This window comes from Streptomyces sp. NPDC088812 (genome assembly GCF_044750285.1).
GTDB lineage: Bacteria > Actinomycetota > Actinomycetes > Streptomycetales > Streptomycetaceae > Streptomyces.
Genome location: NZ_JBIVJP010000018.1, coordinates 113,406 through 154,157 on the forward strand (window position 1 = coordinate 113,406; position 40,752 = coordinate 154,157).

35 protein-coding genes (1 of these 35 cut by a window edge) are annotated in these 40,752 nt (G+C 72.6%); 18 read left to right on the top strand and 17 right to left on the bottom strand.

What is annotated here, in order from left to right; genetic code table 11:
• Nucleotides 1-2,142: the 5' portion of an ATP-dependent Clp protease ATP-binding subunit gene (locus tag ACIP67_RS28790; RefSeq protein WP_401695761.1), read on the bottom strand. It extends 438 nt beyond the left edge of the window; the window shows 2,142 of its 2,580 coding nt (coding positions 1-2,142); it begins with the start codon at nucleotides 2,140-2,142; the stop codon falls past the left edge of the window.
• Nucleotides 2,143-2,532: 390 nt separating this feature from the next.
• Nucleotides 2,533-3,303, bottom strand: a complete 771-nt coding sequence (gene map, locus ACIP67_RS28795; protein WP_401695762.1) for a type I methionyl aminopeptidase — start codon at nucleotides 3,301-3,303, stop codon at nucleotides 2,533-2,535.
• A 32-nt stretch (nucleotides 3,304-3,335) separates the two neighbouring features.
• Between map and ACIP67_RS28800 the strand changes: the two genes are divergently transcribed.
• The 9 genes from ACIP67_RS28800 (at nucleotide 3,336) to ACIP67_RS28840 (ending at nucleotide 14,805) form a co-directional block, all read left to right on the top strand.
• Entirely contained in the window at nucleotides 3,336-3,587 is a 252-nt protein-coding gene (locus tag ACIP67_RS28800; RefSeq protein ID WP_401695763.1) for a helix-turn-helix domain-containing protein, read from the top strand.
• A gap of 134 nt (nucleotides 3,588-3,721) precedes the next feature.
• Nucleotides 3,722-5,341, top strand: a complete 1,620-nt coding sequence (locus ACIP67_RS28805) for a hypothetical protein (protein ID WP_401695764.1) — start codon at nucleotides 3,722-3,724, stop codon at nucleotides 5,339-5,341.
• 181 nt (nucleotides 5,342-5,522) lie between these two features.
• Nucleotides 5,523-6,365, top strand: a complete 843-nt coding sequence (locus ACIP67_RS28810) for a nitrilase-related carbon-nitrogen hydrolase (RefSeq protein WP_401695765.1) — start codon at nucleotides 5,523-5,525, stop codon at nucleotides 6,363-6,365.
• Nucleotides 6,362-7,651, top strand: a complete 1,290-nt coding sequence (locus ACIP67_RS28815; RefSeq protein ID WP_401695766.1) for an aspartate aminotransferase family protein — start codon at nucleotides 6,362-6,364, stop codon at nucleotides 7,649-7,651. The genes ACIP67_RS28810 and ACIP67_RS28815 overlap by 4 nt, the downstream gene beginning before the upstream one ends.
• Nucleotides 7,652-7,806: 155 nt before the next feature.
• Nucleotides 7,807-9,390 carry a PucR family transcriptional regulator gene (locus tag ACIP67_RS28820; RefSeq protein WP_401695767.1) on the top strand — a complete coding sequence of 528 codons (1,584 nt, stop codon included), beginning with the start codon at nucleotides 7,807-7,809 and terminating at the stop codon, nucleotides 9,388-9,390.
• Nucleotides 9,391-9,686: 296 nt separating this feature from the next.
• Entirely contained in the window at nucleotides 9,687-10,529 is an 843-nt protein-coding gene (locus ACIP67_RS28825; protein WP_401695768.1) for a nitrilase-related carbon-nitrogen hydrolase, read from the top strand.
• Between the two features lie 163 nt (nucleotides 10,530-10,692).
• Nucleotides 10,693-12,096, top strand: a complete 1,404-nt coding sequence (gene hydA, locus ACIP67_RS28830) for a dihydropyrimidinase (RefSeq protein ID WP_401695769.1) — start codon at nucleotides 10,693-10,695, stop codon at nucleotides 12,094-12,096.
• An 11-nt stretch (nucleotides 12,097-12,107) separates the two neighbouring features.
• Nucleotides 12,108-13,127 (top strand): TIGR03842 family LLM class F420-dependent oxidoreductase, encoded by a 1,020-nt coding sequence (locus ACIP67_RS28835; RefSeq protein ID WP_401695770.1) that lies wholly within the window; start codon nucleotides 12,108-12,110, stop codon nucleotides 13,125-13,127.
• Between the two features lie 151 nt (nucleotides 13,128-13,278).
• Nucleotides 13,279-14,805, top strand: coding sequence for an NCS1 family nucleobase:cation symporter-1 (locus tag ACIP67_RS28840; RefSeq protein ID WP_401695771.1), 1,527 nt, complete (start codon nucleotides 13,279-13,281; stop codon nucleotides 14,803-14,805).
• Between the two features lie 130 nt (nucleotides 14,806-14,935).
• Here ACIP67_RS28840 and ACIP67_RS28845 read toward each other — a convergent pair whose 3' ends face one another.
• The 8 genes from ACIP67_RS28845 to ACIP67_RS28880 all read right to left on the bottom strand — a co-directional run bounded on the left by ACIP67_RS28845 (nucleotide 14,936) and on the right by ACIP67_RS28880 (nucleotide 22,820).
• On the bottom strand, nucleotides 14,936-15,601 hold the full coding sequence (locus ACIP67_RS28845) for a hypothetical protein (protein ID WP_401695772.1): 666 nt from the start codon (nucleotides 15,599-15,601) through the stop codon (nucleotides 14,936-14,938).
• Nucleotides 15,602-16,060: 459 nt separating this feature from the next.
• On the bottom strand, nucleotides 16,061-16,654 hold the full coding sequence (locus ACIP67_RS28850; protein ID WP_401695774.1) for a GPP34 family phosphoprotein: 594 nt from the start codon (nucleotides 16,652-16,654) through the stop codon (nucleotides 16,061-16,063).
• Nucleotides 16,641-17,183: a flavin reductase family protein gene (locus tag ACIP67_RS28855; RefSeq protein WP_401695776.1), complete on the bottom strand. Its 543-nt coding sequence runs from the start codon at nucleotides 17,181-17,183 to the stop codon at nucleotides 16,641-16,643. Before ACIP67_RS28855 ends, ACIP67_RS28850 begins: the two co-directional genes overlap by 14 nt.
• Nucleotides 17,180-18,436 carry an ATP-grasp domain-containing protein gene (locus ACIP67_RS28860; RefSeq protein WP_401695777.1) on the bottom strand — a complete coding sequence of 419 codons (1,257 nt, stop codon included), beginning with the start codon at nucleotides 18,434-18,436 and terminating at the stop codon, nucleotides 17,180-17,182. The genes ACIP67_RS28855 and ACIP67_RS28860 overlap by 4 nt, the downstream gene beginning before the upstream one ends.
• On the bottom strand, nucleotides 18,436-19,419 hold the full coding sequence (locus ACIP67_RS28865; protein WP_401695778.1) for a TauD/TfdA family dioxygenase: 984 nt from the start codon (nucleotides 19,417-19,419) through the stop codon (nucleotides 18,436-18,438). The genes ACIP67_RS28860 and ACIP67_RS28865 overlap by 1 nt, the downstream gene beginning before the upstream one ends.
• Nucleotides 19,420-19,570: 151 nt before the next feature.
• Nucleotides 19,571-21,739 (bottom strand): amino acid adenylation domain-containing protein, encoded by a 2,169-nt coding sequence (locus ACIP67_RS28870; RefSeq protein ID WP_401695780.1) that lies wholly within the window; start codon nucleotides 21,737-21,739, stop codon nucleotides 19,571-19,573.
• Nucleotides 21,739-22,542: an FkbM family methyltransferase gene (locus ACIP67_RS28875; RefSeq protein WP_401695781.1), complete on the bottom strand. Its 804-nt coding sequence runs from the start codon at nucleotides 22,540-22,542 to the stop codon at nucleotides 21,739-21,741. Before ACIP67_RS28875 ends, ACIP67_RS28870 begins: the two co-directional genes overlap by 1 nt.
• A 44-nt stretch (nucleotides 22,543-22,586) precedes the next feature.
• A complete protein-coding gene (locus ACIP67_RS28880) occupies nucleotides 22,587-22,820 on the bottom strand; it encodes a phosphopantetheine-binding protein (RefSeq protein WP_401695783.1) in 234 nt (77 codons plus the stop codon).
• Between the two features lie 239 nt (nucleotides 22,821-23,059).
• Here ACIP67_RS28880 and ACIP67_RS28885 point away from each other — a divergent pair, with 239 nt between their 5' ends.
• Together ACIP67_RS28885 and ACIP67_RS28890 are read left to right on the top strand one after the other, a co-directional pair.
• The gene (locus ACIP67_RS28885) at nucleotides 23,060-24,679 is read left to right on the top strand and encodes a PqqD family protein (RefSeq protein ID WP_401695784.1); all 1,620 of its coding nucleotides are present in this window, start codon (nucleotides 23,060-23,062) and stop codon (nucleotides 24,677-24,679) included.
• Nucleotides 24,680-24,688: 9 nt separating this feature from the next.
• Nucleotides 24,689-25,444 carry a sulfite exporter TauE/SafE family protein gene (locus ACIP67_RS28890; RefSeq protein WP_401695785.1) on the top strand — a complete coding sequence of 252 codons (756 nt, stop codon included), beginning with the start codon at nucleotides 24,689-24,691 and terminating at the stop codon, nucleotides 25,442-25,444.
• A 70-nt stretch (nucleotides 25,445-25,514) separates the two neighbouring features.
• Here the strand turns inward: ACIP67_RS28890 and ACIP67_RS28895 are convergent, their stop codons facing one another.
• The 3 genes from ACIP67_RS28895 to ACIP67_RS28905 are packed head-to-tail and all read right to left on the bottom strand — an operon-like array spanning nucleotide 25,515 to nucleotide 29,163.
• Nucleotides 25,515-26,753, bottom strand: coding sequence for an acetyl-CoA carboxylase biotin carboxylase subunit family protein (locus tag ACIP67_RS28895; RefSeq protein ID WP_401695786.1), 1,239 nt, complete (start codon nucleotides 26,751-26,753; stop codon nucleotides 25,515-25,517).
• The gene (locus ACIP67_RS28900) at nucleotides 26,753-28,054 is read right to left on the bottom strand and encodes an MFS transporter (protein ID WP_401695787.1); all 1,302 of its coding nucleotides are present in this window, start codon (nucleotides 28,052-28,054) and stop codon (nucleotides 26,753-26,755) included. The genes ACIP67_RS28895 and ACIP67_RS28900 overlap by 1 nt, the downstream gene beginning before the upstream one ends.
• Nucleotides 28,051-29,163 carry an LLM class flavin-dependent oxidoreductase gene (locus ACIP67_RS28905; RefSeq protein WP_401695788.1) on the bottom strand — a complete coding sequence of 371 codons (1,113 nt, stop codon included), beginning with the start codon at nucleotides 29,161-29,163 and terminating at the stop codon, nucleotides 28,051-28,053. The genes ACIP67_RS28900 and ACIP67_RS28905 overlap by 4 nt, the downstream gene beginning before the upstream one ends.
• A 204-nt stretch (nucleotides 29,164-29,367) precedes the next feature.
• Between ACIP67_RS28905 and ACIP67_RS28910 the strand changes: the two genes are divergently transcribed.
• Nucleotides 29,368-30,138, top strand: coding sequence for a thioesterase II family protein (locus ACIP67_RS28910; RefSeq protein WP_401695790.1), 771 nt, complete (start codon nucleotides 29,368-29,370; stop codon nucleotides 30,136-30,138).
• A gap of 99 nt (nucleotides 30,139-30,237) precedes the next feature.
• Here ACIP67_RS28910 and ACIP67_RS28915 read toward each other — a convergent pair whose 3' ends face one another.
• Nucleotides 30,238-31,167, bottom strand: a complete 930-nt coding sequence (locus ACIP67_RS28915; protein WP_401695791.1) for a nitrilase-related carbon-nitrogen hydrolase — start codon at nucleotides 31,165-31,167, stop codon at nucleotides 30,238-30,240.
• A 77-nt stretch (nucleotides 31,168-31,244) separates the two neighbouring features.
• A complete protein-coding gene (locus ACIP67_RS28920) occupies nucleotides 31,245-31,625 on the bottom strand; it encodes a VOC family protein (RefSeq protein ID WP_401695792.1) in 381 nt (126 codons plus the stop codon).
• 326 nt (nucleotides 31,626-31,951) lie between these two features.
• On the opposite strand from ACIP67_RS28920, the gene ACIP67_RS28925 reads away from it, so the two are divergent.
• The 4 genes from ACIP67_RS28925 to ACIP67_RS28940 all read left to right on the top strand — a co-directional run bounded on the left by ACIP67_RS28925 (nucleotide 31,952) and on the right by ACIP67_RS28940 (nucleotide 37,371).
• A complete protein-coding gene (locus ACIP67_RS28925; RefSeq protein ID WP_401695793.1) occupies nucleotides 31,952-33,778 on the top strand; it encodes a gamma-glutamyltransferase family protein in 1,827 nt (608 codons plus the stop codon).
• Between the two features lie 92 nt (nucleotides 33,779-33,870).
• On the top strand, nucleotides 33,871-34,725 hold the full coding sequence (locus ACIP67_RS28930) for an inositol monophosphatase family protein (RefSeq protein ID WP_401695794.1): 855 nt from the start codon (nucleotides 33,871-33,873) through the stop codon (nucleotides 34,723-34,725).
• A gap of 678 nt (nucleotides 34,726-35,403) precedes the next feature.
• Nucleotides 35,404-36,816 (top strand): phytoene desaturase family protein, encoded by a 1,413-nt coding sequence (locus ACIP67_RS28935; protein ID WP_401695795.1) that lies wholly within the window; start codon nucleotides 35,404-35,406, stop codon nucleotides 36,814-36,816.
• Nucleotides 36,817-36,861: 45 nt separating this feature from the next.
• Entirely contained in the window at nucleotides 36,862-37,371 is a 510-nt protein-coding gene (locus tag ACIP67_RS28940) for an O-acetyl-ADP-ribose deacetylase (RefSeq protein ID WP_401695796.1), read from the top strand.
• A gap of 259 nt (nucleotides 37,372-37,630) precedes the next feature.
• On the opposite strand, the gene ACIP67_RS28945 is transcribed toward ACIP67_RS28940, so the two are convergent.
• The gene (locus ACIP67_RS28945) at nucleotides 37,631-38,155 is read right to left on the bottom strand and encodes an RICIN domain-containing protein (RefSeq protein ID WP_401695797.1); all 525 of its coding nucleotides are present in this window, start codon (nucleotides 38,153-38,155) and stop codon (nucleotides 37,631-37,633) included.
• A gap of 117 nt (nucleotides 38,156-38,272) precedes the next feature.
• A complete protein-coding gene (locus tag ACIP67_RS28950) occupies nucleotides 38,273-38,884 on the bottom strand; it encodes a sigma-70 family RNA polymerase sigma factor (protein ID WP_401695798.1) in 612 nt (203 codons plus the stop codon).
• 223 nt (nucleotides 38,885-39,107) lie between these two features.
• Between ACIP67_RS28950 and ACIP67_RS28955 the strand changes: the two genes are divergently transcribed.
• Both ACIP67_RS28955 and ACIP67_RS28960 read left to right on the top strand, forming a co-directional pair.
• Nucleotides 39,108-39,587, top strand: coding sequence for an RICIN domain-containing protein (locus ACIP67_RS28955; RefSeq protein ID WP_401695799.1), 480 nt, complete (start codon nucleotides 39,108-39,110; stop codon nucleotides 39,585-39,587).
• A 206-nt stretch (nucleotides 39,588-39,793) separates the two neighbouring features.
• On the top strand, nucleotides 39,794-40,752 hold a 959-nt coding region (locus tag ACIP67_RS28960), incomplete at its 3' end, for a BTAD domain-containing putative transcriptional regulator (protein WP_401695800.1).

Sequence of the window (40,752 nt, forward strand, 5' to 3'; positions counted from 1 at the left end):
GGCGTCCGTGCCGCCCGACCCGAAACCGATGCCGGCGCCGCGCCGGGTGATGACCTCCGACCCCAGGTTGCTGGTCATCACGATGACCGTGTTGGCGAAGTCGACCGTGCGGCCCTGGGAGTCGGTGAGCCGGCCGTCGTCGAGCACCTGGAGCAGGATGTTGAAGACGTCAGGGTGCGCCTTCTCCACCTCGTCGAGCAGCAGCAGCGAGTACGGGTGCCGGCGCACGACCTCGGTGAGCTGGCCCGCCTCCTCGTGGCCGACGTAGCCGGGCGGGGCACCGACCAGCCGGCTGACGGTGTGCCGCTCCTGGTACTCGCTCATGTCGAGGCGCACCATGCGCTCCTCGCTGCCGAACAGCGCCTCGGCGAGGGCGCGGGCCAGCTCCGTCTTGCCGACGCCGGTCGGGCCGAGGAAGAGGAAACTGCCGATCGGCCGGTCCGGGCTCGCGAGACCGGCGCGGGAGCGCAGCACCGCGTCGGAGACGACCCGCACGGCCTGGTCCTGGCCGATGACCCGCTCGTGCAGATGCTCCTCCAGGCCCAGCAGCCGCTCCTTCTCCTCCTGGGTGAGGCTGGCGACGGGGATGCCGGTCTGCCGGGACACCACCTCGGCGACGGCCCCCGCGGTGACCTCCAGGTCGAGTCCCTCGTCCGCCTCGCCGCCTCCGGCCGCGTCCTCGATGCGCTGCCTCAGCTCGACGATCCGGTCCCGCAACTGGGTCGCCTGCTCGTACTGCTCGTCCGTGACCGCCTGGTCCTTGTCCCGGACGAGCTGCTCGACCTCGCGCTCCATGGCGCGCACGTCCGTGCCCTTCGTCCGGGCGCCGAGGCGGACCCGGGCGCCGGCCTGGTCGATCAGGTCGATGGCCTTGTCCGGCAGCCGCCGGTCGGTGAGGTACCGGTCGGACAGCTCCACGGCCGCGACCAGCGCCTCGTCGGTGTAGCGGACCTGGTGGTGGGCCTCGTAGCGGTCCCGCAGCCCGCGCAGGATCTCGATCGTGTCCGGCACCGACGGCTCGGGCACCAGGATCGGCTGGAAGCGGCGGGCCAGCGCCGCGTCCTTCTCGATCCGCCGGAACTCCTCCAGCGTCGTCGCGCCCACGATGTGCAGCTCGCCGCGGGCCAGCGGCGGCTTGAGGATGTTGCCCGCGTCCAGGGAACCGCCCTCCCCGCCTCCGCCGGCGCCGACGACGGTGTGCAGCTCGTCGATGAAGACGATCAGCCGGTCGGAGTGGGTGCGGATCTCGTCGACGATGGTGTTCAGACGTTCCTCGAAGTCGCCCCGGTAGCGGGTGCCGGCGACCACGCCGGTCAGGTCCAGGGCGACGACCCGGCGCGCGGTGAGGACGTCCGGCACGTCGCCGTCCGCGATGCGCTGGGCGAGCCCCTCCACGACGGCGGTCTTGCCGACGCCCGCGTCGCCGATCAGCACCGGGTTGTTCTTGCCGCGCCGGGAGAGCACCTCGATGGTCTGCTCGATCTCGTCGTCGCGTCCGATCACCGGGTCGATACGGCCCTGGCGGGCCAGGTCGGTGAGATCACGCCCGTACTTGTCCAGCGTGGGCGTGCCGGTGGGCCGGGGCCGCTCCGTCCGGTCCTGCGGGGCGTCCGGGGCCTCCGTCGCACCGCCGCCCGAGGGCGCGAACCGGGCCGCGTTCAGGATGTGGCCGGCCGCGGAGTCCGGGTTCGCCGCGAGGGCGCTCAGCACGTGCTCCGGGCCGATGTGGCCCGCGCCGCGCGACCGGGCCAGGTCATGGGCGTCCAGCAGGGCGCGCTTGGCGGCCGGGGTGAGGGACAGCGAGGTGAGGGCCGGCGAGTCGCCCGGCGGGTGCTGGGCAGGGCCCGACCGCTCGTCGATCTCCGTCGCGAGGGAGTCGGGGTCGGCGCCGGCCCGGCTCAGCAACGTGCGCGTCGGCTCCGTCACGAGGGCGGCGCGCAGCAGGTGCTCGGTGTCCAGATCGCGGCTGCCGTGCTCGGCGGCGTACTGCGCCGCGCCGCGGACCAGGTCCCTGGCCGGCTGGCTGAGGAGCTGGCCGATGTTGATCTGGCGGGGGCCGGGGCGGGGCCCGCCGAAGAAGCGGGCCAGGAATTCACCGAAGGGGTCGTTGTAGCCCTCCGGGCTGGTGAAGCCGCTGGTCATGGCGTTCCGTTCCATCGACTGCACTGCCGGTGCGACGGGTGCCCCTGCCGTGCGGTGCTAACCCTGCGAGGTGGGTGGGGACACCGTGTCCACCTTGTCACGGTCGTTGGTGGGCAGCATGTTGTGCCGGGTGGTCGGGGTGGTCGGGGTGGTCGGGGTGGTCGGGGTGGTCCGGTGGTCGGGTGGTCCGGCTGGTCGGGGTGGTCGGAATGGTCCGGTGGTCGGGGTGGTCGGGTGGTCCGTGGTTCCGGCGCGCGCGGGTGGCGGAGGGGAGGAGGGGGCGGAGGGAGCGCGGGTGGTGCGGGTGGTGCGGCGGCTGCGGGCCGTGGGGCCGGGCGCGCGGCCCCCGTGGTCCCCGGTGGCCCCCCGCGCCCCCTCCCGGGCGCTGTTCTACCGCCGCTCGGTGAGGATGCGCGGGCCCGACTCCGTGATCGCCACCGTGTGTTCCGCGTGGGCCGCCCTCGAACCGTCGTTCGTCCGGAGGGTCCAGCCGTCGGGTGCCTCGTGGTAGCCGTCCGTGCCGCCGGCGATGACCATGGGCTCGATCGCCAGGACCAGGCCGGGGCGCAGCGGGAGGCCCCGGCCCGGCCGGCCCTCGTTGGGCACCGGCGGGTCCTCGTGCATCCGGCGGCCGATGCCGTGCCCGCCGAAGCCGTCCGGGATGCCGTAGCCGGCGGCCCGGCAGACCGCGCCGACGGCATGGGCGATGTCGCCGATGCGGTTGCCCACGACGGCCGCCTCGATGCCGGCCGCGAGGGCCCGTTCGGCGGTCTCGATCAGGCGCAGGTCCGCCGGACGCGGCCGGCCCACGGTGAAGCTGATCGCCGAGTCGCCGGCCCAGCCGTCGAGCTGTGCGCCGCAGTCGATCGAGAGCAGGTCGCCGTCGCGCAGCCGGTAGCCGTCGGGGATGCCGTGGACGATCGCCTCGTTCACGGACGCGCAGATCACCGCCGGGAAAGGGGTGGGTGCGAAGGACGGCCGGTAGCCGAGGAACGGTGAGGCCGCCCCCGCGGCGCGCAGCACGTCGCGCGCCACCTCGTCCAGCTCCAGCAGGGAGACCCCCACGTCGGCGGCGTCCCGCACGGCCGTCAGCGCACGCGCGACCACCTGGCCCGCCTCGTACATGGCATCGATCGATGTGTCCGTCTTCAGTTCCACCATGCCAATTACTATACCGGTATTAGAATGACGGCATGGTGCGCACCCCGTTGACCCCCGAAGAGCGCGAACGCGGCGAGCGGCTCGGCGGCCTCCTCCGCGAGGCCCGAGGCGGCCGCAGCATGACCGAGATCGCGGCGATCGCCGGCATCTCCGCCGAGACCCTCCGCAAGATCGAGACCGGCCGGGCCCCGACCCCGGCCTTCTTCACGGTCGCCGCCCTGGCCCGGGCCCTCGGGCTGTCCCTGGACGAGCTGGCGGAGCGGTGCGCGCTCGTGCCGGTGTGAGCCGGGAGCGAGGGGCGTCCCGCCTCACCCTCCCGCCCCTCCCGCGTCACCCCGGAAAACTCCCCGTAGCCGCGCTGTAACACAACTCGTGTTTTCTACGGAGCGTGATGCTCCGGTCGCTCGGGAGGTGGACGATGGCTCCGGATCGGTTCCCGGCCCCGGTGCGGGAGTTCGCGGACTACCTGGACGGCCTCCTGGCGCGCCTGGACCAGGGCGCCGGCTGGTGCGCGGTGTTCTGGCAGCGCGACCCGGACGGCATGCGAGCCTGTCTCGACGGGCACGAGGTGCCGCCGTGGGACGTCGTGGAGGCGCTGCTCCAGGACCTGGCCGCGGAGTACGGCACACCGGCCGCCGCCCAGGACGCGGAGCGGGCCCGGTTCCTGCACCTCGCCGCCCTGGTCGCCCATGACGACCGGCCCGGCGGCCGCGACTCCCTGGAGGGCCGGCTCGACGTCCTGCTGCGCGAACAGCGCCACGCGGTCGGGCGCCGGGCCGAACTGAGCCGTCTGCTGGCCGCCGCGGCCGACCGCGACGAGACCGACGCCCTCCGCCTCGACCTCGCCTGGGCCCACGACGACCACGAGCGGGCCACCGCCCGCTGCGCCGAACTGCGGTACCGGATCGCGGAGGCCGACCGGCGCGCGGAGGACGGGCGGACGCCGACCCCGCACCCGACGCGGCGGACCGCCGACGGCCCCGGCCCGAGCGCCACGGCGCCGACGTACGCCGATGCCCCGATCGCCACGCCCTCCGTGTACGCCGACGTCCCGATCGCCACGCCCTCCGTGTACGCCGACGTCCTGACCGTCACGCCATCCGCGTACGTCGACACCCCGAGCACCACGGCGCCCACGTACACCGACGGCCCGATCGCCTCCGCCACACCCGCACCCGCACCCGCACTCGCCCCCGCTCCCGCCCCTGCGCCCGCTCCCACCCCCACCCCCACCCCCACCCCCAAGCAGCGCAAGCGCCGGCGGGGCAGTGCCCGTTTCGCCGGCCTGGTGGAGGTGGAGGAGGAGGCCGCCGCCCCCGTCGTAGTACCGCCCGCCGCCGAACCCGCGCTGTCCGCGTTCGCCGCGTCCCCGCCCGCCGCGTCCGCCTCGGCCGTGTCCCCGTCCGCCGCCCGCCGCGCCCCACGCGGGGCCCGCTTCGCCGGGGCCGCCGAGGCCGTGGCGGAGCGGCCCGAGCCGGGGGGCGAGGCGTGGGCCGAGCCGGGGGACGCGGTGGCGCGGCGGGAGAGCGCCGAGGCGGTGGACCGGCTGGTGCGGCTGCGTGCCGAGGGCCGCAGCGGAGAGGCCCATGCCCTGCTCGCGGAACTCGCGTACTGGCCCGCCGCCCGGATCCCGCTGCTCGCCGCCGACCTCCGCCGCGCCGGGCTCGACGCCGACTGGACGACCCTGCTGTGGGAGGCCGCCTCGCTGCCCGCCGAGCGGCTGGTCGCCGCCGCGGACGCCCTGGCCGAGGCGGGGCACACGGCCGACGGGGAGCAGATCCTGCGGCAGGGCGTCGTCCGGCCGGCCGACGAGATCGGGGAGGCCGTCCGCGGACTGCTCGCACAGGGCCGCCGCCCCGCGGCACGGGCGCTGCTCGACGCCTACGTCCGGGTGCGCACCCCCGAGGAGGCGGCCCGCAGCGCCGCCCCGGACCCGCAGGTCCTCGTCCCGCTGCTGCTGGAGGCGGCCCGGGGCGTGTCCGACGAGCGGCACCGGTACCTGGCGCACGCCCTGCGGGCCGCCGGTCTCACGGCCTGACCGGTGCCCGCCGGATACGCCGTACGGCCGTGGCTCACCCACCGGAGTGTGAAACGCGATCGACACCGCGGGTTGACGACGATGGTCTTGGCAAGCCCGTCCGGGAGGCTTACGTTCGTCCCTCTACGGCCGTCGTCTACGGGCGTAGAGGCTCTGGCGTTCCCCGTCGAAGGAGCAGCTCATGGCCAACGTCGTCCGTGCCGCCCTGGTCCAGGCCACCTGGACCGGCGACACCGAGTCCATGGTGGCGAAACACGAGGAGCACGCCCGTGAGGCGGCCCGGCAGGGCGCGAGGATCATCGGGTTCCAGGAGATGTTCAACGCCCCCTACTTCTGCCAGGTCCAGGAGCCGGAGCACTACCGCTGGGCCGAGCCGGTCCCCGACGGGCCGACCGTCCGGCGTATGCAGGACCTGGCCCGCGAGACGGGCATGGTGATCGTCGTCCCCGTCTTCGAGATCGAGCAGTCCGGCTTCTACTACAACACCGCGGCCGTGATCGACGCGGACGGCTCGTACCTCGGCAAGTACCGCAAGCACCACATCCCGCAGGTCGAGGGCTTCTGGGAGAAGTACTACTTCAAGCCGGGCAACCTGGGCTGGCCCGTCTTCGACACCGCTGTCGGCAAGGTCGGCGTCTACATCTGCTACGACCGACACTTCCCGGAAGGCTGGCGGCAACTGGGCCTCAACGGAGCCCAGTTGGTCTACAACCCGTCGGCGACCCACCGCGGCCTGTCCGCCCATCTCTGGCGGCTGGAGCAGCCGGCGGCGGCCGTCGCCAACGAGTACTTCGTCGCCGCCATCAACCGGGTGGGGGTGGAGGAGTACGGCGACAACGACTTCTACGGGACCTCCTACTTCGTCGACCCGCGCGGCCAGTTCGTCGGCGAGCCGGCCGGCGACAAGGACGAGGAACTCGTCGTCCGCGACCTCGACTTCGACCTCGTCGAGCAGGTGCGGCAGATCTGGGCCTTCTACCGCGACCGCCGCCCCGACGCCTACGAGGGGCTGGTGCGCCCGTGAGCGACGACCTGTACGCCCGCCACCGCAGGGTCCTCCCGGACTGGCTCGCCCTCTACTACGACGATCCGCTGGAGATCACCCACGGCGAGGGCCGGCACGTCTGGGACGCGCAGGGCACCAGGTACCTCGACTTCTTCGGCGGCATCCTCACCACGATGACCGCCCACGCGCTGCCCGAGGTGGCGAAGGCGGTCGGTGAGCAGGCCGGGCGGATCGTCCACTCGTCCACGCTCTACCTCAACCGGCCGATGGTGGAACTCGCCGAACGCATCGCCCGGGTGAGCGCCGTCCCCGACGCCCGCGTCTTCTTCACCACCTCCGGCACCGAGGCCAACGACACGGCCCTGCTGCTGGCGACGGCGTACCGGCGCAGCAACACCGTGCTGGCGATGCGCAACAGCTACCACGGCCGCTCCTTCAGCGCGGTCGGCATCACCGGCAACCGCGGCTGGTCCCCGACCTCCCTGTCCCCCCTCCAGACCCTGTACGTCCACGGCGGCGTGCGCACCCGCGGCCCCTACGCCGCGCTCGACGACCGGGCGTTCATCGAGGCCTGCGTGGAGGACCTGAAGGACCTCCTCGGCCACACCCGGCCGCCCGCCGCGCTGATCGCCGAGCCGATCCAGGGCGTCGGCGGCTTCACCTCGCCCCCGGACGGACTCTACGCGGCGTTCCGCCAGGTGCTGCACGAGCGCGGCATCCTCTGGATCGCCGACGAGGTGCAGACCGGCTGGGGCCGCACCGGCGACCACTTCTGGGGCTGGCAGGCACACGGCCGCAACGGGCCGCCGGACATCGTCACCTTCGCCAAGGGCATCGGCAACGGCATGTCCGTCGGCGGTGTCATCGCCCGCGCCGAGATCATGAACTGTCTGGACGCCAACAGCATCTCGACCTTCGGCGGCACCCAGATCACCATGGCGGCCGCCCTCGCCAACCTCGCCCACCTGCTGGAGCACGACCTCCAGGGCAATGCCCGGCGGGTCGGGGGACTGCTCATCGAACGGCTGCGGGCCGTCAGCGCGCACGACCCGGGCGTACGGGAGGTACGCGGGCGCGGACTGATGATCGGCGTCGAGCTCGTCCGGCCCGGCACCGACGAGGCCGACCCGGACCGGGCGGCCGCCGTCCTGGAGGCGGCCCGCGCGGACGGCCTGCTGATCGGCAAGGGCGGCGGCCACAGCACCAGCGCCCTGCGCATCGCACCACCGCTGTCCCTGACCGTCGAGGAGGCCGAGGAAGGCGCCGCGATCCTCGACGGCGCACTCAGGAGCACGCGGCACTGATCGGTACACGGCGCCGAGGTACACGGCACCGAGGAGCACGCGGCACCGAGGAGCACGGCATCGAGGAGCACGCGGCACCGAGGAGCACGGCACCGAGGAGCACGCGGCACCGAGGTGCGTCGCAGCAGCACCACCGCGAGCAAGGGGACAACGCCATGACCAGCACCTGGGAGTACCGGGGGCCCGCGGAGGCCCTGGAGCCCGCCCTGTCGGTCCGTCAGGTCCTCGCCCTGGAACGCGTGCTGGCCGGCGAGCCCGAGGTCGTGGCCGGCGCCGCCCAGCTCGACCGGCCCGTGCGCTGGGTGCACGTCGCCGAGGCCGCCGACGTCGGCGTGATGCTCAGCGGCGGCGAGATGGTGCTCACCACCGGGGTGCTGCTCGCCGGCGACGAGAACGGACAGGCCGAGTACGTCCGCTCCCTGCACCGCGCGGAGGCCGCCGCCGTCGTCCTGGGCCTCGGACGGGCCTTCCCCGCGCCGCCGGACGTGATGCGGCGCACGGCCGAGCGGTGCGGGCTGCCCATGGTCGTCCTGCACCGGCCGTTCCCGTTCGCCGAGCTGACGGAGGAGGTCCAGTCCCGGCTGGTCCGGCGGAAGTTCGCCGCCGTCAGCCTCTCCGAGGCCGTACGGACCGCCCTGACCGGGCTCATCACCGCCGGCGCGCCGCTGCAACGCCTGCTCGACGAGGTCGCCCGGCACAGTGGCTGCCCCGTCGTCGTCACCAACCTCGCCCACCGGGTGCTGGCCACCGCGGGGGAGCGGCCGGCCGTCGACGACGTGCTGCGCGACTGGGAACGCATCGCCCGGCAGGCCGGCGGCAGCGAGGGCGACGGCTGGATCCGCGCCGAGCTGGGGGGCCGCGGCGAACGCTGGGGACAGATCACCCTGTGCGGCCACCGCGGCCCCGCCGCGGGCGGACGGCTGCTCGCCGACCGGGCCGCCGAGGCCCTCGTCCTGCACCGCATGCTCGGCGGCACCGCCGCCCGCAGCTGGGAGGAGCAGTCCGCGCAGGGCCTCTTCACCGACCTGCTCTCCGGCGTCGTACCGGCCCGGCAGCTGCTGCCCCGCGCGCGGGCCGCCGGGCTCCCCGTCAACCGGCGCACCTTCGTCCCGCTGGCCGTCCGCGACGCCGCACCCGCCCGGCTCGACCGCGTCCTGCGGCTGCTGGGACTGCCCGGCCTGGTCGCCGCGCTCACCGGCGGGGCCACCGCCGTCCTGCTCAGCCTCGCCCGCGACCAGGACGCCGAGGCGCTCGCCGCGCACTTCGCGGCCCGGCTGCGCGCCGAGTCGGACGAGGACCGTACCGTCGTCGCCGCGGCCGCCGCGCGGACCGCCTGGGACGACGTGCCCGCCGGGCTGCGCGAGGCGCAGCACGTCGCGGACGCCGTCGCCGACGCCCCGGCCGCCCTCGGACTCCCGCCCGTCGTCCGCCTCAAGGACGTCCGGCTGCGCGGCCTGGTCCGGCTGCTGCGGGACGACCCGCACGTGCAGTCCTTCGCCGAACGCGAGCTGGACGGCCTGCTGTGCGCGGCCGGTGACGACCTGCTCGCCGTCCTGCGCACCTACCTCGCCACCGGCCGCAACAAGTCCCGCACCGCACAGCTCCACCACGTCTCCCGGCCCGCGCTGTACCGCCGGCTGGAGGCGATACGGACCCGGCTCGGGGTCGACCTCGACGACTTCGAGCAGGCCGCGTCCGTGCACATCGCGCTCCTCGCGCACGACGCCCAACAGGGGTGACCACACGCGGCCCGCACACCCGCGCGACAGGGATGACCACACGCGGCCCGCACACCCGCGCGACAGGGATGACCACACGCGGCCCGCACACCCGCGCAACAGAAGTGAAACATGCGACGACCTGCGAAAACGGCGGTGAAACATGGGCCGGCGACAACGTGACACGGTGGTACGCCCCACCCCCGCGGACGTGACACGGTGCACCTCCGAGCGGCCCCGCGGACTTCCTACGCTCCCGGTGCGGACGACGGCACGGCCGGCGGCCGCCCCAGCACACCGAGCGACCGGAGGTCCCGATGAGCCGAGTGATCCGTGCCGCCCTGTTCCAGACCGCGTGGACCGGCGACAAGGAGTCGATGATCCGGGTGCACGAGCAGGCGGTGCGCGACGCGGCCGCCCAGGGCGCCGGCATCCTGTGCTTCCAGGAGCTGTTCTACGGGCCGTACTTCTGCCAGGTCCAGGACCCGGCCTTCTACGAGTACGCCGAGCGCGTCCCCGACGGGCCGGTCGTCCGGCGCTTCCAGGCACTCGCCCGGGAACACGGCATCGTCCTCGTGCTGCCGGTGTACGAGGAGGAGCAGCCGGGCGTCCTCTACAACACCGCCGCCGTGATCGACGCGGACGGTTCCTACCTCGGCAAGTACCGCAAGCACCACATCCCGCAGGTCCAGGGCTTCTGGGAGAAGTTCTACTTCCGTCCCGGGAACGCCGGCTGGCCGGTCTTCGACACCGCCGTCGGCAAGGTCGGGGTGTACATCTGCTACGACCGCCACTTCCCGGAGGGCTGGCGCGCCCTGGGCCTGGCCGGTGCGGAGATCGTCTTCAACCCGTCGGCCACCTCGCGCGGCCTGTCCGCCTACCTGTGGCAGCTGGAGCAGCCGGCGGCGGCCGTGGCCAACGAGTACTTCGTCGGCGCGATCAACCGGGTCGGCGTCGAGGAACTCGGCGCCAACGACTTCTACGGGACCTCCTACTTCGTGGACCCGGAGGCCCAGTTCGTCGGCGAGGTGGCGAGCGACAAGGAGACCGAACTCGTCGTCCGCGACCTCGACCTGGCCAAGCTGCGCGAGGTCCGCGACCGCTGGCAGTTCTACCGCGACCGCCGCACCGACGCGTACGCGCCGCTGACGGCACCCTGACGGCCTGTCCGCGGACCGCTGCCGCCGCCCCCGACGGCCTGCGGACCGCTGCCCGCGCCCCGTCCGGGGCGCGGGACCGCGCCGGTCCGCGGCCGCGCCGCGGGGGCGCGACCGGCCCGCACCACCCGCACCGTCCGACCACGACCCAGCGGAGCCTCCACGCATGAGCAGCCGTACCGTCATCCGGGGTGGCCTCGTCGTCACCGCGTCCGACGAGATCCACGCCGACGTCCTGATCGAGGACGGCCGTGTCGCCGCCCTCGCCGCCTCCGGCACCACGGCCGCCGAGGCCTGGACGGCCGAGCGGACCATCGACGCGACCGGGAAGTACGTGATCCCGGGCGGCGTCGACGCCCACACCCACCTGGAGCTGCCGTTCGGCGGCACCTTCGCCTCCGACACCTTCGAGACCGGCACCCGGGCCGCCGCCTGGGGCGGCACGACCACGATCATCGACTTCGCGGTGCAGAGCGTCGGCCACACCCTCCGGCAGGGGCTGGACACCTGGCACGCCAAGGCCGAGGGCAACTGCGCCGTCGACTACGGCTTCCACATGATCGTCTCCGATGTGAACCAGGAGACGCTCAACGAGATGGACCTGCTCGTGGAGGAGGGCGTGACCTCCTTCAAGCAGTTCATGGCCTACCCGGGGGTCTTCTACAGCGACGACGGCCAGATCCTGCGCGCCATGCAGCGCTCCGCCGAGAACGGCGGCCTGATCATGATGCACGCCGAGAACGGCATCGCCATCGACGTGCTCGTCGAGCAGGCGCTGGCGCGCGGCGAGACCGACCCGCGGTACCACGGCGAGGTGCGCAAGGCCCTCCTGGAGGCCGAGGCCACCCATCGCGCCATCCGGCTCGCCCAGGTCGCGGGCGCCCCGCTGTACGTCGTCCACGTCTCGGCGGCGGAGGCGGTCGCCGAACTGACCAGGGCCCGCGACGCGGGGCTGAACGTCTTCGGCGAGACCTGCCCGCAGTACCTGTTCCTGTCCACCGACAACCTCGCCGAGCCCGGCTTCGAGGGCGCCAAGTACGTGTGCAGCACACCGCTGCGGCCCAGGGAGCACCAGGCGAGCCTGTGGCGGGGGCTGCGGACGAACGACCTCCAGGTGGTGTCGACGGACCACTGCCCGTTCTGCTTCACGGGCCAGAAGGATCTGGGCCGGGGCGACTTCTCGAAGATCCCCAACGGCCTGCCCGGCGTGGAGAACCGCATGGACCTCCTCCACCAGGCCGTCGTCGACGGGCACATCTCGCGCCGCCGCTGGATCGAGATCGCCTGCGCCGGCCCGGCCCGCATGTTCGGCCTGTACCCGCAGAAGGGAACCATCGCCCCGGGCTCGGACGCGGACGTCGTCGTCTACGACCCGCACGCCGAGCAGACGCTCTCCGCCGCGACGCACCACATGAACGTCGACTACTCGGCGTACGAGGGCCGGCGGATCACCGGCCGCGTCGAGACGGTCCTGTCACGGGGCGAACCCGTCATCACCGAGCGGGAGTACACCGGTCGCGCCGGTCACGGCGTCTACCTCCCGCGCTCCACCTGTCAGTACCTCGGTTAGGGAGTGGCGCCATGGACTTCGGACTCGTCCTGCAGACCGACCCGCCGGCCTCGAAGGTCGTCGGCCTCATGAAGCGCGCCGAGCGCAACGGCTTCACCCACGGCTGGACCTTCGACTCCGCGGTGCTCTGGCAGGAACCGTTCGTCATCTACAGCCAGATCCTGTCGAACACGACGAAACTGAAGGTCGGCCCGATGGTGACGAACCCGGGCACCCGCACCTGGGAGGTCACCGCCTCCACCTTCGCCACCCTCAACGACATGTTCGGCAACCGCACGGTGTGCGGCATCGGCCGCGGCGACTCCGCGATGCGCGTCGCGGGCCGCAAGCCCAACACCCTGGCCCGCATCAGCGAGGCCATGAAGGTCATCCGGGCCCTCGGCCGGGGCGAGGAGGCCGACCTGGGCGGCACGGTCGTCCGGTTCCCGTGGATCGGGCCGGGCGCCGAACTGCCCGTCTGGATGGCGGCGTACGGCCCGAAGGCGCTGAAGACGACCGGTGAGGAGGCCGACGGGTTCATCCTCCAGCTCGCCGACCTGTACCTCACCGAGTACATGGTGAAGGCGGTCAAGGACGCGGCGGCCGCCGCCGGCCGCGACCCCGCCGAGGTGACGATCTGCGTCGCCGCCCCCGCGTACGTCACCGACGACGACTCGCCCGAGGCGCTCGCCCACGCGCGTGAGCAGTGCCGCTGGTTCGGCGGAATGGTCGGCAACCACGTCGCCGACCTGGTCGCCAAGTACGGCGAGCACTCCGCCGCCGTCCCCGACGAACTCACCGACTACATCAAGGCGCGCGAGGGCTACGACTACTCCCACCACGGGCGTGCCGACAACCCCGACACCGCCTTCGTGCCCGACGAGATCGTCGACCGGTTCTGCATCGTCGGACCGGTCGAGAAGCACATCGAGAAGCTGAACGCGCTGCGCGCGCTGGGCGTCGACCAGTTCGCCGTCTACGACATGCACGACGCGCAGGAGAAGGTCATCGACGCGTACGGCGCTCAGGTGATCCCGGCCGTCAACGGCTGACCCGCCACCGCGCGTCCGCCCCCTCCTACCCGCCCCACCCCACCCCCATCCCCCCACTCCTGTTCCCCCCCTTCCTCCGCCGTCCCGGGGGAGGGGGCCGAAAGACCCGCACGGCCTTTCCGGACCCGTCCCTCGTTTGATTGGCCTGCCCATGACCGACACCGCTCCCGCGGACATACCGCCGACCTCGCACATCACCCGCGCCGACGGCCGGGTGGAGATCGCCCCCGGTTCGCCGCAGCCCAGCGGCCCCTACGCCAACGAGGACCTGCTGCCGGTCCCCGTCGACCGGCGCACCTGGACCACGTACAACTTCTCCGCGCTCTGGGTCGGCATGGCCCACAACACGGCCTCCTGGACGCTGGCCTCCGGTCTGATCGCCGTCGGCATGGACTGGAAGCAGGCCGTGCTCACCATCGCGCTGGCCAATGTGATCGTGCTGGTCCCGATGCTGCTCACCGGGCACGCGGGACCCAAGTACGGCATCCCCTTCCCGGTCTTCGCCCGCGCCTCCTTCGGTGTCCGCGGCGCCAACCTGCCCGCCGTCGTCCGGGCGCTGGTGGCGTGCGGCTGGTTCGGCATCCAGACCTGGATCGGCGGCGAGGCGATCTACTTCCTCGCCGGGAAGCTGATCGGCAACGGCTGGAGCGACGCCGGGACGATCGGCGGGCACCCCTGGACGATGTGGCTGTCGTTCGCGCTCTTCTGGGCGATCCAGGTCGCGATCATCCACCGGGGCATGGAGACGATCCGCCGCTTCGAGAACTGGGCCGCGCCCTTCGTGCTCGTCGGCGCGCTGGTGATGCTGGTCTGGATGAGCGACAAGGCGGGCGGCTTCGGCCCGCTGCTGGACCAGCCTTCGCGGCTCGGCTGGGGCGGCGACTTCTGGAAACTGTTCTGGCCCTCCCTGATGGGCATGATCGGCTTCTGGTCCACGCTGTCCCTGAACATCCCGGACTTCACCCGCTACGGCCGCAGCCAGAAGGCGCAGACCTGGGGCCAGGCTCTCGGCCTTCCCACGACGATGACGTTGTTCGCGCTGCTGTCCGTGCTGGTCACCTCGGGTTCGCTGGCCGTGTACGGGGAGGCGGTCTGGGACCCGGTCCAGCTCGCCGCGAAGACCGACAACGTGGTGGGCCTGCTGTTCGCGCTGGTGACGGTCCTGGTGGCGACCCTGTCAGTGAACATCGCGGCCAACCTGGTCTCCCCGGCCTTCGACTTCTCCAACATCGCGCCCCGCAGGATCGGTTTCCGGACCGGCGCGCTCGCCACCTGCGTCCTCGGCGTGCTCATCTTCCCGTGGAAGCTGTACTCCGACCCGCAGGGCTACATCTTCACCTGGCTCGGCCTGGTCGGGGGTCTGCTCGGCACGGTCGCCGGCATCCTCATCGCCGACTACTGGATCCTGCGCCGCGCCGACCTCGACCTGACCGACCTGTACCGCGCCGGCGGCCGCTACTGGTACGCGGGCGGCTGGAACTGGCGGGCCGTCGTCGCCTTCGTGGCCGGCGGTGTCCTCGCCGTCGGCGGCGCCGGGTTCGAGCCGCTGATCGACGGCCGGCCCGTCCCGGCCCTGGAGCCGCTGGCCGACTACGGCTGGGCGGTGGGGCTGGGCACCTCGATGGCGCTGTACCTGGCGCTGATGCTCCTCGCGGGGCGCGGCAGGCGCCCCGTGTGACCGCGCCCGCCGGCCGCGCGGCCCCTCGGCCCGACGGCGCGGCCCGGAGAGGGTACGAAGCCCCTCCGGGCCGCGCCCGGTTCACCCTCCGGGCCGCGCCGGTTCACCCTCCGGGCCGCGCCCGGTTCAGTCAGTTCACCGAGGCCTGCAACGAGGCGACCGCTTCCTTCGCCGCCTTGATCGCGCCCTCGTTGATCTCGTCCGTGCTCGGCGCCTTCTTCGTCTCGAAGTCGCTGCCGTTGTAGGTGATGATCACCAGCGCGTTGGAGACCCGGGCGATCACCACGCCCTCACGGGTCTGCTGCTTGTCCTCGGTGGTGAGGTTGACCACGGAGTAGCCCTCCTCCCCGAGCCCCGGCACCGCCCCGCCGCCGCTCTTCTCCGCGATCCGCTCCTTGTACGACGTCCCGGCCGCGTCGTCCGAGTCCATCAGCTCGAAGGAGACGTCCAGCCAGCGGTAGTCGTAGCCCTTGAGCGCGTTCCAGGAGCAGGTGCGGCGCGCGTCGGTGTCCGTCGAGGGGATCTCCTTGCCCGCCGTCTTGGCACCCGGCACCAGGGAGGAGACCGTCTTCGTCGCCACGCTCGTGCAGGGCGCGGGCGCGGTGGTGAACGTCTTGGCCACGGCGGTGGAGGAGGGCGCGGACGACGACTCGGACGGGCTTCTCTGCGTGTCCGCGGCCGCTTCGTCCTGTGTCGGGGTGAGCGGCCCGGACGACAGCGCCCAGCCCGCGCAGGCGAGCACGGCCACCGGGGTCAGGCGCGCGGTGAGGGCGAGCGGCAGTGGGAGAGAGCGCACGGCGCACTTTCGTGGGGGAGGGTGCGGACGGAGTCCACGATGCGGACGGGGACGCCAGTGTCACACGACTCCCTGTGGGGCGGAAGGGGGAACTCGCTCCGTACCGACGCGGTGACGGGACGGCCGTCCGGACAGGGGTGACGGGGGCCCGTCCGGGCACGGCGGGGCGGCCCTACGGGCAGGGCGGGGGGCTGCGCGGACCGTGACGGCGGGCCGTGCGGGGGCATGGTGGCGGGCTGTGCGGGTCGCGCGGGGCAGGGCGGGGGGCGCTGCGGGCGTGTGCTCATCGGTCGGCCGCCGTCGACCGTGAGGAACTCCGTGTTCACCGCCCGACGTTCAGCACCCGATCCACGCTCCGGGGCACCTTCGGCAGGGAGCCCCGGGGCCGGGACGGTCGCCGTCGAGTCCGGCGGCCCGGGCGCCCGTCGCGGATCCCGCCGTCCAGCACGGGGGAGGTGTTCACGGCAGGCTCAGCTGCATCCTGGCCGTGCCGGCCGCGAACGCCAGCTCCCGGCATACGAGGTGGGCGCAGGTGCCCTCGGGGACGGGCGCCCAGGAGCCCGGGATCCGGGCGGCGGCGAGCAGCGGGCCGGCCAGGGCGGTGGTCTCGCGCGGGGCGGGCCGCGTGGGCACGTACCGGATGACCGGCAGCACGCCGAGAAGCCTGTGCCGCCGCGTCCGCAGCAGGCCCGCCCCGGTGAGGCGCGCGATCGTCGCGGCCAGAACCGGCTCCGCCTCGACCCGCATCCAGTGGTGGGCGCGGCGAGCCCGCGGGGCGAGCACGAGGCGTTCGAGCAGGTGGTCGCAGACGGGGTCGGCGGCGCGGGACGCGTCGGTGACCCGGACGGTGTGCGGGCCGACCGCGACCCGCCCGGCGGCGTGCAGGTCGAGCAGGGCGGCCGCGACCAGGCACAGGCCCAGTTCAGCGCGCCAGCCGCGTACGCCGGAAGGGCCGAGCCGGTCGTACGCGGTGAGCAGCAGCGTCTCGTGGAGCGGCGCGGGCACCGCGCTCGCGTCCGCGGCCTCCGCGTGCTCCTCGTCAGGTGTCGCCACGGGCCACCGGGTCCAGGGCATCGAGGAGTCGTCCGGGCGCCCAACTGCCGTAGGCACCCCGCCGGTGAAGGAGCGCCTCCCGCTCCACGGCCGCCGCGCCGCCCGCCACGCGCGCGAGGAAGAGGACGTGGTCGCCCGCTGGGACGGTGCGCTCCACGAGGCACTCGGCGTGGGCGAGGACGCCGTCCGTGAGGACGGGGGCGCCCTTCGCGCCGTCGGCGGACCGCCACGGCACCCGCGCGAACTTGTTCTGTCCCTTGCCCGCGAAAAGCCGTGACACGGCGGCACCCGACGCGTCGAGGACGTTCACCACGAACGCCCCCGACGACACGATCGCGGGCAGCGTCTGCGCGCCCCGGTCCACGCAGACCAGCAGCAGCGGCGGGCTCGCGGACACGGCGGTGAGCGCGTTGCAGGTGAGGCCACGGGGCTCGCCGTCGGCGCCCAGCGCGGTGACCACGTACACCGGGGTCGGGAAGGACCCGAAGAACTCCTTGAAGAAGCCGGATGCGGGATCGGTGGGGCTCACAGCAGCTCGTGCTCGATCTCGCGGAGCGCCTTGTAGCCGCGCTCGATCTCGGACGGATCGCGGTGGACGAGGAAGACGACGCCGGGGGAGGAGTTGAGATCGACCGTGGGCCGGGTCACGGTGCCCTCCGCCGTGCGGAAGCGGCTGCTCTCGAAGGCGGGCAGACGGCTGAACGCCGCCTCGAGTTCCCTCGTGGGCAGGGGGAGTGCGCGATGGGCGACGAGGTTGATGCAGCGGGCGTGCTCGCGGCGCGCGTAGCGCGGGGGACGCGCCGTGAGGAGCGGCGCGTCGGCGGTGTGGCAGTCGAGGGTGAGACCGACCTGGTCGGCGCCGGTGCAGCGGGTGAGGGCGACCGGGTTGGCGAGGCCGGACACGCGGGCGCCGGTCTCCAGGAGCCGGGGGCCCGCCGGGGTGAGGATCAGCTCGGTGTGGCCGGGCCCGTCGGTGACGGCGAGAGCGTCGAGGACCCGTTCCACGTACGGGAACAGGGCGTGCGCCGCCGGGGTGTCGGGATCGAGCAGGTCCTCGTAGTCGTAGATGAGGCGCTTGTCGCCGGTGACGGCCGGGCGTTTGCGGCTGATCCACGCGTCGGTGATCCAGTGCCGGCCGTCGCGGCTGACGGTGTTGACGACGTACTCGTCGCCCTCCAGGTACTCCTGGACGAGTACCGCCTCGTTCGGGCACAGCATCAGGTTCGTCTTGCCGATGGCCGCCTCGTACGCGGCACGGATCTCCTCGTCGGTGTCGCAGGCGTAGACGTCCTCGGAGCCCGCGCTGTCCAGGGGCTTCACGACGACCCGGGGCAGGCCCCGTTCGCGCCGCCACGAGAGGAGGTCGCCGAGGTCGGAGGACCTGTGCTGGCGGGGTGCCGGCACGCCCGCGCGGACGAGGGCCGCCATCATCAGGTCCTTGTCGCGGCGGGCCGCCGACAGGGCCGGGTCGTTACCGCGCAGACCGAACCGGGCGGCGAGCCGGTCCGCGGTCTCCACGCCGAACTCGCTGGCGGCGATCACCGCGACCGGCTCCAGGGCCGCCAGCCGAGCCGTCACCCCCTCCGGGTCCACCGGGTACGTCAGGTCCGCGGCGAAGACCTCGACCGGCAGGCTCGCCGCGAACGTCTCGGGCAGGCCGGCTCGTGAACGGATGTGCACGATGCGGTGGTCGGCAGCCGCCCGGCGGGCCAGCAGGGCACCGGTGGTGAGTGCGTCCACGAGGGCCAGGACGGGACGGCCGGCGGAGTCGGGCGCGCCCATCAGACCAGAACCGAGCCGTTGTCCGCGCGGTGGGCGCGGCTGCGTCGGCGGTCGAGGTGCACGAAGGTGCGGTGCAGCCAGCGGTCCTTGCCGTCGTAGCGCGGCTCGAAGTCGGTACGGCCGTGCACGACGAGACGGTTGTCGACGAAGACCAGCTCGCCGGGGGCGAGGACCAGCGAGGTGGCGGCGCCCATCATCGTGGTGCGCAGCCGGGCCAGGGCGTCGGCGGCCCGCTCGTCGAGCGGTTTCGTGGCGTTGAAGTCGACCCGGAGGTCGGGGTCGTCGGGCGCGCCGACCAGCACCGGGTGGGGCGCGGTCAGCTCGGCCGAGCGGAACGACGGGGGTGCCTCGGTCACGTAGCGGGGCGACTGGAGGATCTTCAGGTCCGCCTCGTCGATGAGCGGCAGCACACGCCGCACCGAGCAGACCTCCGTGCCCGCGGTGCCCTCGTGATCGCTGCGCAGGCACATCAGTCCCACGTAGTCGGGGCGGTACGGATGGAAGGCGTTCTCTATGTGGAACTCGAGGGGAACGGAGCCGCCGTTGGACTGCGTGGCGGCGAGCGAGGGGACGGGCACCACGTTCTGCACGAGCGCGCCGTGCTTCTCGTCGCGGTAGGCGATGACCTCGCCGAGGTTCTGCCCGATCAGCATGGTGACGGCGGCGGGTATGGTCGCGGCGCGCTCCACCGAATCGACGACCGTGGGCGTGTCGGGCAGCATGGACTCGTCGACGGGCAGGTTCGCGACGGTGAGCGTGCCGTCGCGGCCCGGGTCGGCGCGGAAGGCACGCACCACCTCGCTCAGGCGCAGCGGCAGGCGGCAGCTGAGGCGGCGGGCGTGCCGCCCCCACGCGGGGTCGTCGACGCGGCGCGGCTCCTGGGCGGCCAGCTCGGCGGCCAGCCCGGCGAGCTCGGCGCGCTCGGCATCGGTCAGGGTGAAGCAAAACTCGTTCCGGTCGTACGGAAGGTGGGTGTCGGTCACGGTCTGCCTCTCAGTACGGCGGCTCGGGGTGGGCCGGGGCCCGCCCGATGGCGGGAGCGGTCGCGGGTGTCGTCGGAAGTCGCGGTTGCCGTCGGCGCACGCGGGGCCGGACGGTCGTGGCGCCGTCGGTGTGCGCGGTGCCGCTCCGCGGTCAGGTGCGTGGTTCCAGCAGACCCTGCAGTGCGCGCGTGTCGACCTTGCCGTTGGCGGTCAGCGGCACGTGTCCGATGGCCACGAAGTGGGTGGGAACCATGTAGTCCGGCAGGGTGGCGCCCAGGTGCGCGGTGAGGATCGCGGCATCCACGCCGTGCCCCTCCGCGGGGACGACGTACGCGGCGAGCGAGCGGGAGCGGGCGGCGCCGACGGCGATGACGACGGTCTCGGCAACCGACTCATGGGTGCGCAACCGCGCCTGGATCTCGCCGAGTTCGATGCGAAAGCCGCGGATCTTCACCTGGTGGTCGGCACGCCCGAGGAATTCGAGGTCCCCGTCGGGCAGCCACCGCGCGAGGTCGCCGGTGCGGTACAGGCGGGCACCGGGCGGGCCGAACGGGTCGGGCAGGAAGCGCTCCTCGGTCAGGTCGGGGCGGCCCAGGTAGCCCCGGGCGACGCCCGCGCCACCGATGAACACCTCACCGGGCACGCCGGTCGGCACCGGTTCGAGCCGGTCGGTGAGCACGTACATGGTGGTGTTGGGGATGGGCGCGCCCAGCGGGATCAGTTCGGTGCCGGGCGGCTCGGCGATGATCTGCCCGGAGTTGCCGATGGTGATCTCGGTCGGCCCGTACTCGGTGGCTACGGCGGTGCCTCCGGGCCCTGCGGAATCGATCCATCTGCGGGCGAGGTCGGCCGTGAAGGCGTCCCCGGCGGCGATGACGAGCCCGGCCAGTCCGCGGATCTCGTCAGGGGCCAGGTCGACGCTGAGCAGGTCCAGGTGGCCCGGCGTCATCTTGATGAAGCTGTACGGGGCGCCGGCCGCGAGCAGGTCGCCCAGGTCGGCGATGTCCAGCGGGTCGGGCAGCAGGTGCACGGGCTGCCCGGTGATCAGCGGGGTGAACAGGCTGGGTATGCCGAGGTCGAAGGAGATCGAGGAGAAGACGGGCGCCCCTCCGGTGCCGCGCGCCGCGTACGCGTCCGCCGTCCACCGGAGGTAGTTGGCGAGCCCGCCGTGCTCGATCATCACCCCCTTGGGGTCGCCCGTGGAGCCCGACGTGTAGATGACGTACGCGAGGGCGTCCGGTTCGGCGGGGACGCCGGTGGGCGCGGTGGGCAGCGCGTCGAGGGCGCGGCGCTCCGCGTCGTCGTCGAGGAGGACGGCGGTGTACGTGTCCGGGCCCGGCTCGCCGAGCGCGGACACCTGCTGGGAGTCGGTGACGACGAGGTCGCATCCGGCGGCGTCGATCATGTGCCGGAGGCGTCCGGCCGGCAGCGCCGGGTCGAGCGGCAGATAGCCAGCCCCCGCCTTCCAGACGGCCAGCAGCGCGGGCAGCAGCTCGGGTCCACGACGCAGCGAGACGCCGACGAGCCGGTCGCGGGTGGCTCCCAGCCTCCGGAGGCGGTGGGCGAGTCGGTTGGCCCGCTCGTCGATCTGCCGGTACGTGAGGACGGTGCCGCCCGTCTCCACGGCGGGCGCGTCCGGGGTGCGGGCGGCCTGCGCCTCGATGAGCTCCGGCACGGTGGCGCGGCCGCGGTCGACGGTGCCGCCCCGGCTCCAGGTGCCGAGCAGTCGCGCGCGCTCGTCGCCGGGCAGGTACGCGGCGAGGGCGTCCCCGTCGGGGTCGGTGGCCATCGCGGTGAGGACCGCGCGGTAGAGGCCGGGCAGCAGGGCGGCGAAGGAGGGGGAGAGGACGCCGGGGGAGATCGTGAGGGTGAGGGCCGTGGGGGTGGCGGCGACGTGGAGGGCGTATGCCGCTCCGGGGACGGCGCCCTCGTCGGCGAAGAGCACGCGGGTGTGCCGGTCCGTTGACCGCGCACCGGTTCCCGCCTCGTGGAAGGGCGCGAGCTGCTTTCCGGCGCTCAGTGCCAACTCCCGCCATGTGACGGGCACTTCGTCCATCACGGCGAGAAGGCGACGGCCGTCGCGTACGGTCTCCGCACGGAACGACGGCTCGGGCGTGAGCATCGCCAGCACCTTCAGGTGTGCGGCGAGCAGCACGTCGTCCAGGCCGTCGTGGCCGCAGACCGCGGCGAGCGCCCGGAGCCCGTCGGCGAGGTCGCCGCAGGGGACGGTGGCCGTGGTGCCCGGCTCGCCCTCGGTCCCGCGCCAGGCGGACGGCAGCGTGAACAGCGGCCCGGCGGCCGTGGTGGTGTCCGTGCCCATCAGTCGTCCTGTCCCCGGTCCGCGAACAGGTTGTACACGCTGGTGCCCCGGTACTCGGCGGGCTGCTCCACGCTCACGCGCATACCGTGCTTCTCGAACAGGGACCTGACAGCGACGAGTTCGCCGTGGTCGTCCTCGACTTCGACGGCGGCACGGGCGATCTTCGGCCACAGTTCCTCGCCGATGCCTTCGAGGACCTTGACCTCGAAGCCCTCGACGTCGATCTTGAGGAAGTCGATGCGGTCGATGCCGAGCCGCTCGGCGACGGAATCCAGCCGTTCGACGGTGCACGGCACCTTCTGCTGCCCTTCGAAGCGCCCTTCGAGGAGTTCGTCGGCCTCCTCGACGAAAACCTCGGCGCGCACCGCGTCCAGGGTCGACGCGACGTTTTCGATGTACGACTTCACCAACGCCTTGTCGACGGCCGGATCGGCGTCGAAACCGGACATCATCGTGTACTGCGGGTAGAACGTGAGCTCGCGGGTCTCCGCCGTGTCACCGAGCGCCGTATTGAGCGGCGTGACGTTGGGCAGGGACGCCACGTTCTTGCAGAGCGCCTCGAAAGTCTGCGGGACCGGCTCGAAGGAGAACACCCGGGCGTCCGGAAAACGCTCGGACATGAAGAGGGCGAACATGCCGATATTGGCGCCCACGTCGAACACCACGGCATTTTCGGGGAGCTGCAGACCACCCGGCGGGACGTACGACTCCTCCTCGAATATCTCCTTGTAGAGGTAGTCGGTCTCGTTGCGGTTGATGCCGTGCACCAACAGGCCGTTGCCCAAGATCTTCTGAGTGCTCAAGAGGTGCTTCCCCCGGTTGCGACGGTCGAAACGTCGATTTTCGGTCAGGGTGTCAGGCTGGCGGCGAGGAGTGCCGGTGTGGGGTTGCGGAAAACGGCGGAGCTGCGGAAGTTCACCCCCCGTTTCCGGGCCTCGATCACCACCTCGACGACCTTCAGGGAATCACCGCCGAGGTCGAAAAAGTTGTCGTCACGGCCGACTTCGACTCCTAGCAACTTCCCCCAGATGTCGCGTAGTTCCTGTTCTATCGAGTCACGCGAGAGGCTGCTGTTGATCACGTCGGCAAGGTAACACGGTGATCACGACGCCTGGAAGTGTCTCTCTCAGAGAGTGAGACGGCTATTGCGTCGTTCCTGGTGGTGGCAGCTCACTGTGGACAGAGCTTGGTCAACATGCGTTAGTCTCCGGCGCGTTGGCGAGACATGGGAGCGAGGATTCGGTGACCCTTTGTCTCGCGTTTGTGTATTCGGCGAGGGCCTGTAGGGTCGCGCCTTCCTGGGAACGGAAAGGAACACATTTGTCCGCCGTAACGGGCACCACCGCCACCGAGACAGCCGATACCGGGACAGCCGAGACCCTCGAGACGGCCGAGACCCTCGAGACCGAAAAGCCGGACAGCCCCTGCGAAACGCCCGCCGCCACCGACGAACTGCGCGCCGCGACCCTGCGCGAGCTGCGCCGGTGGATGGTGTCCTCGGGGCACTGGGACGAGGTCGAGCGGTGCGTGCCGAAACTCCGCGCCCAGCTGGAGCGGATCGGCCCGCTGGACGAGCGCGTCGTCATGGTCGCCTACGGCGGCGGCAAGGACAGCGCGTACACCACCGCGTTCGTGCGGTCCATGCAGCTACGCCTGTTCGAACTGGCCGGAACGACCTTCCGGCTGCGCGTGGTGACGATGCGTCACGCGGGTACGCCGGGCGCCGTGATGCGCAACATCGACCGCACCTACAACGCCCTGAACCTGCCGGCCGACCCCGACTGCGAGCAGTTCCTCATCGACGGCGACGAGATCACGCCGTTCCATGTCGACCTGCCGCAGCGCGACCACGTCATCGCCCGCAACCGCCTGGACGTCCTCGTCACCGGCCACCGCACGCTCGGCGACGGCCGTCCCACCTTCTGCAACGCCTGCAACCTCAGTGCCGCGCACGCCTTCGGCCTCGGGGCCGCGCACGACGGCGGCGTCGACCTCATCATCACCGGCGACTCCCCCTACGAGCAGCGCACCTACCTGGTGTGGATCCACCGCCTCGCCGAACGACTGGGCGTCGCCCCACAGGGCGCCGAACGCACCGGATTCCGCGGTGTGCTGAAGGCCACGGACAACATCGGGCGGGCCTGGTTCGAGGACATCTACGGCAAGGACGCCACGGACCTGGTCGAGGAACGCCGCGTCCACCACGACATCCCCGACCATATGCGCTTCTTCTCCATCTACGACGACACGGAGTACGCGTCCGGCGACCACTGGGAGCTGCTCACCGACTACCTGGGCTTCCAGTTCGACGATGTGGCCTTCAGCTTCTCCGAGTCGGACTGCGGCAACCCGGCGCTCATGGCACACATCCGCGGCCTCAAGTGCGAGCGCGTGTACGGCCGCAGCTACGCGGAGGGCCTCGACGAGTACGTGGCCTTCGGCAAGCAGCTGATGGTGAAGAAGGAGTTCCCCGAACACCTGATAGAGATGATCTCCGCTCGGTACGAGGGTGAGGGGGCCGTCGAGCGCATGCGGACCGCCATGGACGCGTACGCCCTGGACAACTTCGGCATCACCGAGGAGCAGCTGGCCTGCATGGTGCGCTCGCCGTTCACGGACGGCGCGGCCGGCCTCGCCGACTACCTCAAGGCCGAACAGCCGCACCTGGAGGGGGAAACGGGACGCCTGACCGAGCTGGTCAACGGCTCGGCGCCGCAGGGCGACGCCGACGCGCGGCTGGTCGCCGAGCTGGAGCGGTTCAGCGGTCTGTCGCTCGCCCAGCTGGGCGTCCTGGCGACCAGCACCGGACGCCCCCTCACCGGTATCGGCCAGTCGCAGCCCGTCGACCTCATCCTGGAGGGCGACCCGCACAAGCTTCGTATCTCCACCCGGCACACCCCCGACGGACAGCCCGTCGAGGAACTCATCTCCGGCAGGTAGGCACAGCACATGGACGTCGTGGAGGCGGGGGCCATCGGGGCCGCCGCGATCGCCGCGGGCACCATCAACGCGGTGGTCGGCTCCGGAACCCTCATCACCTTCCCCACCCTGCTGGCCTTCGGCTACCCGCCGGTCCTGGCCAACGTCTCCAACAGCATCGGCCTGGTGCCGGGCACCCTCAGTGCCGCGTACGGCTATCGCCGTGAACTCCGCGGCCAGCTACGGAGGGTACTGAGATTCGGGGCGGGCTCCCTGCTCGGCGGCGTGCTGGGCGCGCTGCTCCTGCTGAAGCTGCCGTCGGGCGCCTTCGACGCGGTGGTGCCCGTCCTGATCCTCGCCGGCTGCGTGCTCGTCCTGTTCCAGCCGCGCCTCAACGCGTGGCTGAAGAAGCGGGAGAGCGTCGGCGACGGCGACGGCGGGCTGCCGCTGTGGCTGGGCGTGTTCGGCACCGGCGTCTACGGCGGCTACTTCGGCGCCGCCCAGGGCGTCATCCTGATGGGCATGTTCGGGACGTTCCTCAAGGACGATCTGCAGCGTCTCAACGCGGTGAAGAACGTCCTCGCGTCGATCGTCAACGGCGTCGCGGCCGTCGTGTTCATCGCCGTCACCCACGTCGACTGGGCGGCAGCCGCGGTGATCGCGGTCGGCTCCACGGTCGGCGGCCTGGCCGGCGCCCGGGTGGGCCGCAAGCTGCCGCCGACGGCGCTGCGGGGGCTCATCGTGGCGGTGGGCATCACTGCGGCGACGGTCCTGGCGCTCACGTAGCCGGTCGGACCACAGGGCCGGGGCGGTGCCCCTGCGGTCGTGCGACCACAGGGGCACCGCCCCGGGTCCGTCACGCGGGCTCGGTCCGCAGCCGGAACGCCTCCGTGATCCGGTGGATGTCGGCTGTCACTCGGTCCTGGTCCTCGTGCAGCAGGATGTACCGCCCGGCGTGCAGCGCGTCATAGGAGCCACCCGGCTCGAGGACCGACCCGACAGGCGGCACGAGTTCCCGCCACACCGTCGGCACCGCGTCCTTCAGCGTGGTCACCTCGACGACCCGCGCCGGAAGCTCGGCCGGCTTCGGAATGACCAGCCAACCCCCGCTGGTCTCAGCGGCCTTGGCGGGCACGTCGATCCTCTCGCCCGCCAGCGAACGCAGCCACACCTCGTACAGGTTGACCCCGAAGAGCCGGTTCACCACATACGGCACCTCGGAGCCGCCGACCCGCCCTCCGATCTCCAGGAAGACCAGCTCACCGGAGTCGGTCACGAACAGCTCCAGGTGGAAGGGCGTGGTGCGAAGGCCGAGAGCACGTACGCATTCCCGCGCGAACTCCTCGATACGGAGGCGCAGGTCGCTCTCGTTCAGGACCACGGAGCCGAGCGGGGCGCCCGCGCCGAAGGAAAGGCAGTCGTTGACGTACGCGGACGCCACCTGGAAAGGGACACCGCCCTTGTCGTCCGCGTATCCGTCCACATGGTGGATGTGCCCGGGGACGAACTCCTCGATCTCGTACCGGCTCAGGTCGAGCGAAGGCAGCAGCTCCCGCAGTGCCGTCTCGTCGTCGACGCGGTGCACGCCGATGCTGGCCGCACCGTCGACCGGTTTGAGGATCAGCGGGTATCCGCAGCCGGCGGCGAAGGACAGCGCGTCCCCGGCGTCCGTGCAGCGCGCGAAGCGCGGCACCCGCACCCCCGCCTCGGCGAGGACCTCCTTCATACGGACCTTGTCGCGATAGACGGCCACCTCGTCCGGCGTCGGCCCGGGAATGCCGAGGTCCTGCCGCACGCGGGCGGCGATCTCCAGAGTGAACTCGGACAGCGCGATCAACTGGTCGACGGGGCCGACCTTCTCCGTGATCTCGACGAGACAGGAGCGCAGCACCTCCACGTCGTTCACGTCGGCGACCCGCACCATGTGAGCGATCTTCGCCGGATCGACGAGCACGCCGTCCGCGCCAGGACCGTCCACGACGTAACTGACCCGGTGGGCATCGTGGTCGATGAACTCCTCATAGCGGGTCAGCTCGTTGTCCCAGCGCACCCCGTCCTGGAATCGGGGCCAGCGGTTGACGAGAACTATATGCATCAGTGCACCTCGGTTCCGATCGGTTCTTCATCCGTGCTGCCGCCCTCGGCAGCCGTGCGCTCCTGGTCCGCGAGCGCCCGCCGGAAGCTGCTCATGGTCCAGGGCAGCAGCACTCCACCCACCACCGTGAGCGCGAGCGTGAGCAGCACGATGAGCCGCTGCGGCCCGACGCGGTCGCCGATGAGGCCGATGACGACGCCGGCCAGCGGCATGGACAGCAGATTCAGGAGGTAGAAAGGGCCCATGACCTTTCCCAGGTGTTCCCGGGGAATGACCTTGATCCGCTGGGTACGGTTGAAGACGTTGTAGAGGGCGGCGCCGGTCATCGTCGCGACGTACGCGATGGCGTACACCACGAAGGAATGCGCGCCGCCCGTCGTGAGCAGTGCCGCGCACACGAGCGTGAAACCGGCGACGCCGAGGGCGTGCACATGGAATTTCCGCAGCACGAACGGAATCAGCGCGAGATTGATCAGTCCGATGATTCCGACGACCGTGTTCAGCATCCCGTACGCGGTGTCCGACGCCTTCAGTTCGCCGGTGGCGATGGCGGCGTTCGCGCTCATCATCGTGGCGACCACGAGATTGATGGCGAAGTTCAGGATTCCGATGAGGAACACGGGCTTGTTGTGCACCAGGAGATGCCAACCGAGACCGAGTTCGGCAAGGGTCGCGCGGGCGCCGCCGCTACCGCGCTGCCACTCCTGGCGGGGCAGCGGCAACCAGCAGACGGCGGCCAGCGCGAACACGAGGGCGGCGAGCGCGAGCAGCCACAGCTTGCCGAGGGTGACGACGGCGGTGGCGGCCAGCGCCGGGCCGAGCGCCATCGCGAGCAGTTCCATGTTCTGTACGAGGGACTGCGTCGTCGCGAGCTTCTCGCCCTGCGCCACCTGCGGCACCATCTTCTCGATGGACATCCGCACCGGCGCCACGAGCACGGACAGCAGCGCCCCGTTGGCCATCAGGATCGCGGTCGTCCAGCCGGGCATCGCGAAGCACAGCGCGACGGCGCACAGCAGCACGAGCGCACGCCCCGAGGTGACCCGGGAGAACAGCCGCGCACCCCCGTCCCGGTCGGCGATCAGACCGGCGAAGGGGTACGCGATGAGGCTCGGCAGCCACTCCAGGGCGAACGCGAAGCCGAGCGTCGACACGTCCCGCGTGTCCTGGAAGATCAGCAGCGGCACGGCGAACAGCACCACCTGCTCGGCGATCAGGCCGAGCAGCACGCCGAGCCCGAACAGGCCGCGGTGCAGCCGCCGCGCGCGGGTCTCGGGCGCGGCGGCGGGGGCGGAGGTCACTCGTGCCCTGCCCCGGCCGGCCGCGCGTCACCGTCGGCCTCGTCGGCCCCCTGCGCAGCCCGCTCCAGGTCCCGGATCAGCGGGAGCACCCGCGTGTAGAAGGTCCGCATCTCGTCGCGCGTGGGCCACCCCGAGAAGATGAACTCGCTGATTCCGGACGCCTTGTACGCGTACAGATAGCGGGCCACCTCCTCGTGGCTGCCGACGACGCACAGCGCGGGCCCGCCGCGGTAGGCGACGGCGCCGGAGTACAGGTACGGGGACAACCAGTCGCCCTGCGCCTTCTCGGCGAGCCGGAAGGAGTTCTTCACCGCCTGGGAGTCGGACGCGGCGACGAAGCTCGTCACCCACGCCTTGTGGTCCTCGTCGGGGTCGCGCATCATCTCGGCGAGGTCGGCGAGCGCCTCCTCACGGGTGTCGCGCGACAGGACGTGCATACGGGTACCGACGCGGCAGCCGCCCGCCAGGACGGGCGCGACGGCGTCCGCGAGGCCCTCCGGGGTGTCGCCGTAGCGCAGCCAGCAGTCGCCGTGCTCGATCGCGGTCTTCTGGGCGACCCCGGAGGCACCGCTGATGTAGATGTAGGGGCGGCCGCCGTCCTTGTAGCCGAGGCCGAGCTGCGCCTCGTCGATGCGGTAGTGCCTGCCGTGGTGAGTAAGGGGCTTCTCGCCCTTCCAGAAGCGGTGCAGAACGTCGAGGAACTCGTTGGAGCGCTCATAGCGCTCGTCGTGCGCCAGGTAGTCCCCGTAATAAGCCTGTTCGGCGGGGGAGATGCCCGCGACGAGATTCAGGGATATCCGCCCGTCCCCCATCCAGGAAATCGTGTTCACGACCTGGGTGAACAGAGTGGGCGGAATGAGGCCCGGTCGGTATGCCAGGATGAACTTGACCTTCTCGGTCTCCCGGACGAGGGCGCCGATCATCGGCAGAGGATCGGGCATGTGGTAGCTGATGCCCATCAGCAGGGAGTCGACACCGAGTTGCTCGGCCTCTTGTGCGAAGTCGACGATCCCGTCGAAGTCGAGCTCGCCCTGCCGGTATTTCTCGGTTGCCTTCTGCTGGCCACTGTCCAGGGGGGAACACCAGTGGAACTTCAGCGCTTCCTGCACACCTGATCCCGTTCTGATCCGATTCGTTGGATTCACGACAGCGAGGCTTGGGAGCCTGGCACGGCCCTGTAACGGGCGTCAAGATCGATCCACTATATGGGAGACTCCGAACTGCTCCGGCTTCTTTGGCAGTTGGCGCGGTGGTGTGCAATAGCATCGGCCGGAAATTGCCTTGTCCACCCGCTGCCCTCCGGAGGAGGCCACGTGACGTCCACCCCCGCCGGCCCGCTGTCCGACGCCTGGCTCAAGCGGTACCGCCCCGCCGTCGCCCCCCGCGCCCGCCTGGTGTGCCTGCCGCACGGCGGCGGCACCGCGGCCTTCTTCCGCCCCTGGGTGGAGGTGCTGCCCGCGGACGTCGAGCTGGTCGCCGTCCAGTACCCCGGCCGTCACGACCGCCTCACGGAGGGCTGCGTCACGTCCATGGACGCCATGGCGGACGCCGTCACCGCCGCCATCGAGCCCGTCCTCGACCGCCCCTTCGCGCTGTTCGGCCACAGTATGGGCGCCACGATCGGCTACGAGGTGGTGCTCCGTCTGGAGGCGCAACAGGTACCACCGGTACGGCTGTTCGCCTCCGGGCAGCGTGCTCCGCGGGCGCGCCGCGCCGCGGAACCGCAGCTGCACCTCGTGGACGACGCCGCGATGCTCGCCGGGGTCGGCGCGTTCGGCGGCATGTACGAGACGCTGCTGGCCGACCCGGACCTGGCCGAGTTCATCCTGCCCTCGCTCCGGGGCGACCTGCGGCTGATGGAGACGTATGCGCCCGCGCCCGGACGGCAGGTATCGGTTCCGGTCACGGCGTGCACCGGGGACGCGGACCCCGGGGTGAGTGTCGAGGAGGCGGCGGCGTGGGAGCGGATGACGACGGGTGAGTTCGAGCTGAGGACGTACACGGGCGGCCACTTCTTCTTGATGGAGCATCGAGAAAACCTCGTGGGCGACCTGTTGGCGGCTCTGACTCCGCGTCGGCCGTGACCGTGCTCGAACTCGTGTGATCCGCGCGGCCGGTCGTGGAGCGATCATCACGCCCGGCCCACTCGGTCATCCAGGGCCTGGATCCGCTTCCGTGCGACGTCAGGCTTCCGAGGTGACGGTGGCGCGGGCAGTTGGGTCGACGTGGAGGGTGAAGACGTCGGGGCGGGCGTAGTGGCCGGTCGGGTCGAAGTCGAAGCGGGCGCGGGCCAGGTCGTCGAGGTCGAGTTCGGCGGTCAGGATGCCCTCACCACCGCGCAGCGGACCGGCCAGAACCTCACCGAGCGGCGAGATGATGACGGAGCCGCCGGCGATCAGGACCGTGTCGGGTTCATCGCCCTGGACCGGGTGGAGGTCGTCGGGCAGGGCATCGCGGCGCATGTACTGGTTGGCGCTGAGGACGAAGGAGCGGCCCTCCAGCGCGACGTGCCGCATGGTGGCCTGCCAGGCGTCGCGGTCGTCGACGGTCGGGGCGCACCACAGGTCGACGCCCTTGGCGTACATCGCCGTACGGAACAACGGCATGTAGTTCTCCCAGCAGATGGCCGCGCCCAGGCGGACCGTTCCGGTGTCGACGACGGGGAGAGTGGACCCGTCACCCTGGCCCCACAGGTAGCGTTCGGCCGCGGTGGGCATCAGCTTGCGGTGCAGGCCCAGGTAGCCGGCCGGCCCGAAGAACAGTGCGACGCAGTACAGGGTGCCCCCCTGGCGCTCGACCGCGCCGACGACGGCGTGACAGCCCAGTTCACTGGTGAGGGCGGCCAGGGCGGCGACCTCGGGGCCGGGGATGTCGATGGCGGCGGCATGGTAGCGGCGGAACAGGTCACGGCCGGCCGGGGTGCGGCTGCCGACGGTGATGCCGAAGTCGAGGCCCTTGGGATAGCCGCCGAGGAACGCCTCGGGGAGGACGACGACCTCGGCACGGTGGTCGACCGCGGCTTCCCGGATCAGTTCCTCGGCGCGGGCCAGCGCGGCGGGCGTATCGAACAGAGGGGCAGCGGCCTGTACGACGGCGGCGGTCACAGAGGTCATGCCATCGAGGCTAGGGCCTGTGCGACGGATCAGGTCGCGGGGTGCCGGCGGTGCCCCGCGGCCTGCCTCGTGCATCGTCACGGCCAGACGTTGGCCTGCGCCCGGAAAGCGTCCGGGTCGCTCTCCACGGGGAGGACGCACACCAGATGACCGCCGGGCACTCGCAGCACGCGGCACTCCTGCCACTGCGAGACCTGCTCAGCGCCCAGAGCGATCAGGCGCGTGGTCTCCGCCTCGATGTCGTCGGTCTCGATGTCCAGGTGGACACGGGGTGCGTCGTCGACCGCCTGGACCGCCATGATCAGCCCTGGCAGGGCCTGATGGAGTGTGGTGAACTCCGGCGCCGGCGGAAACGGCCGGGCGGTCACACCGAGAGCCGCTGACCAGAAGTCCGCTGCCTTGGCGGCCTCGGCCAAGGGCGTGTCGATCAGAACGGCGTATACGCGGCTTCTGTGCATGGCAGCTCTTCCTGATCGGCTGGGACGGCGAACCCTGATCATCAACTCCGGACATCGGCAACAGGCACCGGGCTTCTTCTTCAACCCCTGCCGCCAAGGTGAGTCTGCCGCCCACGGATGGTGTGAGGGAAGCCTGGACGCCTTCCCGAAGCGGCATGCCTCCAGGGCGAGTTGGGTGCGTGTCCAACCGCGCGGGGCGTCGATCGATAGCCTTCTGGGAGAGCGGATGGAGGACGGCTCCGGTCCGAACCCCCAGATGTCTCACAGGACGTGTCCTCAGCGCCGACGCGCCTGGACGAAGCGCACACAGCGAGGTGAGAGGCCGTATGTTCACCACCCGACCCACGCTCCAGGGCACCTTCGGCATGGTGTCCTCCACCCACTGGCTGGCCTCCCAGGCGGCGATGGCCGTCCTGGAGGACGGCGGGAACGCCTACGACGCCGCCGTGGCCGGGGCGTTCGTGCTGCACGTCGTGGAGCCCCACCTCAACGGGCCGGCCGGCGAGGTCCCGATCCTGCTGGCGCCGGCCGGCGGCGAGGTGCGGGTGCTGTGCGGGCAGGGTGTCGCCCCGGCCGGGGCGACCGTCGCCCACTACCGCGGACTCGGCCTGGACCTCGTGCCCGGCACCGGGCCGCTCGCGGCCGCCGTCCCCGGCGCGTTCGACGCCTGGATGCTCCTGCTGCGCGACCACGGCACCAAGCCCCTCCCCGACGTCCTGAAGTACGCCATCGGATACGCCGAGGACGGGCACCCGCCCGTGGAGAACGTGGGCGCGACCGTCGAGACCGTACGGGAGCTGTTCGAGACCGAGTGGACCTCGTCGGCGCGGGTGTACCTCCCGGACGGCACGGCGCCCCGCCCCGGCCTGCTGCTGCGCAATCCCGCCCTCGCCGCCACCTGGCGGCGGCTGCTCGCCGAGACCGCCGGCGCGGGGGACCGGGAGGCACGGATCGAGGCCGCCCGGGAGGTCTGGCGGACCGGGTTCATCGCCGAGGCGCTGGTCCGCCAGGCCGCCCGGCCCACCCTGGACACCAGCGGCGCACACCACACCGGCACCCTCACCGCCGCCGACCTCGCCGGCTGGTCCGCCACCTACGAGACGCCCGCCACGTACGACTGGAACGGCTGGACCCTGTGCAAGGCCGGACCCTGGAGCCAGGGGCCGGCCCTCCTCCAGCAGCTCGCCCTGCTCCCGCCCGACCTGCCCGCGTACGGCTCCGCCGACTACGTCCACCTGCTCGTCGAGGGCTGCAAGCTCGCCATGGCCGACCGGGAGGCCTGGTACGGGGACGCGGCCGGGACACCGCTGGAGGACCTGCTGTCCGCGCGGTACAACACCGGCCGGCGCCGGCTGATCGGGGAGCGGGCGTCCTACGAGCTGCGGCCGGGCAGCCCCGGCGGGCGCGTCCCCCGGCTGAGCGCGCACGCGCACGTGGTCGTCACCGACGAGCCCGGCTTCGGCCCGATGGGCGTCGGCGAGCCGACGGTCGCCAAGGCGCCGGCCTCGCCGGTGCCGGGCGAGCCCGACGTGAGCGCCGCGGGGGCCACCCGCGGTGACACCTGCCACCTGGACGTCGTCGACCGCTGGGGCAACATGGTCGCGGCCACCCCCAGTGGCGGCTGGCTCCAGTCCAACCCCGTCGTGCCCGAGCTGGGCTTCCCGCTCGGCACCCGGCTGCAGATGACCTGGCTGGAGGAGGGACTGCCGAACTCGCTCACCCCCGGCCGCCGGCCCCGCACCACCCTCACCCCGTCGATCGCGCTGCGCGACGGCGTCCCGGTCCTCGCCTTCGGCACACCCGGCGGCGACCAGCAGGACCAGTGGCAGCTGCACTTCTTCCTGGCCGTCGCCCTCCGCGCGCCCGTGCGCGGCGGACTCGACCTCCAGGGCGCCGTCGACGCCCCGAACTGGCACACCGACGCATTCCCCGGCTCCTTCTACCCGCGCGGCATGCGGCCGGGCAGCGTGACCGTCGAGTCGCGCGTGCCGGACGGCGTCGTCGAGGAGCTGCGGCGGCGCGGCCACGACGTGACCGTCGGCGACCCCTGGTCCGAGGGGCGGCTGTGCGCCGTCGCCCGCGACCCGGCCACCGGGATCCTGTCGGCGGCGGCCAACCCGCGGGGGATGCAGGGGTATGCGGTGGGGCGGTGAGGAGACCCACCCGTGCCCGCTGTTCATCCCCCTTCCACCCGCCGTGCACGGCGGGGGCGGGCGATGTCAGGGCGGCGTGGTCTCATGGAGACATGATCGACGACAAGGAAACCATCGACGAGTTTCTCGCCCGCCACTCGGCCGACGTGGAGGAGGCGGTCCGCAAGGCCGCCGCGACCGAGATCATGCCCCGCTTCCGGCAGCTCGCCACGCACGAGGTCGACCAGAAGAGCGGCCCCCACGACCTGGTCACGGACGCCGACCGCAACGCCGAGCGGTACCTCACCGAGGTGCTCGCCGCCCTGCTGCCCGGCTCGGTCGTCGTCGGCGAGGAGGCGGTGCACGCCAACCCCGTGACGTACGAGGCGCTCCACGGTGACGCCCCGGTCTGGATCGTCGACCCGGTCGACGGCACCCGGCAGTTCGTGCACGGCGACGACGGCTTCTGCACGCTGGTCGCGCTCGCCCGGCACGGCGTCGTGCTCGCCTCGTGGACGTACGCCGCGGCCCGCGACCGGCTCGCCACGGCCGTGCGCGGCGCGGGTGCCTTCCTGGACGGCGAGCGGTTGTTCGCCGGGCCCCCGGCCCCCGGACGCGATCTGACGGTCGCCACCTCCCACCCCGACTTCACCACCGACGAGCAGAAGCACGCCCTGCTCGGCCTGCGGACGGCCGGCGTCGCCCCCCGCCCCTGCGGATCGGCGGGCCTCGAGTACCTGGCCGTCGCCCGGGGCGAGCTGGACGCCACGGCGTTCTCCTGGGAAGCGGCCTGGGACCACGCGGCCGGCATCCTCCTGGTCGAGGAGGCGGGCGGCGCCCACCTCACCCTCACCGGCGAACCGTTCCGGATCACCGGCGGCAACAGCCTGCCGTTCACGGCGGCCCGGGACGCGGCGACGGCGCGACGGGTCACGGCCCTGCTGTCGGGGACGGGGGCACGTTCCTGACGGTGCCGGGCCTACGGGCCTCGGGCCCCTCGGGCCCCCGGGCCCCGGGCCCTGGACCTCCGGGCCGCGCTGCCCCCGGCTCCCGGGCCCCGGCCGCCGGCTCCTGGCTCTCGGGTCCCGGCCGCCGGCTCCCGGCTCCTGGCTCTCGGGTCCCGGCCGCCGGCTCCCGGCTCCCGGCTCCTGGCTCTCGGGTCCCGGCCGCCGGCTCCCGGCTCCTGGCTCTCGGGTCCCGGCCGCCGGCTCCCGGCTCCTGGCTCTCGGGTCCCGGCCGCCGGCTCCCGGCTCCTGGCTCTCGGGCCCCGGCCGCCGGCCCTCGGACCCCGGCCCTCGGACCTCGGTCCCCGGCCCTCGGACCCCGGCCCCCGGCTCTCGGCCCTCGGACCCCGGCCCCCGGCCTCCTCGGCCCCCGGCCTCCTCCGCCCCGGCCCCGAGCCTCCCTCGGGTTCCCAGGCCTCGGCCTCCCGGCGCCCCCCCCGGCCTCCCCTCGGGCCCCCGGAAACAACACGGCCCGGTCTGCCGGGCATCAACGGCGGCCCGAGCGGACCGGGCGGCCCAGGCCGCCCGGGCGCCCGGATGAGCCCCCGGCGGCCCGAACCCCCCGGCGCCGCAGGCGCTGTCGTACCTCCGGCATATCCTGGCCCCGGAGGCCACCGGCTGACGAAGGGGTCCGAAGTGCCGATGCTTGACGTGGCAGTGGTGGGGGCGGGGCCGAACGGCCTGACCGCCGCCGTGGAGCTGGCCCGGCGAGGATTCTCCGTCGCCCTCTTCGAGGCCCGGGACACCGTCGGCGGGGGAGCCCGCACCGAGGAGCTCACCCTCCCCGGGTTCCGCCACGACCCGTGTTCCGCCGCGCACCCCCTCGGTATCAACTCGCCCGCCTTCCGCGCCCTGCCCCTGGAGCGCTACGGCCTGGAGTGGCTCCACTCCGACCTGGCGATGGCGCACCCCTTCCCCGACGGCACGGCCGCCGTGCTGTCCCGCTCGGTCTCCGAGACGGCGGCCTCCTTCGGACCGCGCGACGCGGGCGCCTACCGCAGGCTCGTCGAGCCGTTCCTGGCGCGGTGGGACACGCTCGTCCGGGACTTCATGTCCCTGCCGCTGACCGCGCTGCCCCGCGATCCGGTGACCCTGGCCCGGTTCGGGCTCGCCGGGCTGCCCCCGTCCACCTGGCTGACCCGCCGCTTCCGCGACGAACCCGCCAAGGCGCTCTTCGCCGGTCTCGTCGCCCACATCATGGCCCCCCTGGGCGGCCTCGCCACCGGCGCCGTCGGCCTGGTCTTCGCCCTCGCCGGGCACGCCCGCGGCTGGCCGGTGCCCCGCGGCGGCTCCCAGGCCATCTCCGACGCCCTCGCCGGCCTCCTGAAGGACCTCGGCGGCGCCCTCCACACCGACTACGAGGTCAAGCGACTCGACGACCTCCCCCCGGCCCGCGCCTACGTCTTCGACACCTCGCCCACCGCCCTCGCCCGCATCGCCGGCCTCGGCCGCTTCTACGACGGCTACCGGTACGGCCCCGGCGTGTTCAAGATCGACTACGCGCTGGACGGACCCGTCCCCTGGACCGCGCCGGAGGCGCGCGCCGCCACCACGGTCCAGATCGGCGCGGACAGCGCGGAGATCGGCGCCGCCCTGCGCGCCGCCTCCAGGGAGGGACGCGCACCGGAGCGCCCCTTCATGATCACGGTGCAGCCCGGTGTCGTCGACCCCACCCGCGCCCCGGCCGGCAAGCAGGTCTTCTGGGCCTACGCCCACGTCCCCAACGGCTGGACCGGTGACCTCACCGACGTCATGGAACGCCAACTGGAGCGGTTCGCCCCGGGCTTCCGCGACCTCGTCCTCGCCCGCGCGACCGCCGGCCCCGCCGAACTCGCCGCCCGCAACGCCAACTACGTCGGCGGGGACATCGGCTCCGGCGCCGCCTCGGGCCTCCAGCTCCTGCTGCGCCCCCGGCTGTCCCTGTTCCCCTACTCCACGCCCCACCCGGCCGTGTTCATCTGCTCCTCGGCCACCCCGCCCGGCCCCGGCGTCCACGGCATGTCCGGCCACAACGCGGCGAAGGCCGTCTGGCGGCGGCTGCGCCGACAGGCGTAGCCTCCGGTCCCCCGGCGCCGCGCACCGACAGAGAGGCAGCCCTGCATGACCACGATCACGCTCGTCCGGGGCGACATCACCGCCCAGTCCGTGGACGCCGTCGTCAACGCCGCCAACTCCTCGCTGCTCGGCGGCAGCGGGGTCGACGGCGCCATCCACCGGCGCGGCGGCCCCGCGATCCTCGAGGAGTGCCGCACGCTCCGCGCCTCCTCCTACGGCCGCGGTCTGCCCACCGGCCAGGCGGTCGCCACCACGGCCGGTGCGCTGGACGCGCGCTGGGTCATCCACACCGTCGGCCCGGTGTACGGGGCCGACGACGCCGGTCCCGCGCTGCTCGCCTCCTGCCACCGCGAGTCGCTCCGCGTGGCGGACGAACTGGGCGCGCGGACGGTCGCCTTCCCGGCCATCTCCACCGGCGTCTACGGCTGGCCGATGGAGGACGCCGCCCGCATCGCGGTCACGACCGTGCGCGCGACGGAGACGGCGGTCGAGGAGGTCAGGTTCGTCCTCTTCGACGAGCGGGCGTACGCGGCGTTCGCCGCGCAGACCGGCTGAGCCCGCGGCCCGCGGGCCCGGTGTCCCGGTGTCCTGCCGGAAGGCCGCCGGACATCGGATTCCGGCGGCCCGGCGGCCCGGCGGCCCGGCGACCGGCTACCCGGACCCTTCCGGGCTCGGGGGCGGCCCGTCCGTCACCGGGCGACGGTCAGGGTGAGCGCGCCCCGGTGTACGTGGAGCCCGGGGTGATGTCGGTGACGGTGCCGTCGAGCGGTCCCGGCGGAACGGCGCGCACGCGTCACGTCCCGCCGGGACGGCCTCAGGTCCGCGAGATCACGTTGAGCTGCCACTTCTGGTAGCCGCCGCCGTTGCAGGCCAGCGTGTAGGCCTCGTACGACCAGTTGCTGTCGAGGCAGAGGCTGGTGTCGACGGCGTTGCGCCGCGCGTCACCGTCCTTGACCCACTCGTCACCGGGAATCCGGCCGCACCAGTCCGACGTTTCCGTGAAGGCGTCACCTCCGCCCCACACGGCGCCCAGGCACCGGCCGGTGGCGACCTGGCGGATGGTGCCCGCGTACGTACCGGTGTAGGTGAACACCCACTGCTGGTACGGGTTGCTCTTGCTGGTGTCGCAGACCGACATGTACACGGAGCTGGCGGCGTTGCCGTCGAGGCACAGCCCGGTCTGCTTGTTCTGGTAGGTGCCCGTGACGCTGGTGTCGGCGGCGTGGGCCGGTGTGGCGGGCACGGCGAGGGCCAGCGCGCCGAGCAGGGCGGCCGCACCGGCCAGTCCGGCGCGGCCGCCGGCTCGGGCCGGCTTCCCGGCTGGCTTGGACAGTTTCATCTCGTACTCTCCGAAGAGTGGCGGCCGGGCGGGTGCAACCCGCTCCGGCAAGATCATTGCGTAGACAGCTACGAGGAGATCGGCGACTCGGTTCGGTGGACGCTTCCACTGTCGGTGTCAGGCGTGGATCCCCCGGTCCCGCAGCGCGTTCCCCAGGGCCCGCACGGCGTAGTACGTGCGGGATTTCACGGTGCCCTGGGCGATCCCGAGGACTTCGGACGTCTCGGCGACGCTGTGGCCCAGGAAGTACATGTGATGGAGGATCTGCCGCTGCTGGGCGGTCAGGTCGTGCAGCGCGTCCGTGACGACGTGCCGGGTCAGGACCCGCTCGGCCCCGTCGCCGACGGGGATGACGACATGGTCGAGGGGACAGGCGGTGACCGGCCGGACGAGGCTCGCCCGGCGTTCGTCGATCACCAGGTTCCGGACGACGGTGAACAGCCACGGGCGCAGGCCCCCGTCCTGCCGGCCGAGCACCCCGACGTGCCGCCAGGCCCGGACCGCGGCCTCCTGGAGTATGTCCTCGGCCCGGTCCCGGTCGCCGCCCAGCAGACGGGCCGCGAAGCGCGTGAGCACACCGCCGTACTCCTCGTAGATCATGCGGACGAAGGGTTCGCAGTCCGTGCCGGCGGGGGCGGCGGGCTCGGCGGGCGTCCGGCCCCGGAGGTGCCTCCAGGCGGGGGCGACGGACACGGGGCCGTCCTGCCGGACATCCGTGGCTTGCCTCATGGCGCTGTGACTCCCCGTTCTCCGCCGTGCTCTACGCGCGTCCGATCCGCCCGTCGCCGGTCGGCGGGGGCGTCGTCAGTGTCGGGGCGGCGCCTTGGCCGGTTCTTGCCGCCGCCTTGCCGCGGGACGGTGAACCGCCTGGGGCCGTGGCTCGTGGAGACAGTGCCGGGTGCCGCTCCCCGGGCCTGGTGCAGGCCGACGGCAGCCGGAGGAAAGGATGATCGTGCGCAAGTCGAGTTCCGTCCTGGCGGCCGTCGCCGCCCTGGGCGCTCTCACCGCGGCCGTGCCGACCGCCCACGCCGTGGACTTCCCCTCCCAGGCCCACACCTTCCGGAACCTCAGCACCGGCACGTGCATGGGGGAGTCCGGCAAGCAGCTCCGTCTGTACGACTGCTACGGCACCGACCCGATCACCTGGCAGATCCGCGAGACGACCAGCGGCGACATGTTCAGGAACACCGCCAGCACCTCCTGCCTGGACTCCGACGGCACCAATGTCTACCTCTCCGACTGCAACACCTCGGACCTCGGACAGCGGTGGTACATCCGCGACTGCGGCGCCGGCGTGTTCAGCAGGCTGGCCGAGGAACGCGGTCTCGGCAGCTACCTGACCGGCTGGAACGCCGGCACGGTCTCCGTCACCGACTACACCGGGAACAAGTCCTCCTGGCACACCAGCGGCTGGACCTGCGAACAGGGCTGAGCGACGTGGGACACGGCCCGGCGGCCCGGCCCGGCCCGGCCCGGTACGACCGCCCGCCGGGCCGGCCGGCGTCCTGCCCCGAACGAGCACAAGTGAGCGCCGAATGAGCAGGGTTCGGTCTGTCGACCGGACACCTCTGTGCGTGAGGGTGGCACCGAAGCTAGAGAGGTGCCTCCGTGGAATTTCGGTTGCTGGGCCCTCTGGAAGTGCAGCGAGGCGCAGAGGTGCTCGACCTGGGGCCGCCCAAACGGCGTGCCCTGCTCCTGCGGCTGCTTCTGGAGAACGGCCACACCGTTGGTGTCGAACGACTCTGTGACGATCTGTGGGACGGCCGCCCACCCGCCGGTGCCATGTCCTCGGTGCACGCGCACGTCAGCAGGCTGCGTGCCGTGCTCGAGCCCGGCCGGGCGCGCCGGGAGCCGGCCGAGGTGCTCCGCAGCGTCCCCACCGGTTACGCCCTGCGCCTGCCTCCCGAGGCGCTGGACTCGGTGCGGTTCGAGCGGGCCGTGCAGCACGCGCACGCGCTCGCGGCCCGTGGCCGCGCCGGTGAGGCCCTCCGGGAGACCGAGGGGGCGCTCGGCATGTGGCGCGGCACCCCGCTCGTGGACGCCTGCCGCCACCGGTTCGCCGAGGGCGAGGCCGGCCGGCTCGAAGGGCTGAAGCTGTCCGCCGAGGAACTGCGCACCACCTTGCTGCTCCAGGAGGGCCGGACCGCTCAGGCGATCATCGCCGCGGAGCGGCTCATCGAACGCGATCCCCTGCGGGAGGCGTCATGGGCCGTGCTCATGCGGGCGCTGTACCTCGCGGGGCGGCACGCGGAAGCACTGCGACGGTACGAGACGGTACGCGCCCTGCTCGCCCACGACCTCGGCCTCGAACCGGGGCCCACATTGCGCGAGACCCAGCTGGCCGTACTCCGGCACGACACGGCGAGGCTGCGACCGTCGGCCCCGCCCGGCGCGCCCCCGGCCCTCGGCGCGCCCGCGGCAGCGCCCGCGGCAGCGCCTGCGGCTCCTGGCGCGCCTGCGGCTCCGGCGGTGTTTGCGGCGCCGGGTGTGCCTGCGGCCTCCGCCGTGCCTGCGGCCTCCGCCGTGCCTGCGGCCTCCGCCGTGCCTGCGGCCTCCGCCGTGCCTGCGGCCTCCGCCGTGCCTGCGGCCTCCGCCGA

Excerpts from the sequence above, each read along its gene's own strand:
- ACIP67_RS28825 (WP_401695768.1), top strand. The coding sequence starts at position 9,687 with ATGAGCCGAGTGATCCGTGCCGCCCTGTTCCAGACCGCGTGGACCGGC.
- ACIP67_RS28945 (WP_401695797.1), bottom strand. The coding sequence starts at position 38,155 with ATGAAACTGTCCAAGCCAGCCGGGAAGCCGGCCCGAGCCGGCGGCCGC.
- ACIP67_RS28950 (WP_401695798.1), bottom strand. The coding sequence starts at position 38,884 with ATGAGGCAAGCCACGGATGTCCGGCAGGACGGCCCCGTGTCCGTCGCC.
- ACIP67_RS28925 (WP_401695793.1), top strand. The coding sequence starts at position 31,952 with ATGTTCACCACCCGACCCACGCTCCAGGGCACCTTCGGCATGGTGTCC.
- ACIP67_RS28810 (WP_401695765.1), top strand. The coding sequence starts at position 5,523 with ATGGCCAACGTCGTCCGTGCCGCCCTGGTCCAGGCCACCTGGACCGGC.
- ACIP67_RS28870 (WP_401695780.1), bottom strand. The coding sequence starts at position 21,739 with ATGGGCACGGACACCACCACGGCCGCCGGGCCGCTGTTCACGCTGCCG.
- ACIP67_RS28930 (WP_401695794.1), top strand. The coding sequence starts at position 33,871 with ATGATCGACGACAAGGAAACCATCGACGAGTTTCTCGCCCGCCACTCG.
- ACIP67_RS28940 (WP_401695796.1), top strand. The coding sequence starts at position 36,862 with ATGACCACGATCACGCTCGTCCGGGGCGACATCACCGCCCAGTCCGTG.
- ACIP67_RS28820 (WP_401695767.1), top strand. The coding sequence starts at position 7,807 with ATGACCAGCACCTGGGAGTACCGGGGGCCCGCGGAGGCCCTGGAGCCC.
- ACIP67_RS28915 (WP_401695791.1), bottom strand. The coding sequence starts at position 31,167 with ATGACCTCTGTGACCGCCGCCGTCGTACAGGCCGCTGCCCCTCTGTTC.
- ACIP67_RS28840 (WP_401695771.1), top strand. The coding sequence starts at position 13,279 with ATGACCGACACCGCTCCCGCGGACATACCGCCGACCTCGCACATCACC.
- map (WP_401695762.1), bottom strand. The coding sequence starts at position 3,303 with ATGGTGGAACTGAAGACGGACACATCGATCGATGCCATGTACGAGGCG.
- ACIP67_RS28860 (WP_401695777.1), bottom strand. The coding sequence starts at position 18,436 with ATGGGCGCGCCCGACTCCGCCGGCCGTCCCGTCCTGGCCCTCGTGGAC.
- ACIP67_RS28800 (WP_401695763.1), top strand. The coding sequence starts at position 3,336 with ATGGTGCGCACCCCGTTGACCCCCGAAGAGCGCGAACGCGGCGAGCGG.
- ACIP67_RS28835 (WP_401695770.1), top strand. The coding sequence starts at position 12,108 with ATGGACTTCGGACTCGTCCTGCAGACCGACCCGCCGGCCTCGAAGGTC.
- ACIP67_RS28935 (WP_401695795.1), top strand. The coding sequence starts at position 35,404 with ATGCTTGACGTGGCAGTGGTGGGGGCGGGGCCGAACGGCCTGACCGCC.
- ACIP67_RS28920 (WP_401695792.1), bottom strand. The coding sequence starts at position 31,625 with ATGCACAGAAGCCGCGTATACGCCGTTCTGATCGACACGCCCTTGGCC.
- ACIP67_RS28805 (WP_401695764.1), top strand. The coding sequence starts at position 3,722 with ATGGCTCCGGATCGGTTCCCGGCCCCGGTGCGGGAGTTCGCGGACTAC.
- ACIP67_RS28895 (WP_401695786.1), bottom strand. The coding sequence starts at position 26,753 with ATGCATATAGTTCTCGTCAACCGCTGGCCCCGATTCCAGGACGGGGTG.
- hydA (WP_401695769.1), top strand. The coding sequence starts at position 10,693 with ATGAGCAGCCGTACCGTCATCCGGGGTGGCCTCGTCGTCACCGCGTCC.
- ACIP67_RS28890 (WP_401695785.1), top strand. The coding sequence starts at position 24,689 with ATGGACGTCGTGGAGGCGGGGGCCATCGGGGCCGCCGCGATCGCCGCG.